51 protein-coding genes and 1 tRNA gene (2 of these 52 cut by a window edge) are annotated in these 56,875 nt (G+C 71.9%); 31 read left to right on the top strand and 21 right to left on the bottom strand.

What is annotated here, in order from left to right; genetic code table 11:
* The 13 genes from ACFFGY_RS10620 to ACFFGY_RS10680 form a co-directional block, all read left to right on the top strand.
* Positions 1–350, top strand: partial view of an ArsR/SmtB family transcription factor gene (locus ACFFGY_RS10620; RefSeq protein ID WP_377044465.1) — the end only. The gene continues 697 nt to the left of window position 1, outside the view; only the last 350 of its 1,047 coding nucleotides appear in the window; its start codon lies off the left edge, out of view; it ends in the stop codon at positions 348–350.
* Between the two features lie 13 nt (positions 351–363).
* Entirely contained in the window at positions 364–3,888 is a 3,525-nt protein-coding gene (gene metH / locus ACFFGY_RS10625) for a methionine synthase (protein WP_377044466.1), read from the top strand.
* Between the two features lie 238 nt (positions 3,889–4,126).
* A complete protein-coding gene (locus tag ACFFGY_RS10630; protein ID WP_377044467.1) occupies positions 4,127–5,233 on the top strand; it encodes a LacI family DNA-binding transcriptional regulator in 1,107 nt (368 codons plus the stop codon).
* A gap of 55 nt (positions 5,234–5,288) precedes the next feature.
* Complete coding sequence (locus tag ACFFGY_RS10635) at positions 5,289–6,692, top strand: ABC transporter substrate-binding protein (protein WP_377044468.1); 1,404 nt, start codon at positions 5,289–5,291, stop codon at positions 6,690–6,692.
* Between the two features lie 19 nt (positions 6,693–6,711).
* The gene (locus ACFFGY_RS10640; protein WP_377044469.1) at positions 6,712–7,647 is read left to right on the top strand and encodes a carbohydrate ABC transporter permease; all 936 of its coding nucleotides are present in this window, start codon (positions 6,712–6,714) and stop codon (positions 7,645–7,647) included.
* Entirely contained in the window at positions 7,644–8,549 is a 906-nt protein-coding gene (locus ACFFGY_RS10645) for a carbohydrate ABC transporter permease (RefSeq protein ID WP_377044470.1), read from the top strand. Before ACFFGY_RS10640 ends, ACFFGY_RS10645 begins: the two co-directional genes overlap by 4 nt.
* A gap of 26 nt (positions 8,550–8,575) precedes the next feature.
* Entirely contained in the window at positions 8,576–9,889 is a 1,314-nt protein-coding gene (melA, locus tag ACFFGY_RS10650; RefSeq protein WP_377044471.1) for an alpha-glucosidase/alpha-galactosidase, read from the top strand.
* 407 nt (positions 9,890–10,296) lie between these two features.
* A complete protein-coding gene (locus ACFFGY_RS10655; protein ID WP_377044472.1) occupies positions 10,297–11,184 on the top strand; it encodes a cation diffusion facilitator family transporter in 888 nt (295 codons plus the stop codon).
* A gap of 112 nt (positions 11,185–11,296) precedes the next feature.
* A complete protein-coding gene (locus ACFFGY_RS10660; RefSeq protein WP_377044473.1) occupies positions 11,297–12,352 on the top strand; it encodes an energy transducer TonB in 1,056 nt (351 codons plus the stop codon).
* Positions 12,353–12,446: 94 nt separating this feature from the next.
* On the top strand, positions 12,447–13,016 hold the full coding sequence (locus ACFFGY_RS10665; RefSeq protein WP_377044474.1) for a cob(I)yrinic acid a,c-diamide adenosyltransferase: 570 nt from the start codon (positions 12,447–12,449) through the stop codon (positions 13,014–13,016).
* A 96-nt stretch (positions 13,017–13,112) separates the two neighbouring features.
* Positions 13,113–14,657, top strand: a complete 1,545-nt coding sequence (locus tag ACFFGY_RS10670) for a glucan biosynthesis protein (RefSeq protein WP_377044612.1) — start codon at positions 13,113–13,115, stop codon at positions 14,655–14,657.
* Complete coding sequence (gene mdoH / locus ACFFGY_RS10675) at positions 14,654–16,864, top strand: glucans biosynthesis glucosyltransferase MdoH (RefSeq protein ID WP_377044475.1); 2,211 nt, start codon at positions 14,654–14,656, stop codon at positions 16,862–16,864. Before ACFFGY_RS10670 ends, mdoH begins: the two co-directional genes overlap by 4 nt.
* 440 nt (positions 16,865–17,304) lie before the next feature.
* Positions 17,305–17,526 (top strand): hypothetical protein, encoded by a 222-nt coding sequence (locus ACFFGY_RS10680; protein ID WP_377044476.1) that lies wholly within the window; start codon positions 17,305–17,307, stop codon positions 17,524–17,526.
* 184 nt (positions 17,527–17,710) lie between these two features.
* Here ACFFGY_RS10680 and ACFFGY_RS10685 read toward each other — a convergent pair whose 3' ends face one another.
* Positions 17,711–18,358, bottom strand: a complete 648-nt coding sequence (locus ACFFGY_RS10685) for an exopolysaccharide biosynthesis protein (protein ID WP_377044477.1) — start codon at positions 18,356–18,358, stop codon at positions 17,711–17,713.
* Between the two features lie 378 nt (positions 18,359–18,736).
* Between ACFFGY_RS10685 and ACFFGY_RS10690 the strand changes: the two genes are divergently transcribed.
* Both ACFFGY_RS10690 and ACFFGY_RS10695 read left to right on the top strand, forming a co-directional pair.
* Positions 18,737–19,357, top strand: a complete 621-nt coding sequence (locus tag ACFFGY_RS10690) for a DUF1194 domain-containing protein (RefSeq protein WP_377044478.1) — start codon at positions 18,737–18,739, stop codon at positions 19,355–19,357.
* Positions 19,358–19,541: 184 nt separating this feature from the next.
* Entirely contained in the window at positions 19,542–20,648 is a 1,107-nt protein-coding gene (locus ACFFGY_RS10695; protein ID WP_377044479.1) for a 2-aminoethylphosphonate--pyruvate transaminase, read from the top strand.
* A 69-nt stretch (positions 20,649–20,717) separates the two neighbouring features.
* On the opposite strand, the gene ACFFGY_RS10700 is transcribed toward ACFFGY_RS10695, so the two are convergent.
* Together ACFFGY_RS10700 and ACFFGY_RS10705 are read right to left on the bottom strand one after the other, a co-directional pair.
* Complete coding sequence (locus tag ACFFGY_RS10700; protein ID WP_377044480.1) at positions 20,718–21,713, bottom strand: 2-hydroxyacid dehydrogenase; 996 nt, start codon at positions 21,711–21,713, stop codon at positions 20,718–20,720.
* Between the two features lie 87 nt (positions 21,714–21,800).
* Complete coding sequence (locus ACFFGY_RS10705; RefSeq protein ID WP_377044481.1) at positions 21,801–21,986, bottom strand: DUF1289 domain-containing protein; 186 nt, start codon at positions 21,984–21,986, stop codon at positions 21,801–21,803.
* Between the two features lie 225 nt (positions 21,987–22,211).
* Between ACFFGY_RS10705 and ACFFGY_RS10710 the strand changes: the two genes are divergently transcribed.
* The 3 genes from ACFFGY_RS10710 (at position 22,212) to ACFFGY_RS10720 (ending at position 28,200) form a co-directional block, all read left to right on the top strand.
* The gene (locus ACFFGY_RS10710) at positions 22,212–25,130 is read left to right on the top strand and encodes a response regulator (protein WP_377044482.1); all 2,919 of its coding nucleotides are present in this window, start codon (positions 22,212–22,214) and stop codon (positions 25,128–25,130) included.
* A 101-nt stretch (positions 25,131–25,231) separates the two neighbouring features.
* Positions 25,232–26,896: a formate--tetrahydrofolate ligase gene (locus ACFFGY_RS10715; protein ID WP_377044483.1), complete on the top strand. Its 1,665-nt coding sequence runs from the start codon at positions 25,232–25,234 to the stop codon at positions 26,894–26,896.
* A gap of 35 nt (positions 26,897–26,931) precedes the next feature.
* Complete coding sequence (locus ACFFGY_RS10720; RefSeq protein ID WP_377044613.1) at positions 26,932–28,200, top strand: tetratricopeptide repeat protein; 1,269 nt, start codon at positions 26,932–26,934, stop codon at positions 28,198–28,200.
* Between the two features lie 348 nt (positions 28,201–28,548).
* Here the strand turns inward: ACFFGY_RS10720 and ACFFGY_RS10725 are convergent, their stop codons facing one another.
* The 10 genes from ACFFGY_RS10725 to ACFFGY_RS10770 form a co-directional block, all read right to left on the bottom strand.
* Positions 28,549–29,325: a nucleotide-binding protein gene (locus ACFFGY_RS10725; protein WP_377044484.1), complete on the bottom strand. Its 777-nt coding sequence runs from the start codon at positions 29,323–29,325 to the stop codon at positions 28,549–28,551.
* Positions 29,322–30,260 carry a flagellar biosynthesis protein FlhF gene (locus tag ACFFGY_RS10730; RefSeq protein WP_377044485.1) on the bottom strand — a complete coding sequence of 313 codons (939 nt, stop codon included), beginning with the start codon at positions 30,258–30,260 and terminating at the stop codon, positions 29,322–29,324. The genes ACFFGY_RS10725 and ACFFGY_RS10730 overlap by 4 nt, the downstream gene beginning before the upstream one ends.
* A gap of 85 nt (positions 30,261–30,345) precedes the next feature.
* Entirely contained in the window at positions 30,346–32,412 is a 2,067-nt protein-coding gene (flhA, locus tag ACFFGY_RS10735; protein ID WP_377044486.1) for a flagellar biosynthesis protein FlhA, read from the bottom strand.
* 16 nt (positions 32,413–32,428) lie between these two features.
* On the bottom strand, positions 32,429–34,153 hold the full coding sequence (locus ACFFGY_RS10740) for a sigma-54 dependent transcriptional regulator (RefSeq protein ID WP_377044487.1): 1,725 nt from the start codon (positions 34,151–34,153) through the stop codon (positions 32,429–32,431).
* Between the two features lies 1 nt (position 34,154).
* The gene (fliN, locus tag ACFFGY_RS10745) at positions 34,155–34,484 is read right to left on the bottom strand and encodes a flagellar motor switch protein FliN (RefSeq protein WP_377044488.1); all 330 of its coding nucleotides are present in this window, start codon (positions 34,482–34,484) and stop codon (positions 34,155–34,157) included.
* On the bottom strand, positions 34,481–35,167 hold the full coding sequence (locus tag ACFFGY_RS10750) for a FliH/SctL family protein (RefSeq protein ID WP_377044489.1): 687 nt from the start codon (positions 35,165–35,167) through the stop codon (positions 34,481–34,483). The genes fliN and ACFFGY_RS10750 overlap by 4 nt, the downstream gene beginning before the upstream one ends.
* Position 35,168: 1 nt before the next feature.
* Positions 35,169–36,152: a flagellar motor switch protein FliG gene (fliG, locus tag ACFFGY_RS10755; protein WP_377044614.1), complete on the bottom strand. Its 984-nt coding sequence runs from the start codon at positions 36,150–36,152 to the stop codon at positions 35,169–35,171.
* 5 nt (positions 36,153–36,157) lie between these two features.
* On the bottom strand, positions 36,158–37,816 hold the full coding sequence (gene fliF / locus ACFFGY_RS10760) for a flagellar basal-body MS-ring/collar protein FliF (RefSeq protein ID WP_377044490.1): 1,659 nt from the start codon (positions 37,814–37,816) through the stop codon (positions 36,158–36,160).
* A 120-nt stretch (positions 37,817–37,936) separates the two neighbouring features.
* The gene (locus ACFFGY_RS10765) at positions 37,937–38,608 is read right to left on the bottom strand and encodes a flagellar hook assembly protein FlgD (RefSeq protein ID WP_377044491.1); all 672 of its coding nucleotides are present in this window, start codon (positions 38,606–38,608) and stop codon (positions 37,937–37,939) included.
* 12 nt (positions 38,609–38,620) lie between these two features.
* Positions 38,621–40,126: a flagellar hook-length control protein FliK gene (locus ACFFGY_RS10770; protein WP_377044492.1), complete on the bottom strand. Its 1,506-nt coding sequence runs from the start codon at positions 40,124–40,126 to the stop codon at positions 38,621–38,623.
* Positions 40,127–40,350: 224 nt separating this feature from the next.
* Here ACFFGY_RS10770 and flgE point away from each other — a divergent pair, with 224 nt between their 5' ends.
* The 7 genes from flgE (at position 40,351) to ACFFGY_RS10805 (ending at position 47,305) form a co-directional block, all read left to right on the top strand.
* Complete coding sequence (gene flgE / locus ACFFGY_RS10775; RefSeq protein ID WP_377044493.1) at positions 40,351–41,658, top strand: flagellar hook protein FlgE; 1,308 nt, start codon at positions 40,351–40,353, stop codon at positions 41,656–41,658.
* 157 nt (positions 41,659–41,815) lie between these two features.
* Positions 41,816–43,366, top strand: a complete 1,551-nt coding sequence (locus ACFFGY_RS10780) for a flagellar hook-associated protein FlgK (RefSeq protein ID WP_377044494.1) — start codon at positions 41,816–41,818, stop codon at positions 43,364–43,366.
* Complete coding sequence (locus ACFFGY_RS10785) at positions 43,366–44,439, top strand: flagellin (RefSeq protein ID WP_377044495.1); 1,074 nt, start codon at positions 43,366–43,368, stop codon at positions 44,437–44,439. The genes ACFFGY_RS10780 and ACFFGY_RS10785 overlap by 1 nt, the downstream gene beginning before the upstream one ends.
* A gap of 140 nt (positions 44,440–44,579) precedes the next feature.
* A complete protein-coding gene (locus ACFFGY_RS10790) occupies positions 44,580–45,665 on the top strand; it encodes a flagellin N-terminal helical domain-containing protein (protein ID WP_377044496.1) in 1,086 nt (361 codons plus the stop codon).
* Positions 45,666–45,748: 83 nt separating this feature from the next.
* The gene (locus ACFFGY_RS10795) at positions 45,749–46,180 is read left to right on the top strand and encodes a flagellar biosynthesis repressor FlbT (protein ID WP_377044497.1); all 432 of its coding nucleotides are present in this window, start codon (positions 45,749–45,751) and stop codon (positions 46,178–46,180) included.
* The gene (locus ACFFGY_RS10800) at positions 46,177–46,506 is read left to right on the top strand and encodes a flagellar biosynthesis regulator FlaF (protein ID WP_377044498.1); all 330 of its coding nucleotides are present in this window, start codon (positions 46,177–46,179) and stop codon (positions 46,504–46,506) included. Before ACFFGY_RS10795 ends, ACFFGY_RS10800 begins: the two co-directional genes overlap by 4 nt.
* 1 nt (position 46,507) lies before the next feature.
* Positions 46,508–47,305 carry a DUF1217 domain-containing protein gene (locus tag ACFFGY_RS10805; protein WP_377044499.1) on the top strand — a complete coding sequence of 266 codons (798 nt, stop codon included), beginning with the start codon at positions 46,508–46,510 and terminating at the stop codon, positions 47,303–47,305.
* Here ACFFGY_RS10805 and ACFFGY_RS10810 read toward each other — a convergent pair.
* The 3 genes from ACFFGY_RS10810 to ACFFGY_RS10820 all read right to left on the bottom strand — a co-directional run bounded on the left by ACFFGY_RS10810 (position 47,298) and on the right by ACFFGY_RS10820 (position 49,325).
* Entirely contained in the window at positions 47,298–47,636 is a 339-nt protein-coding gene (locus ACFFGY_RS10810) for a hypothetical protein (protein WP_377044500.1), read from the bottom strand. The two genes, ACFFGY_RS10805 and ACFFGY_RS10810, sit on opposite strands and share 8 nt — an antisense overlap.
* A 77-nt stretch (positions 47,637–47,713) precedes the next feature.
* On the bottom strand, positions 47,714–48,736 hold the full coding sequence (locus ACFFGY_RS10815) for a hypothetical protein (protein WP_377044501.1): 1,023 nt from the start codon (positions 48,734–48,736) through the stop codon (positions 47,714–47,716).
* A 73-nt stretch (positions 48,737–48,809) separates the two neighbouring features.
* A complete protein-coding gene (locus ACFFGY_RS10820; protein WP_377044615.1) occupies positions 48,810–49,325 on the bottom strand; it encodes an adenine phosphoribosyltransferase in 516 nt (171 codons plus the stop codon).
* 465 nt (positions 49,326–49,790) lie between these two features.
* Here ACFFGY_RS10820 and ACFFGY_RS10825 point away from each other — a divergent pair, with 465 nt between their 5' ends.
* A complete protein-coding gene (locus ACFFGY_RS10825; protein ID WP_377044502.1) occupies positions 49,791–49,979 on the top strand; it encodes a DUF2842 domain-containing protein in 189 nt (62 codons plus the stop codon).
* An 84-nt stretch (positions 49,980–50,063) separates the two neighbouring features.
* On the opposite strand, the gene ACFFGY_RS10830 is transcribed toward ACFFGY_RS10825, so the two are convergent.
* Together ACFFGY_RS10830 and ACFFGY_RS10835 are read right to left on the bottom strand one after the other, a co-directional pair.
* Positions 50,064–50,819 (bottom strand): TorF family putative porin, encoded by a 756-nt coding sequence (locus tag ACFFGY_RS10830; protein ID WP_377044503.1) that lies wholly within the window; start codon positions 50,817–50,819, stop codon positions 50,064–50,066.
* A 201-nt stretch (positions 50,820–51,020) separates the two neighbouring features.
* Positions 51,021–51,097 (bottom strand) — tRNA-Pro (locus tag ACFFGY_RS10835).
* Between the two features lie 145 nt (positions 51,098–51,242).
* Between ACFFGY_RS10835 and ACFFGY_RS10840 the strand changes: the two genes are divergently transcribed.
* On the top strand, positions 51,243–51,704 hold the full coding sequence (locus ACFFGY_RS10840) for a c-type cytochrome (RefSeq protein ID WP_377044504.1): 462 nt from the start codon (positions 51,243–51,245) through the stop codon (positions 51,702–51,704).
* Positions 51,705–51,828: 124 nt separating this feature from the next.
* Here ACFFGY_RS10840 and ACFFGY_RS10845 read toward each other — a convergent pair whose 3' ends face one another.
* Positions 51,829–52,482 (bottom strand): cytochrome b/b6 domain-containing protein, encoded by a 654-nt coding sequence (locus tag ACFFGY_RS10845; RefSeq protein WP_377044505.1) that lies wholly within the window; start codon positions 52,480–52,482, stop codon positions 51,829–51,831.
* Positions 52,483–52,901: 419 nt separating this feature from the next.
* Between ACFFGY_RS10845 and ACFFGY_RS10850 the strand changes: the two genes are divergently transcribed.
* The gene (locus tag ACFFGY_RS10850; RefSeq protein WP_377044506.1) at positions 52,902–54,092 is read left to right on the top strand and encodes a LysM peptidoglycan-binding domain-containing protein; all 1,191 of its coding nucleotides are present in this window, start codon (positions 52,902–52,904) and stop codon (positions 54,090–54,092) included.
* Here the strand turns inward: ACFFGY_RS10850 and ACFFGY_RS10855 are convergent.
* Positions 54,041–54,460, bottom strand: coding sequence for a hypothetical protein (locus ACFFGY_RS10855; RefSeq protein ID WP_377044507.1), 420 nt, complete (start codon positions 54,458–54,460; stop codon positions 54,041–54,043). The genes ACFFGY_RS10850 and ACFFGY_RS10855 overlap by 52 nt on opposite strands.
* 124 nt (positions 54,461–54,584) lie before the next feature.
* On the opposite strand from ACFFGY_RS10855, the gene ACFFGY_RS10860 reads away from it, so the two are divergent.
* The 3 genes from ACFFGY_RS10860 (at position 54,585) to ACFFGY_RS10870 (ending at position 56,827) form a co-directional block, all read left to right on the top strand.
* On the top strand, positions 54,585–55,316 hold the full coding sequence (locus ACFFGY_RS10860; protein WP_377044508.1) for a phosphatidylserine decarboxylase: 732 nt from the start codon (positions 54,585–54,587) through the stop codon (positions 55,314–55,316).
* Between the two features lie 7 nt (positions 55,317–55,323).
* Positions 55,324–56,202, top strand: a complete 879-nt coding sequence (locus ACFFGY_RS10865) for a CDP-alcohol phosphatidyltransferase family protein (protein ID WP_377044509.1) — start codon at positions 55,324–55,326, stop codon at positions 56,200–56,202.
* 70 nt (positions 56,203–56,272) lie between these two features.
* Positions 56,273–56,827 (top strand): GNAT family N-acetyltransferase, encoded by a 555-nt coding sequence (locus tag ACFFGY_RS10870; protein ID WP_377044510.1) that lies wholly within the window; start codon positions 56,273–56,275, stop codon positions 56,825–56,827.
* Here ACFFGY_RS10870 and ACFFGY_RS10875 read toward each other — a convergent pair.
* Positions 56,784–56,875 carry the end of a hypothetical protein gene (locus ACFFGY_RS10875; protein ID WP_377044511.1) on the bottom strand. Its footprint extends 1,156 nt past the window's final position, so only the last 92 of its 1,248 coding nucleotides appear in the window; its start codon lies off the right edge, out of view — the gene reads right to left on this strand; it ends in the stop codon at positions 56,784–56,786. The two genes, ACFFGY_RS10870 and ACFFGY_RS10875, sit on opposite strands and share 44 nt — an antisense overlap.

Here is a 56,875-nt window from a genome sequence, read left to right on the forward strand (position 1 = left end):
AGGCCGCGCGCGTGCTGCGCCCCGGCGGGTTGCTCCTGTTGGCCGACCTTGCCGCGCATGACCGCGCCGCGCTGCTGGACCGCCATGCCCATCGTTGGCCGGGCTTCGACGACGCGGCGATCGCCGGCTGGCTCGGCGCCGCCGGCTGCGTGCCGGTGGCGGTGCCGGTGTCGGACGGGCGCGGCGGGCAGGGTGAGGGCTTCGGCATTTCCGTGGCCGGCCCCCTGGTGGTGCGCCTCTGGACGGCCCGTCGCCTGGCTGCGCCAGCCGCCACCCAGCCGACCTCCGCGCATCCCGGCTCCCCGGTCACGGAGCCGCAGAACCAACCGCTCGACGTTTCGGCCGACTAGAAAGGCTCCTCCCATGTCCCGTCCCCACCTGCTCGATGCCCTGCGTGACCGCGTGCTGCTGTGTGACGGCGGCATGGGCTCGCGCGTGCAGGCGCTCACCCTGGAGATCGAGAAGGATTTCTGGGGCAAGGAGAACTGCACCGAGGTCCTGAACCTGAGCCGGCCCGAGCTCGTGCGGGAAATCCACCGCGGCTACTACGAGGCCGGCTCCGACATGGTGCTGACCAACAGCTTCGGCGGCTCTCCCATCACGCTCGACGAGTTCGAGCTCGGTGACCGCGCGCACGAGATCAACAAGCTCTCGGTGGAACTGGCGCGCGAGGCGGCGGAAAGCTTCTCCGACGGCCGCCACCGCTGGGTGGTGGGCGATATCGGCCCGGGCACCAAACTGCCGAGCCTGGCGCATATCGACTACGACACGCTGGAAGCCGCGCTGACGGTGCAGTGCCGTGGCCTCATCGCCGGCGGCGCCGACGCGCTGCTGACGGAAACCAACCAGGACACGCTGTTCATCAAGGCTGCGGTGAACGCCGCCAAGATCGCCAAGGCGGAAGCCAACAGCGACATCCCGATCTTCGTGCAGGTCACGGTGGAAACCACCGGCACGCTGCTGGTGGGTCCCGACATCGCCGCCGCCGCGACCGTGGTGGACGCGCTTGACGTGCCGTTGCTGGGATTGAACTGCGCCACCGGCCCGCAGGAGATGGCGGAACACGTCCGCTACCTGAGCAACAACTGGCGCGGGCTGATCTCGGTGCAGCCCAATGCCGGGTTGCCGGAACTGGTGGACGGCAAGACGCACTACCCGCTCTCGCCGGAAGAGATGGCCGTCTGGGTGGAGCGCTTCGTGCGCGAGGACGGCGTGAACCTGATCGGCGGCTGCTGCGGCACCTCCACGCCGCATATCCAGGCGCTCGACGCCATGCTGCGCCGTCACGGCGGCGCCTCGCACCGCCCGGCGCCGGTGGCGCGCAAGCCGATCTGGGTGCCCTCGGTGGCCAGCCTCTACGGCGCCACCTCGCTGCGGCAGGAAAACGCCTACTTCTCGATCGGTGAGCGTTGCAACGCCAACGGCTCCAAAGCCTGGCGCGAGCGTCAGGCGGCGGGCGACTGGGATGGCTGCGTCGCCATGGGGCGCGAGCAGGTGAGCGAGGGCTCCAACTCCCTCGACGTCTGCACCGCCTTCGTGGGCCGCGACGAAATGGCGGAGATGAGCGAGGTCATCCGCCGCTTCACCGGCTCGGTGAACGCGCCGCTGGTGATCGACTCGACGGAAACGCCGGTGATCGAGGCCTCGCTGAAGCTCCATGGCGGCAAGCCCATCATCAACTCGATCAACTTCGAGGAAGGCGAAAAGGCCGCCACGGATCGCATGATCCTGGCCAAGAAGTTCGGCGCCGCGGTGATCGCGCTGACCATCGACGAGGTCGGCATGGCCAAGACCGTCGAGGACAAGGTTCGCATTGCCGCTCGCCTCGTGGACTTCGCCTGCAACAAGCATGGCTTGCCGCAGAGCGACCTGATGATCGACCCGCTGACCTTCACGATCGCCACCGGCAACGAGGACGACCGCAAGCTCGGTCAGTGGACGCTGGAAGGCATCCGCGCGATCCATGAGCAGTTCCCCGATATCCAGATCATCCTGGGCCTGAGCAACATCTCCTTCGGCCTGAACCCAGCCGCGCGCCACGTGCTGAACTCGGTCTTCCTGGACCACGCGGTGAAGGCCGGCATGACCGGCGCCATCGTGCACGTCTCCAAGATCAAGCCGCTGCACCTGATCCCGGCCGAGGAGGTGAAGGTCGCCGAGGACCTGATCTTCGACCGCCGCTCGGAAGGCTACGACCCGCTCCAGAAGTTCCTGGAACTGTTCAGCGGCCGCAAGGCCGCCGACGTGGGCAAGCGCAAGAAGGCCGAAACCCCGGAGGAGCGGCTGAAGGAGCGCATCGTCGACGGCGACCGCAAGGGGCTGGACGAGGATCTCGCCGCCGCCATGGCCGCCGGCCACGCGCCGCTCACGATCATCAACGAGTTGCTGCTCGACGGCATGAAGACGGTGGGCGAGCTCTTCGGTTCCGGCAAGATGCAGCTGCCTTTCGTGCTGCAGAGCGCCGAGACGATGAAGGCCGCCGTCGCCTGGCTGGAGCCGCACATGGAGCGCGTGGAAGGCCAGGAGAAGGGCACCATCGTGCTCGCCACCGTGCGCGGCGACGTGCACGACATCGGCAAGAACCTCGTCGACATCATCCTCACCAACAACGGCTACAAGGTCGTCAATCTCGGCATCAAGGTGCCGCTGAACGACATGATCGCGGCGGTGCGCGAACACCGCGCCAACGCCATCGGCATGTCGGGCCTGCTGGTGAAGTCCACCGTGGTGATGCGCGAGAACCTCGAGGAGATGGCGCGCCAGGGCCTCGACGTGCCGGTGCTGCTCGGCGGCGCCGCGCTGACGCGCAACTACGTCGAGGACGACTGCGTCCGCGCCTATCGTGCCGAGGGTGCGATGGACGGCACCAACGGCCGCGTCGCCTATGCCCGTGACGCCTTCGACGGTCTGCACCTGATGGACCGGGTGATGGGCAACGGCTTCGACGACTACCTCGCGGCCCTGCAGTCGAAGCGCAAGGGCAAGTCGCGCAACGAGAAGCGCACGCTGGGCACCGCCGACCCGCGCGGCTTCGCGCCGGTGGACGTGAACGAGGCCCAGGCCCGCCGCCGCCGCCTGACCGCCGAGGAGCCCATCCCCACGCCGCCCTTCTGGGGTTCGCGCGTGGTGGAGGCGCCGCCCAAGGCGATCATCCCATTCCTCAACGAGCGCTCGCTGTACCAGTTCCAGTGGGGCTTCCGGAAGCAGGGCCGCTCGCTGGAAGACTTCATCGGCTGGGCCAAGCAGGAGCTGCGCCCGGTACTCAAGCGCATGCTCGCCATCACCGACGCGGACGACATCCTCAAGCCGCAGGCGATCTACGGCTACTGGAAGTGCGCGGGGCAGGGCAACGACGTGATCTTCTTCGAGCCCGACGGCGTCACGGAAGTCTGGCGCATCACCCTGCCGCGCCAGCCCAAGGCGGATGGCGAGTGCATCGCCGACTTCCTCCATGACGTCGATGAGGGGCCGGAGCATCGCGACGTGATGGGCCTGCAGGTCGTCACCGTCGGCCAGAAGGCCTCCGACACCGCGCGCGGCTGGTTCGAGGAGAACCGCTACCAGGACTACCTCTACCTCCACGGGCTGTCGGTGGAGATGGCCGAGGCGATGGCGGAATACGTCCACAAGCGCATCCGCGCGGAGCTGGGCTACGCCGGCGAGGACGACCGCGACATGGAGCGGATGCTGAGCCAGGGCTATCGCGGCGGCCGCTACTCCTTCGGCTACCCGGCCTGCCCGCGGCTGGAGGACCAGGAAGGCCTGCTGCGCCTCCTCCAGGCGGAGCGCATCGGCGTGAACCTGTCGGACGAGCATCAGCTCCACCCGGAACAGTCCACCTCCGCGATCGTGCTGCACCACCCGCGGGCGAAGTACTTCTCGGTCTGAGCTATCAGGGCAGGGGCTTACCGAAGCTCCTGCCTCCGCCGGCTGATCCCCTGGTGGCGCACTGGCCCCGTTGCTGCTTCGGAGCGGCGCGCGGGCTTTTCCTGGCCGCACCCGCTGGGCTGCCTTGCGGCCGCTGCCGTCACTGCGCCGTCCGACATTCGTGTTGACAAACCCGCCAGCGAAGGACGAAGATTTACCTAATACGTATTAGTAAAACGTATGAGGAAGCGGAACCAAGATGGCGGCGCGGCCCCCGGCCGGACAGCCCGCCACGACTGAGGGCGCGACGGGGCGGACCACCAGCCTCCACGTGGCCCGTCGTGCCGGCGTGTCCCAGACCACCGTGTCCCTTGTCCTCAACGGCGGGGGTGGCAAGGCCGGCCTGTCGCCCGCGACGCAGGAAAAGGTGCGGCAGGCGGCGGCGGAGCTCGGCTACACGCCCAACAACGCCGCGCGGAACCTGCGCCGGCAGCGCACCGGCAACCTGACCTTCCTGTGCCCCGACCTCGGCAACCCCTACTTCGCCGAAGTGATCGGCGCCGCCCAGGCCGCGGCGGCGGAGGGCGGCTACCTCCTTGACATCATCGCGGCGCAGGATGAGGCGGCGAAGCTCCAGGCCATCGCCCGGTTGCGCGGCGGCATCTCCGACGGCGTGATCACCACCGCCCCCACCACGGCGATCTGGGACGCGCTGCGCGACCTGTCGGCCCGCGGCATCGCCTGCGTCACCCTCCAGGACCGTGGCGACGACCCGGCCATCCCGGCGGTGGGCGTGGATCTCGAGGCCGGCGGCCACGCCGCGACGCGACACCTCCTGGCGCTCGGCCACCGCCGCATCGCCCATGTTTCGGGCCGGCAGAGCTTCCCACTGCGGGCGCGCGAGCGCGTCCACGGCTACCGGCGCGCGCTGGAGGAGGCCGGCCTCGCGCCCGACGCCGCCTCGATCGTCGAGGTGCCCAACAGCATGGCCGGCGGGGCCGAAGCGGTGGCCCAGCTGCTCGCCCGCGGCACGCCGCTGCCCGAGGCGCTCTTCGTGTTCAACGACAACATGGCCATCGGCGCGCTGCACGCGCTGCACCGCGCGGGGCTGCGCGTGCCCGGCGACATCGCGGTGGTGGGCTTCGACGGCGTGTCGCTGGGGGCGTTCAGCACGCCGATGCTGACCACCGTGGAACATCCCCGCGCCGAGCTCGGCCGCCTTGCCGCCGAGAGCGTGATGGCGCGGCTGAACGACCCGGCGCGCCCGGCGCCCGGGGCGCTGCTGCCTGGGCGGCTGGTGGTGCGGGAATCCTGCGGCGCCCGAGGTGCTGCGGAAACAGGGAAGGGCGGTGCCAGGGCCGCCTGACGAACACGACGAGGCAGAGCCGCAGCAAGCGGCCGCGAGCAAGGGAGAGCGTGCGATGGTGCGAGCGACCGGAACACCGGCGAAGCGCGACGAAACGGTGCAGGGGACCCAGATGGTCCCCGCATCGCAGGACGGTGCCCGGACAGCCGTGCCGGGGGGGACGCTGCCCGCCCCGGGCCGCCGCGCGCTGCTCGGCGCCGGGCTGGGTGCCGGCCTCGCCGCCGCCACCGCCGGCTGGCGCCCCGCCCGCGCCCAGGGGACGAGCCAGGCCGCCGTGACCCTGAACTTCGCCGTCTGGGGCAACCGGGCCGAGGAAGAGGCCTTCCAGGCGCTGATCAAGCGCTACACCGACGCGCATCCCAACGTGACGATCCGCCTCGAGGTCAACGGCTCCTCGACGCAGCTCTACCAGCAGGTGGACACCCGCCTGGCCGGCCGTCAGGCACCCGACCTGATCCGCATCCAGTACCAGCAGACCGGCCGCTACGCGAAGGCCGGCGCCATCGTGGACCTTTCCGGTCACCTCGACGGCGCCGCCGCCGGGCAGTTCGCGCCGGCCATGTGGAACGCGGTGAACTACCGCGGCAAGGTCTTCGGCCTGCCGCACCACACCGACACGCTGGCGGTGTTCTGCAACCTCGACATGTTCCGCAAGATCGGCGTGGAACTGCCCAAGCGCGTCGAGGACAGCTGGCGCTGGGAAGAATTCATCCGCATCGCCCGCGCGCTGAAGGAGCAGGGCGGCGCGCCCTTCGGCTTCGCCTCGGCCTGGCAGAACAACACCGGCTACCGCTTCCTGCCCTACCTGTACCAGCACGGCGGCAAGATGCTGAGCGACGACCTGAGCCGTCCGCAGCTGAGCTCGAAGGAAGGCGTCGAGACGATCGCCTGGGCGCAGTCCTGGTTCAACGAGAAGCTGGTGCCGCCCACCACCTCGGTGAAGAGCAGCGAGCAGACCCAGAACCTGCTGGCCAACGGCACCATCGGCATGCTGGTGCACGGCGACTGGCAGATCCCCTTCCTGCAGGACGCGATGAAGCGCGCCGAGTGGGGCGTGACCTTCATGCCGCGCGACGTGGCGATGGCCTCGGACCTCGGCGGCAACTGCCTGGCGGTCACGCGCGACAGCAAGAACCGTGACGTGGCGATCGACTTCCTGCGGTTCGCCACCGACGAGGCCAATATGCGCGAGTTCTGCATCGCCGGCGGCTTCCTTCCCGTCCGCAAGTCGCTGATGGGCTCGGCGCTGCCCTACACGCTGCGGCCCGACGCGATGCAGGTCTTCGTGGAACAGTCGCGCACCATCCCCGACCACCTGGCGCGCACGGTCACTCTCCCGGAGTTCAGCCGCATCAACGCCAAGCTGAGCGAGCAGCTCGACCTCGCCTTCACCTCCGGCCAGGACGCCAAGACCACCGCGGCCAATATCGACGCCGCCACGCAGAGCCTGCTGGGCTGAGCGGGGAGGGACCGTGCTCATGGCCCGCACCGCCGTGCTGAACGCCCCGTCGCGCCAGGTCACGGTCCCCGGACCCCGGCGCCACTTCCGCAGCCATCCCTGGGCGACGGCCTATACCTTTATCGCGCCCAACCTCGTGCTGTTCAGCGCCTTCTCCTTCTTTCCGCTGCTCTACGCCTTCTGGATCAGCTTCCATGACTGGAGCCTGATCGGCGACGCGGAGTGGATCGGGCTCGGCAACTACCGACGGCTCCTCACCGACACGCAGTTCTGGCACGCGCTGCTCAACACCGCCGTCTACGCCGTGGCCTCGGTGCCCACCACCATGGCGATCGGCCTGTTGCTGGCGGTGGCGCTGAACCGGCGGCTGCCCGGCCGCGTCTTCCTGCGCAGCGTGTACTTCCTGCCCGTGGTGGTCTCCGCCGTGGCGACGGGCACCATCGCCGCCTGGCTGTTCAACGAGCATTACGGCGTGATCAACGCGCTGCTGGTGCAGGCCGGCGTGGGCCGCATTCCCTGGCTCTCCTCCACCGCCTGGGCGCTGCCCTCGCTGGTGATTGCCACGATGTGGGTGCGGGTCGGCTTCTGCATGGTGGTCTACCTCGCCGCGCTGCAGTCCATCCCCTCGCTCTACTACGAGGCCGCGGTCATGGACGGCGCCGGCCCCCTGCGGCAGTTCCGCGCGATCACCCTGCCGCTGCTGCGTCCGGCGACCTTCCTGCTGCTGGTGCTCAGCGTCATCCACTCCTTCCAGGTCTTCGACCTGATCTACGTGATGACCGGTGGCGGGCCGGGTTTCTCCACCACCATGCTGGTGCAGTACATCTTCCAGTCCGCCTTCGTGACTTCCGAGATGGGCTACGCCAGCACCATCGGCGTCGTGCTCTACGCCATCGTGCTGATCTTCACGCTGGTGCAGTGGCGCGTCAGCCGTCAGGGGGAGAACGTGCTGTGAGCGCCGCCGCACCTGACATGACGGCCGTGGCCGACACCCCGGCACCCTCCATGACCGACACCGGCGAGATGGCCGGTGCCGCCGGCAGCCGCCGCCTCGCCAACGCGCTGATCTGGTGCGCGCTGGTGATCGGCGCGGTGGTGATGATCTTCCCGCTCTACTGGATGCTCGCCACCGCGATCCGCCCACGCGCAGAAGTCTTTGAGCCCATCGTCAGCCTGCTGCCGCAGCAGCTGACCTGGGAGAACTTCCGCAACATCTGGCTGCGCTATCCATTCCTCAGCTGGACGGTGAACTCCAGCTTCATCGCCGTGGTGGCGGTGGCGATCACGGTGTCGATCAACCTCCTTTGCGGCTACGTCTTCGCGAAGTTCCGCTTTCCCGGCCGCGACGTGATCTTCTTCGCGATCCTGGGCGCGCTGATGATCCCGATCCAGGTGATCCTGGTGCCGGAGTTCCTGGTCACCTCCTGGCTCGGCCTGCTCAACTCCCCCTGGGGCGTGATCCTGCCGCGCGCGGCCGAGGCCTTCGGCGTTTTCATGGTGCGCCAGTTCATGGTCAGCATCCCCGACGAGCTGCTGGAGGCCGCGCGCCTCGACGGCGCCGGCGAGATGCGGATCTTCCTGCGCATCGTGCTGCCGCTGTCGCGCCCGATCATCGCGGTGCTGATCATCTTCACCTTCATGTGGCGCTGGAACGACTTCGCCTGGCCGCTGGTGGTGCTGACCGACCAGGCGCAGTTCACCCTGCCGCTGGGCCTGAACCTGCTGCGTGGTGAAGCGAACCCTGACTGGGGCGGCGTGATGGCGCTGGCGCTGGTGTCGCTGCTGCCCATGCTCCTGATCTTCCTGATCTTCCAGCGCTACCTCGTGCAGGGCATCGCCAGCACGGGCCTGAAGTAGCGCGTCAACAAGAGGAAACGAGAACCATGACCACCAAGATCGCCATGATCGGCGCCGGCAGCGTCGTCTTCGTGAAGAACCTGCTGACCGACATCCTCAGCCTGCCGGCGCTGAAAGGCTGCGAGATCGCGCTGCACGACATCGATCCGGAGCGGCTGGAAACCGCCGGGATGATGGCCCGCTGGACCTCCGGGCAGTTCGACGCCGGCGCCACGGTGACCGAGCACCCCGACCGTCGCCGCTGCGTCGAGGGCGCGGACTTCGTGATCAACATGGTGCAGATCGGCATGCACGAGGCCACGCTGCTCGACTTCGAGATCCCCACCCGCTACGGCCTCAAGCAGACCATCGCCGACACGGTCGGCATCGGCGGCATCTTCCGTGGGCTGCGCACGATCCCCTTCATGGTCGACCTCGTGCGCGACATGCGCGCCGTCTGCCCGGACGCGGTGCTGCTCAACTACACCAACCCCATGAGCATCCTGACCTGGGCGGTGTACCGCGCCTTCCCGGAGCAGAAGGTGGTAGGCCTGTGCCACAACGTGCAGCACACGGCGCGTGACCTCGCGACCTACCTCGGCGTCGAGCGCTCCCGCCTCAGCTACGACTGCGCCGGCATCAACCACATGACCTGGTTCCTGAAGCTCGAGATCGACGGGAAGGACGCCTACCCGCAGCTGCGCCGCGCGGCGAACAACCCGGAGATCTTCGCCAAGGACAAGGTGCGCTTCGAGCTGATGCGCCACCTCGGCTGGTTCGTGAGCGAGTCGAGCGAGCACACCGCCGAGTACACGCCCTACTTCCTGCGGCGCGACGACCAGATCGCGGAGTTCGACGTGCCGGTGGACGACTACATCCGCCGCAGCGAGCGCAACCTGCGCCGCTACGCCGACACCCGCGCCCGCCTGCTGGCCGGCGAAAGCTTCCCGCTGGAACGTTCCGACGAGTACGGCGCCTCGATCATCCAGGGCATCGTCACCGGGGAGCCGCAGCTGATCTACGGCAATGTCCGCAACACCAAGCTGATCGAGAACCTGCCCGAGGACTGCTGCGTCGAGGTGCCGCTGATCGTGGACCGCAACGGTTTGCGCGCCTGCCACGTCGGCACCCTGCCGCCCGAACTCGCGGCCCACTGCGCGCCGCACGTCTTCGTGCAGGATCTGACCGTCCGCGCCGCGCTGGAAGGCGACCGGGACGCGGTGTACCGCGCCGCCGTGCTGGACCGCCACGCCGGCAGCGTGCTGTCGCTGCGTGAAATCCGCTCCATGGTGGACGACCTGATTGACGCCCACGGCGACGCCATGCCGGTGGGCATCCGCCGCCCGGCGCTGGCGGCCTGACGCGGCGCTCCGTCCCGGGGAGGCAGGAGAAGGAATTCTTCCGCCTCCCCGGACCCCTCCACCCTCATCTTCTTTCAGGACGCTGCCGCGGGAGCGGGGCAAGGTGGTGCGCTCCGGGTCGATGACCCGGAGCGGGCAACGGATGACACCAGGGCTGCCAGGAAGTCCGATCCGGTTCCAGCTGGACAGGCGCTGACCTGTCCTGCGATCGGCCTCCCCCGCCGCGCGGCAGCACTCCCAGGAAAAGATGAGAGGGGCCCGGGGAGAGAATTCCTTCTCTCCCCGGCGCGACGCCAACCACAGCGCGCAACGCCCCGTGACCCCGGCGCCACCATGCCCGTCCGGCAACCCGGCGCACCCCTGCAAACACTGGCGAGGGGGGCGTCCGTCGCGCTATCCCCCGCCCTATGTCGCTTACCGAACGCACCGCCTGGACGAGTCTGGGGATCGGCCTTTGCGTGCTGATGCTCAAGGGCATTGCCTGGTGGATCACCGGCAGCACCGCCTTCTTCGCCGAGATGCTGGAAACCGTGGTCAACGTCGCCGCCGCCTCGGCCGCGCTGATGGCCGTGCGCTATTCCGCCATGCCAGCCGATGAGAACCACCCTTACGGCCACGCCAAGGTCGAATACTTCTCGGCCGTTCTGGAAGGCGCGCTGATCGTGGTGGCGGCCACCCTGATCCTGCAGCAGGTCTGGGGCGCCCTGCAGGCCCCGCATTTCCCGGATCAGCCGGTCACGGGTCTGGTGCTGTCCTCCGCTGCGGCGGCGGTGAACGTGGTCTGGGCCACCGTGCTGCGCCGTCGCGGCAAGCGGCTGGGCTCGCCGGCGCTGGTGGCCGACAGCCACTACCTGATGGCCGACGTGGTGACCTCGGTGGGCGTTGTGATCGGCGTCTTCCTGGTGACGGTGACCGGCCTCCTGTGGCTCGACCCGGTGATGGCGGGCGTCACCGCGCTGATGATCCTGTTTTCCGGCTACCGGTTGCTGCGCGAAAGCATCGGCGGGCTGATGGACGAGGCGGCGCCGGCCGAGCTCCAGGCCAAAATTCGCGAGCAGGTCTCCACCACCGCCGTCGGCGCGCTGGAAGCGCATGACCTGCGGACCCGCCGCGCCGGGCGCTTCACCTTTATCGACTTCCACCTGGTGGTGCCGGGCGAGATGAGCGTGGAGGCGGCGCACGAGATCTGCGACCGCATCGAGGCCGCGCTGCGGGAGTCCCTCGGCTCCGCCGTGATCTCGATCCACGTGGAACCGGACCGCAAGGCCAAGCACAGCGGCGTCGTGGTGCTGTGATCCCCGCGCCGCGGTCATGCCGCCGCTGAGGCCACCCCACACCCGGCGCGGCGGCTCCGCGGCCTCCGGACCGGAACCGGACGCCGCGTCCCCGCCGGCTCCTGCGGCCCGCGTGCTGCGCTGGCCAGTGCTGCGCCTCGCCTCTGCCCCCGGCATCCGGCCGCTGCGGCCGCCGTCTCGCGCCGCCGTGTTCACGCTGTCCAGCCTGCCGGTGCAGGTCAGCGGACCGCGCATCCCGCCCGTCCCGCCGCGGCGGGGGCGCCCTTGGCCGGCGCCCCTGTCGCTCGCGCTGCACGGCGCGGTGGCGGCCGCGCTGGTGTTCCTGCTGCACCAGGCCGAGCCTCCCAGGGCGCCGCTGCAGCTTCGGGGCGTGCCGCTGCTCTGGGCCGGCCCGGGGGAGGGCAGCAACGCGCCCACGATCGGCGAGGCGCCGCCGCCGCCCGCCACCGCGCCCGACGCCCCGCCGCCATCGCCGCCGCCGGCCGAGAGCCAGGCGCCGGAGGCACCCCCGCCCGTGGCACCGGACTCCGGCCTGCCCGCCACCCCCGCCGAAGCGCCGCCCGCCGAGGCGGTGCCCGCGCCGCCCCCGATCCCCCCGGCGCCAGCCGCCGCCGAGGCCACGATCCCGCCGCCCGCCCTCGTGCCGCCGGTGCCGGCCCCGCCCGACAAGCCCGGCGCGCCCAACCCGGCGCCCGTGGCCCTGCCGCGCCCGCCGCCGCCGGCACCCCCGCCGCCGGTGCCGAGCCTCGCCTCGACCCCGGCCACGCCGCAGCACCCGCCCTCGCGCCGGCAGGACGGAACGGAGGCCGCGGCCTCCTCGCCGCTGCAGATCAACGGCGCGGTGGGCGGGATGCGCCTCGGCGCCGGGGTGGGCGGCGCGCTGGGCGAAACGCGCGGCCCCGGCGCCCCGCGCGACGGCTGCGCCCAGAACATCGACTACCCGCCCGAGCAGCGGCGGCTGGGCATCACCGGCGCGGTGGCGCTGCGCCTGCGCCTGACCGACACCGGCCGCGTGGTCGAGGCACGGGTGGTGAACAGCAGCGGCGTCGCGGCGCTGGACGACTGGGCGCGCGAGCGCATCCGCCGCTGCCGCTTCACGCCCGGGATACGCGACGGCCACCCGGTCTGGTCGAGCTACGACACCACGATCTACTTCGACAGGAATTGACCGCCGCGGCCGGGCCGGGCGGCTTGCGAATCCCGCAGCACCCGGGCGATGCACGCGGCGGGCCCCGCTCCGGGGCCGCAGGGGCAGCAGCACCATGGTCCGGCTGAATCGCATCACCACCCGCGGCGGCGACGGCGGCGAAACCTCGCTGGGCGACGGCACGCGGCTGCGCAAGGACGCGCCGCGCATCGACGCGATCGGCGCGGTGGACGAGTGCAACGCCGCGCTGGGCCTGGTCCGCCTCCATGCCACGGGCGAGGCCGACGCCATGCTGGCGCGGCTGCAGAACGACCTGTTCGATCTCGGCGCCGACCTCGCGGTGCCGGCCGCGCCGGAGGGCACGGAGGGCAGGGCCCGCCTGCGGGTGAGCGACGCCCAGTGCGAGCGGCTGGAGGACGAGGTCGCCCGCATGAACGAGGCGATTCCGCCGCTGCGCTCCTTCGTGCTGCCGGGCGGCAGCGCCGGCGCCGCGTTCGCGCACCTGGCCCGCACCGTGGCCCGCCGGGCGGAGCGTGAGGTGGTGCGCCTCGCGGCTGCCGAGCCGGTGAACCCGGCCGCGATCCGCTACCTGAACCGGTTGTCGGATCACCTCTTCGTGCTGTCGCGGCACCTGAACGAGGACGGAAAGAGCGATGTCCTCTGGATTCCCGGCGCCAATCGCTGATTCGCACCTGCCGACACGAAAAAGCCGGGCCCTTGCCAAATTCGCAGGATTTAAGCCCTAGAACCCTTTCTCTTCCTCAGAATGCCGGAGGTGCCGTTGCTGCGCCGCGACCTGCTCGCCACGATTCCCGCCGCCCTGCTTCTCGCCGGGGCGGGCAATGCCGTGCTGCCGGGGGATGCGAGCGCCCAGAACGCCGCCCCCGCCGCAAACGGGCCCACCCCCTTTGACGGCAACACCGTGCGGAGCATGGCGCGCGACCTCGCGGGCAAGCCCTTCGCCGCGCCCGACAGCAACCTGCCGCGCGCCCTGACGGACCTCACCTACGACCAGTACCGCGACATCCGCTTCGACCCGCAGCGCGCCTTCTGGCGGGATGGGAACCTGCCCTTCCAGATGCAGCTCTTCCACCGCGGCTTCCTGTATCGCCAGCGGGTCGAGATGTTCGAGGTCGCCGAGGGCAAGGCGAACCGCATCCTCTACAGCCCCGACCTGTTCAGCTACCAGAACCTGCCGCGCCCGGATGCGGCCGACCTCGGCTTCGCGGGCTTCCGCCTCCACGCGCCGATCAACCGGCCGGACTACTTCGACGAGGTCTGCGCCTTTCTCGGCGCCTCCTACTTCCGAGCCGTGGGCAAGGACCAGATCTACGGCCTCTCGGCGCGGGGCCTGGCGATCAAGACCGCCGAGCCTTCGGGCGAGGAGTTCCCCTTCTTCCGCTCCTTCTTCGTGGAGAAGCCACGGCCGGGGGTGAACAGCATCACCGTCTGGGCGCTGCTCGACAGCGTCAGCGCCGCGGCCTCGTTCCGCTTCACCATCCGCCCCGGCGCGGACACGGTGTTCGACGTGGAATCCACGGTCTTCCCCCGCGTGGACGTGGCCGCCGCCGGCATCGCGCCGCTGACCAGCATGTTCTGGTTCGCCGCCAATGACCGGATCGGCGTGGACGATTACCGCCCCGCGGTGCACGACAATGACGGCCTGCTGATGCTCTCGGGCCGGGGCGAGCAGATCTGGCGCCCGCTGCACAACCCGCAGGACCTCCAGGTCAGCGTCTTCGGCGACGTCAACCCGCGCGGCTTCGGGCTGATGCAGCGCAAGCGCGCCTTCACCAACTACGACGACCTCGAAGCGCGCTACGAGCGCCGGCCGTCGCTGTGGATCGAGCCCATCGGCGACTGGGGCGAGGGCGCGGTGCAGCTGGTGGAAATCCCCACCAACACCGAGATTCACGACAACATCGTGGCCTTCTGGCGGCCGAAGGAGCCGCTGCGCGCCAAGGGCGAGTACGGCTTCGTGTACCGCATGCACTGGCTGCCCCAGGCGCCCGGCATCCCGGAGGTCGCGCATATCACCGACACCCGCGCCGGCGCCGGGCCCGACAACACGCGCCTCTTCGTGGTGGACGCCGCCGGCCCCGTGCTGGACCGGCTGCCCGCCGACGCGCAGCCGCAGCTCGAGATCAGCGCCAGCAAGGGCGAGATCCGCAACCCCGTGGCCCAGCGCAACACCGAGACCGGCGGCTGGCGCATCTCCTTCCAGCTCGCCCCGGGGGGTGAGCGGCTGGTGGAGCTGCGCGCGCTGCTGAAGCTGAACGACCGCCCGCTGACCGAAAGCTGGATCTATCGCTGGACCGCCGGATGACCGACGCCACCGCGCCCACCCTGCCCACCGGCACGCACCCGCCGGCCGACGCCGTGCCCCCTGCCGGCGCCACCTCGGGCCGCGCCGCCGAGTGGCGCGCGCTGCCGCCCGAGGCGCCGATGGCGATGCCGGTGCAGAACCTGCGCGCCCGGCCCGTGCCCACGAACGGGGCGCGGCCCTCAACGCCCGCGATGATGTGGCTCCGCCGTCTGCTGGTGGTGGGCGGCGCGGTGGCGCTGACGGGCTGGGGGGCGGAGGAGATGTACCTCGTCCTCGACCTCAGCCGCCCCACCACGCTGCAGATCATCCTGTTCGGGCTGTTCCTGATCCTGTTCGCCTGGATCGCGCTGAGCTTCACCTCGGCGCTGTGCGGCTTCATCCGGATGCTCCTGGGCGATGAGCGGCGCCTGGGCATCTCCGCCGCCGACCCGTTGCCGGAGCTTTCCGCCCGTACCGCGCTGCTGATGCCGGTCTACAACGAGGCGCCCGAGCGCGTGATGGCGGCGCTGGAGGCCATCCATGAATCCCTGCGCGAACACGGCGCGGGCGGGCACTTCGACATCTTCATCCTGAGCGACACCACCGACGCCGACCGCTGGATCGCCGAGGAAGCCGCCTTTCTCGCCCTGCGGGAACGCACCGGCGACCACGCGCAGATCTTCTATCGCCGCCGCCCGAAGAACACCGAGCGCAAGTCCGGCAACATCGCGGAATGGGTGATGCGCTGGGGCGCCGCCTACCCGCAGATGCTGATCCTCGACGCCGACAGCGTCATGCAGGGCGACACGCTGATCCGCCTCGCCGCCGCCATGGAGCGGCACGATGACGTGGGCCTGATCCAGACCCTGCCGGTGATCGTCAACGGCCATTCCCTGTTCGCGCGGATGCAGCAGTTCGCCGGCCGCGTGTACGGCCCGCTGATCGCCGCCGGCATCGCCTGGTGGCACGGGGCGGAGGGCAACTACTGGGGCCACAACGCCATCATCCGCACCCGCGCCTTCGCGGAACAGGCCGGCCTGCCGCACCTTCCCGGGCGCAAGCCCTTCGGCGGCCACATCCTGAGCCACGACTTCGTGGAAGCCGCGCTGATGCGGCGTGGCGGCTGGGCGATCCACATGGTGCCGGGCCTTCGCGGCTCCTACGAGGAATCGCCGCCCTCGCTGACCGACCTTTCCATCCGCGACCGCCGCTGGGCGCAGGGCAACCTCCAGCACGCGGCGGTGCTGCCGACGCGCGGCCTTCACTGGATCAGCCGGCTGCACCTCTTCACCGGCATCGGCTCCTACATCACGGCGCCGTTGTGGCTGCTCTTCTTGGTGGTGGGCCTGCTGACCTCGCTGCAGGCGCGCTTCGTGCGGCCCGAATACTTCGGCAACGGGCCGTCGCTGTTTCCGAACTGGCCGGTGGTCGACCCGGTGCGAGCCATGTGGGTCTTCATCGGCACCATGTCGCTGCTGCTGGCGCCCAAGCTGCTCGCCTGGATCGCGTTGCTGTTCCGCCCCGCCGACCGGCGCGGCTGCGGCGGCGCTTTCCGCACGCTGTTGAGCATGGTGATCGAGACGGTGATCGCCGGCCTCCTCGCGCCCGTGACCATGATCACCCAGTCGGTGGACGTGATCTCGATCCTGGTGGGCCGCGACTCCGGCTGGAACGCCCAGCAGCGCGAGGACGGCAGCCTGCCCTTCCGCGAGGTCCTGCGCCTGTACTGGCGCCACACCGCCTTCGGCCTCGCCTTCGGCCTCGTGGCCTGGCTGGTGTCGCCGGGCCTGGCGCTGTGGATGCTGCCGGTGATCCTGGGGCTGGCGTTGGCGGTGCCGCTCGCCGGCTGGACGGCGCGGCGCGGACTGGGGCAGGGGCTGCGCCGCCTGGGCCTGCTGCTGATCCCGGAGGAACGCCACCCGCCTGCCGTTCTCACCCGCGCGAACGAGCTCACCCGCATCCTGCGCGACGCGCCCGCGACGCCGGAGGAAGCGGTGCAGCACCTCGCCGCCGACCCGGCGCTGGCCGAGGCGCATCGCCGCATGCTGCCGCCGCCGCGCCGCCCGCGCCTCGACCCGATCGACCCCAACCTCTGCGTCGGGCTGACGCGGCTGACGGAGGCCGAAACCCTGTCGGAAGCCTTGGCCGGGTTGTCGCGGGCGGAAAAGGCCGCCGTGCTGGCGAGCCGCGACGGTTTGGACCGGCTGCTGGCGCTCGCCCGCGCTTGAAGCACGCCGCCCGGCGACGGGCAGGAACCTGACCTGAGGCGACGGGTACGACACCCCGGCGCCTCGTGCGCCTCGGAGCACCGGCTGTTCCACGCGCCCGCCAGCGCATCCCGCCTTCCGCTCATGCGTTTCATGGCAGCGTCCCGGGCGCTGCTTTCGCGACCCCGCATCCTGCTGGTGGGAGCTTCATCCGGCCCGCGGCGTGAGGTGCGTGAATCAGTTGAGAATGATCTGCAAAGTCAAACCCAGGTAATGCTGTAAATCATTCTCAAATGGATTGTTGAAAGACGTTCGCATTCTCACCTAAGCGCGTGTTTTTTCTCACGATTTCACGGATCGATGAGCTTGAGTTCTGTGATGTGACGATGTTATCCATCCGTCGTTACTACAGCACAGGAACCGGCGCAGGGTTCGCGCCAAGTCATCAGAGGAGAGCTCGCATGTCTCACGCCACCGTTGCGAACGCCGCCTGCCAGAAGTGCACGTTCTTCGACGATCACGTGGCCGCCGCGGCGAAGCAGGCTCAGGCTGAGGATCTCGGCCTGTGCCGCTACAACCCGCCCGTGTCGCAGCCGAGCGAGGATGCCCATGGCCTCTGGCCCAAGGTTTCCACCAAGGACTGGTGCGGCCACTTCAAGCCCGACGCCGTCGGCAACGCCTGACGCCTTCGGCCCCAGGGCCGCGACGAACCGACGGCGGCGGTGGTCTCAGGGCCACGCCGCCGTCGGCGTTTTTCCGGTCAGGGCGATCGTGCGCCACGCGCCGGCGGCGTCTGCCCGGCAGGAGACCCGCGCCACGGCCGGGCGTCCGGCGCAACGGTTCAGGGCGGCGCGCCGCCTCACGCGGTCACAGCAGCCAGCTCAGCCCCTGCCAGCCCATCCAGCACAGCGCCAGCAGCATTCCCGTCGCCACCAGGCATCCCCCGGCGGTGAGGGCGGCGCCCCAGCCGACGACGCGATTGTCGTGCTCCACCACGCCCAGCGCCATCACGATGTTGCCGAAGGCCGGCGGACCGTTGGTGCCCGGACCCGGCAGGATCAGCATCACCGCCGTCCACACCGTGAGCCAGCCCACCAGCCGGTCGCCCGCGGCGCCGGTGAAGGGCCCGGGCCGCGGGCGGACGTAGCGCTCCACCCGGCCCAGCCAGCGCGAGGACCCCTCCGCCAGCCGCAGCAGGTCGGCCCGGCGGATCGACTGCCGCGCCATGAACCGGGGCAGGGCGGGCTGCTGCCGTCCCAGCCCCATCTGCACGCCCAGCAGCAGCAGCGGCAGGCCGAACACCATGGCGGCGCCCGGCAGCAGCGCCGGCAGGCAGAGCAGCAGCACCAGCAGCCCGAAGGCGCGGTCGCCGAAGGCTTCGCTCATCTGGCCCAGCGTGATCCGCTCGCCCGGGCAGGCGCGGGCGACCTCCGACACGATGCGCGAGATCGGGGCCCCTTCGCCGGAGCCGTGCGGTGCGTCCGGGGATGGCGTGTCCGGCGATGGCGTGTCCAAGGCCGGGGCGTCGCGGGTCGTGGTGTCCCGGGGCAACGCGTCCCAGGAAGGCAGGTCGGCGGGTGGCGCCTGCGCCGTGTCGCGGGCGGGGAGGACCCGCGCCCCAGCGGCCTGCGCTCCAACGGCCCGCGGCTGTGCCCGGACACCTGCCGCCGGCGGTCGGGACGTGTTTCCCGGAAACTCGCGGGCAACGCCGTCCATGCTCGATCCTCCTCGGAACCCCTCCCGCTTCCGCAGGAAAACCGTCGCCCCCGCGTCGGTCACGGTGGAAAGACTAGGAGCACGACGGCCCTGAGGGGAGGGAAATATGAACACTAATTCATTTCTTTACATGCTGCCCGTCTTCCGGCGCCGCGCCGCGGGTGCTCCAACCCCTCCATGCAGGACGTCGATCTCGCCCTTTGCCTCGCGGTGGATGTGTCGGCCTCGGTCGATTACGACGAGTACGGGCTGATGATGGGCGGCCTCGCCGCCGCCTGCCGCGACCCGGCGATCATCGCCGCCGCCACCGGCGGGCCGCGCGGCGCCACGGCGCTGGCCCTGCTGCAATGGTCGGGCCCGGCGGCGCAGGCCGTGGCGGTGCCCTGGCTGCGCCTCGACAGCGCTGAGGCGGCGGAACGCATCGCGGCGGCGATCGACGACTCGCCGCGCCTGCCGCCGCCCGGCGCCACTGCCCTGGGCGAGGGGATGGTGGCGGGCCTCGCTTTGCTCGGGCAGTTCCCGGCCGACGCGACGCGGCTGGTGCTCGACGTGTCGGGCGACGGCGCCGGCAATACCGGGCGACCGTCCGGGCCGGTGCGCGACCTGGGCGTCCAGGCGGGCGTCACCGTCAACGGGTTGGCGGTGCTGAACGAGGAACCCGACCTGCTCGCGCACTACGAGGCCGAGGTGATCGGCGGCCCGGGCTGCTTCGCCATGACCTGCCGCGACTACGCCGACTTCCGCGAGGCCATCGCCCGCAAGATGCTGCGCGAGATCCGCGGCAGCCTGTCGGTCTGACGACGGCGGCGCGGGGGCACCGCTGCCGCCGAGCCGGGCAGGATGGGCGCCCCCGGCGCAGCGATGCGCCCCGCACCGCCGTGCGGCCAACGAAATGCGGCTTCCGGCGCCGTCCCGAACCTTTCCAGCTGCGCCCGGCGCGGGCACCCTGCGGTCGCCCTCTTCGCTTGCCGAGACCGTCGCCATGCTCCTGCTGATCCCCGGCCCCGTTCAGACCGACCCGCGCGTGCGCGCCGCCATGGCGGTGGACATCGCCCCCTGGGACCTCGACTTCCGCGCCGAGTACGCCGCGCTGCGCGAAAAGATCACCGCCATCGCCGGCGGCATTCCGGGCGAGCACGTGACCCTGCCGCTTCAGGGTTCGGGCCACTTCATCGTCGAGGCCGCGATCCGCACCTTCATCCCCGAGGGTGGCCGCTTCGTGCTGCCGATGAATGGCACCTATGCCGACCGCATGTTCCGCCTGGCCACCGAGGCCGGCCGCGTGCCGGTGCCCATCGCGCTGCCCGACACCCGCCCCGTGACGGCAGAGGAGCTGGACGCGGCGCTGGCCGCGGCACCCGACGCCACGCACCTCTGCGCCGTGATCAGCGAGACCGGCACCGGCATCCTCAACGACCCGGAGGTGCTGGGCGCCGCTGCCCGCCGCGCCGGGCGCCGGCTGATCCTGGATGCGGTCAGCGCCTTCGGGGCCTGGCCCTTCCGCCTGGCCGACCATCCGGAGGTGGACGCGATCACCTTCACCTCCAACAAGTGCCTCGAAGGCATGCCGGGCTTCGCCTTCGCCGTCTGCCCGACGGAGCGCACCCGCGCCCGGCTGGGCAAGGCCAACAGCTGGAGCTTCGACCTCGCCGACGTGCTGGTGAGCGGCGAGCGCGCGCCCGGTTCCTCCCGCTTCACGCCGGCGGTGCAGGTGCTGCATTCCTTCGGCAACGCGATCGAGCTCTACGAGGCCGAAGGCGGCCAGCCCGCGCGGCTCGCCCGCTACCAGGAGAACATGCGGATCCTGCGCGCAGGCATGGAGGCGCTGGGCATCCGCCCTTACCTCGCGCCTGAGAACCAGGGCCCGGTGATCGGCATCTTCCACCAGCCCGGCGGCAATTTCGCGTTGCAGCCCTTCGTGGACGCGCTGAAGCGCCGCGGCGTGCTGATCTCGAACTTCTTCAACACGAAGGAGCCGACCTTCCGCGTCGGCACCATCGGCGCCGTCACGCCCGACGACATGCGCCGCGCCGTGGCCGCGATCGGCGAAGCGCTGCGGGAACTGGACGCGCTGCCCAAGGCCGCCTGAGGTCGCGGCGGCGCTCCGGCAACCGCTCGCCCCGGCGGCGCCGGGAACCGCGCCCCGCCTCAGCCCGCCTCAGCCCGCCACGGCGTGCAGCGGCACGCCCGTGCGCGCGAAGTGGTCGAGGTTAGCAACCGTGGTCTCGGCGATGGCGCGCAGCGCCTCGGCGGTGAAGAAGCCCTGGTGACCGGTGATCAGCACGTTGGGAAAGGTCAGCAGCCGCGCGAAGACGTCGTCCGCGATGGCCCGGTCCGACAGGTCGCGGAAGAACAGCTGCGCTTCTTCCTCGTAGACGTCGATGCCCAGCGCGCCGAGCTGCCCGGTCTTGAGCGCCTCGATCACCGCCGGCGTGTCGATCAGCGCGCCGCGGCTGGTGTTGATCAGCACCGCGCCCCAGCGCATCCCGACCATCGCCGCGGCGTCGATCATGTGGCGCGTCGCGGGCGTCAGCGGGCAGTGCAGCGTTACCACCGAGGACGCCGCCAGCAGCTCATCCACCGGCACGTAGCGGGCGCCCATCGCCACGCAGTCCGGGTCGGGGAAGGGGTCGTGCGCCAGGACCTCGCAGCCCAGGCCCTGGGCCAGGATGCGCACCATCACCTTGCCGATCTGCCCGGTGCCCACCACGCCCACGGTCTTGCCGTGCAGGTCGAAGCCCAGCAGCCCTTCCAGCGCGAAATTGCCTTCCCGCACCCGGTTGTGCGCCCGGTGGATGCGACGGTTGAGCGCCAGCAGCAGCGCCAGCGCGTGTTCCGCCACCGCGTGCGGCGAATAGGCCGGCACCCGCCCGACCGCGATGCCCAACCGTGCCGCTTCCACGAGGTCCACGTTGTTGAAGCCGGCGCAGCGCAGCGCCACCAGCCGCACGCCGCCCTCGCGCAACTGTTCGAGCACCGCGGCGTCGAGCGTGTCGTTGACGAAGGCGCAGACCGCCTCCGAGCCCGCCGCCAGCGCCGCCGTTTCGGCCGAGAGCCGGGGTTCCAGGAAGCGCAGCGCATGCCCGCCCGCGGCAGCGGCTTCCGTCAGGAAGCGCCGGTCATAGGGCTCGGTGCTGAAAACGGTGACCTGCATCGGCGGGCATCCCGGAAAGCGTGGCGGCGCACGGTGCAGAACGGTGCGCGCCGTTGCAACCTGGCATCCGGCCGGACGCGCCGGACCTCAGCGCCGCCGCAGCCGCCCCGCCGCCCGCAGCGCCGCCATCCGGTCGCTTAAGCGGCGCCAGATGCCCGCCCGGGTTTCCGGGCGCCGCTTCCAGTCGCGGCAATCGCTGCGGGAACGGGCGCAGCCCAGGCACCAGCCGGTCTCGGGGTCGAAGCGGCACAAGCCGGTGCAGGGATTCTTCAAGGTGCGGCCACTCCTGGGGATGCGGGAGCGGCAGAGATGGGAACCGCGCCGCCCGCGGGAACCCGTGCCCGGCCGGACCCAGCCATCCGCCCGGCGCCTTCGCCCGTACCCGGGCCAACGGCCCCGCACCACCCGCTAGCGCGCTGTTGTCCCCCGCGCGGCGCGCGAACGGGCTAGAAGCCCTGGCCGCGCCGGGGCCCTGCCGGCGCGCATAAGGATCCTTCCGTGCCCAATCCCGAGAGCCGCCTGTTCCTGGCCGGCGACACTTCCGTGGCCGCCCAGGTCCGGGCTTTCGACTGGGAGGCGACCGCGCTGGGCCTGCCGGGGCGCTGGCCGCAGGCGCTCAAGACCCTGGTGGCCGTGCTGACCGCGGCGCAGCAGCCGATGTTCGTGGTCTGGGGCCCCGACCACACGCTGATCTACAACGAGCCCTATACCCAGGTGCTCGGCCGCAAGCATCCTGACGCCCTGGGCCGGTCCTTCCTCGAGGTCTGGAGCGAAATCCGCGCCGACCTGGAGCCCCTGTTCGAGGAAGTCTTCGTTCACGAGCGCCCGGTCCATGCCGACGACATCACGCTGATGATGGAGCGCAACGGCCACCGCGAGGAAACGCACTTCGCCTTCTCCTACACCCCCGTCCGGGACGACACCGGCAAGGTGGCCGGCTTCTTCTGCGCCTGCCTGGAAACCACGAAGCAGGTCTTTGCTGAGCGGCGCCAGCGCTTCCGCCTGGCGATGGAGGAAGGTTTGCACGGGCTGGAAACCCCCGACGAGATCGTGGGCGCCACCACGCGGCTGCTGGGCCGCTACCTCGGCGTCAGCCGCGTGGGCTTCGGCATCGTGGAGCCCGGGGACGAGAGCGTCGCGCTGCGCACCACCCATGCCGAGGGCGTCGCCCGGCTGGAAGGTGTTTTCCCCTTGGGCGACTTCGGGCCTGGGGTGATCGCCGCCCTGCGGGCCGGCAACACCGTGGTGCGCCCCGATGTCCAGGCCGGGCACGAGGGCAGGCCAGGGCTGTGGGAGCAGCTGGAAACCCGCGCCTACGTCGCCGTGCCGCTGATCCGCGACGGGCGCTTCCGCAACGTGCTCTACGTCAACCACCGGGAGCCGCGCGACTGGTCGGCCGACGACCGCACCATGATCGAGCACACGGCCGAGCGCATCTGGGAAGCGCTGGAGCGCGTCCGGGCCGAGGCGGCGTTGCGCGCCAGCGAGGCGCACCTGGCCGGCCTCTTCGCCCAGACCGGCGCGGGCTTCGCCGAAACCACCATCGACGGCCGCTTCCTGGCGGCCAATGACCATTACTGCGAGCTGCTGGCCGTCCCGCGCGAGCGGCTGCTGGGCACGCGGCTGCGCGACGTCCTCCACCCCGAGGATGCCGCATCCACGCTGGAGATGCTGGAGCGGGTGGCAGGCAGCCGCCTGCCGGGCAGCGCCGAGGCGCGCGTGCTGCGCGGCGATGGCGGCGAGGTCTGGATCAACAATACCGTCAGCCTGATCTCGCTGCCGAACAAGGACGACACGCTGCTGCTGGTCGCCCTCGACATCACCGAGCGCCGGCGCTTCGAGGCGGAGCTCGCCGCCGCGCGCGACGCGGCCGAGGAGGCCAACCGCGCCAAGAGCACCTTTGTCGCCAACATGAGCCACGAGTTGCGCACGCCGCTCTCGGCCATCATCGGCTACAGCGAGATGCTGCAGGAGGAACTGGCCGACGAGGGCGCCGGGCGCTTCGTGGCCGATGCCGGCAAGATCGAGAGCAGCGCCCGCCACCTGCTCGGCCTGATCAACGACATGCTCGACCTGAGCAAGATCGAGAGCGGCAAGATGGAGGTCTTCGCCGAACCCATCGAGATCGAGGCCATGGCGCGCGACGTGGCCTCCACCGCGGAAACCCTGGTGCGCCGGAAGCGGAACCGGCTGGTGGTCGATCTCGCGCCCGAACTCGGCACGATGCGCTCCGACGTCACCAAGATCCGCCAGATCCTGCTCAACCTGCTCAGCAACGCCGCCAAGTTCACCGAGGACGGTGCCGTGACCCTGTCGGTCGCGCGCTCCGGCGAAGGCGCCGGCGCGGAGATCGTGTTCAGCGTGGCCGACCAGGGCATCGGCATGACCGCGGAGCAGCTGGGCCGGCTCTTCCAGCGCTTCACCCAGGCGGATGCCTCCACCACCCGCCGCTTCGGCGGCACCGGCCTGGGCCTGTCGATCACCAAGGCCTTCACCACCATGCTGGGCGGCACGATCGCGGTGGAAAGCACGCCGGGCGAGGGCAGCCGCTTCACCGTGCGCCTGCCCGCGCAGTACCAGGACGCCTCCCACGCCGAGGCCACGCGGGCGGCACTGCGGGGGCTGGCCGGCGGCGAGGAGGAGGGGGCGGGGGCCGGGCACAAGGGCACCGTGCTGGTGATCGACGACGACCCGGCCTACCAGGAGCTCGTGGCCCGCTTCCTGCGCCGCGAGGGCTACGAGGTCTGGACCGCGCGCGACGGGGTGTCCGGCCTGGCGGAGGCCCGGCGGCTGCGGCCCAAGGTGATCCTGCTCGACGTCACCATGCCGGGCATGGACGGCTGGGCCGTGCTGCGCAGCCTCAAGGAAGACGGGGAGCTGCGCGAGATCCCGGTGGTGATGGTCACCTTCATCAACGACAACGGCCTGGCCTCGGCGCTGGGTGCTGTGGAACACGTCACCAAGCCCGTGAAATGGGAAACGCTGCGCGGGGTGATGGACCGCTTCCGCGGCGTCGAGGGCGACGTGCTGGTGGTGGACGACAACGCCGACGCCCGCGCCCGCCTGCGCTCGGCGCTGGAGCGCGACGGCTGGACGGTGGCCGAGGCCGAGAACGGCCGCGACGCGCTGGAGCGGATCGCGGCCTCGCGCCCCAAGGTGATCCTGCTCGATCTCGAGATGCCGGTGATGAACGGCTTCGCCTTTCTCCACTCCCTGCGCGACCAGCGGAGCTACGACGACGTGCCGGTGGTGGTGATCACCGCCCGCGACCTGTCGCGCGAGGACCGCGAAAGCCTCGCCGGTGCCGAGAAGGTGTTGAGCAAGGCGGAGATGAGCCTGCGCCGGCTGTCGCGCGAGCTGCTGGACGTCACGGGCGACCGTCCGGACCGGCCAAACGCCCCGGACCCGGCAGCGTGACGCGGCCCCCACCGGCGCGGCGGCCCGCAACGCCCCGCCTTGCCCGCCGCGCCCCCGCGTCGTAACCGCGAGGAGAATTTTTCGGGGAGCCCGCGCGCCGCATGTCCACCGACCTCGCCATCGCCCGTGCCGCCACCCTGCAACCGATCGCCGACATCGCCGCGCGCGCGGGCATCCCGGCCGAGGCGGTCGAGCCCTATGGCCGCTTCAAGGCCAAGCTCGACCCCGCGCGCATCCCCGACACCGGCCGGCGGGGCGCGCTGGTGCTGGTCACCGGCATCAACCCGACCGCCGCGGGCGAGGGCAAGACCACCACCACCGTCGGCCTGGGCGACGCGCTGAACAGCCTGGGCACCCGGACGATGATCTGCCTGCGCGAGCCCTCGCTCGGCCCCTGCTTCGGCGTGAAGGGCGGCGCCACCGGCGGCGGGCGGGCGCAGGTCGCGCCGATGGAGGAGATCAACCTCCACTTCACCGGCGACTTCCACGCCATCACCTCGGCCAACAACCTCCTGTCCGCGATGCTGGACAACCACCTGCACTGGGGCAACGAGCTCGGCCTCGACCCGCGCCGCATCACCTGGCGGCGGGCGATGGACATGAACGACCGCACCCTGCGTGACGTGGTGGCGGGGCTGGGCGGCACCGGCAACGGCATCCCGCGCGAGGACGGCTTCGACATCACCGTGGCGAGCGAGGTGATGGCGATCCTCTGCCTTGCCCGCGACCTCGCGGACCTGCAGGCGCGGCTGGGCCGCATCATCGTGGGCCACCGCCGCGACGGATCGGCGGTGACGGCGGCCGACCTCAAGGCCGACGGCGCCATGGCGGCGCTGCTGCGCGACGCGATGTCGCCCAACCTCGTGCAGACGCTGGAAGGCTCGCCCGCGCTGGTCCACGGCGGGCCCTTCGCCAACATCGCGCACGGCTGCAATTCCGTGGCCGCCACCACGCTGGGCCTGCGTCTCGCCGACGTGGTGGTGACGGAGGCGGGCTTCGGCGCCGACCTGGGTGCCGAGAAGTTCTGCGACATCAAGTGCCGGGTCGCCGGCCTCAGCCCCGCCGCCTGCGTGGTGGTGGCCACCGTGCGCGCGCTCAAGCTCAACGGCGGCGTGGGCCGCAAGGACCTCGACCGCGAGGACGTGGCCGCCCTGCGCCGCGGCATCCCCAACGTGGTGCGCCACGTCGAGAACATGCGCCGCTTCGGCCTGCCGGTGGTGGTGGCGCTGAACCACTTCACCTCCGACACCGAGGCGGAGGTCGCGGCGGTGCGCGAGGCACTGGCGCCGCTGGGCGTCGAGACCGTGCTCTGCACCCACTGGGCCGACGGCGCGGCGGGGGCGGCCGACCTCGCCCGCGCCGTCTCGGCGCTGATCGAGGGAGGCACCGCCCGCTTCGCGCCGATCTACGGCGACGAGCTGTCGCTGGAAGACAAGATCCGCACCGTGGCGCGCGAGATCTACCGTGCCTCGGCCGTGTCCTTCCCGCCCTCGGTCTCCGCCCGGCTGCGGCGCTTCGAGGAAGCGGGCTTCGGCCGCGTGCCGGTCTGTATCGCCAAGACGCAGTATTCCTTCTCGGCCGACCCGGCGCTGCTGGGCGCGCCCACCGGCCACGTGCTGCCGGTGCGCGAGGTGCGGCTGAGTGCCGGTGCCGGCTTCGTGGTGGCGATCTGCGGCGACGTGATGACCATGCCGGGCCTGCCGCGCTCGCCCGCCGCCGAGCGCATCCACCTCGACGCCGAGGGCAATATCGAGGGGCTGTTCTGAATGGGGCGGCTGTCCCGGACCGGCTCGCAGCAGGCCTGGATGTCCCGACGGGGGCTGTCCCAAAAGGAGCTGCTCCGGCGCGGGCTGCCCCGGCGGGGGTGGCGCTGACCAAGGCGGAGCAGGCGCGGGCGTTGCTGGCGCAGGGCCTGGCGCGACACAATGCCGGTGACCTCGCGGCTGCGGAGGCGCTGTACCGCCGGGCGCTTCGCCTTTCCCCCGGCGACCCCAACGCGCTGAACCTGCTGGGCGTGGCGGCCCGCCAGCGCGGCGACCTGGCGGAGGCCGTGCGCCTGACCGGCGAGGCGCTGCAAACCCGCCCTGATTCCCCCGTCTTCCTCGCGGCCCATGGCGGCGCCCTGGCCGAGGCGGGCCAGGCGGAGCGCGCCGTGCCGGTGCTGCGCCGCGCCGTGGCCTTGCGCCCGGCGGACGCGCTGTCGCAGCGCAACCTCGGGCAGGCGCTGCTGGTGCTGGGCGATGCGGCCTCCGCGGTTTCGCCGCTGCGCACCGCCGCCTCGCTGATGCCCGAGCCCGAGAACCACCTCGCCCTGGCTTACGGTCTGCGCGAGGCGGGCGACGCCGCAGGCGCCGCCGCGGCCGCCCGCGCCGCGCTGGCGGGCGCCCCCGACGCCGTTGCGGCGCAGGCGCGTTTCCTCCTTGCCGCGCTGGGGACCGAGGCCGCGCCCGACCGCGCCCCCGCCAGCTACGTGCGCGAGCTGTTCGACCGCTACGCCCCGCGCTTCGACGCGCACCTGCAGGGCACGCTGAACTATCGCACGCCCGAGGCCCTGGCGGCGGCGCTGCGCGCGGCCGGCATCGCGGCGGAGGGCGCCGCGACGGTGCTGGACCTCGGCTGCGGCACCGGCCTGTCGGGCGCGGCGCTCCGTCCCTTCGCGGCGCGGCTGGAAGGGCTGGACCTGTCGCCCGGAATGCTGCGCGAGGCCGCGCGCGCCGGGCACTACGACGCGTTGCACGAGGCCGACCTGCTCGGCTTCCTACCGGCGCATCCGGGGGCCTTCACGATCGTGGCGGCGGTGGACGTGCTGAACTACCTGGGCGATCTGACGACGGCCTTTCGCGGCATGGCCACCGCCCTGCAACCTGGCGGCGTCGCGGCCTTCAGCCTGGAAGTGGGCGAGGAGGCGCCCTACGCGCTGGGCGAGGGGATGCGCTTCCGCCATCACCCCACGCAGGCGCTGGCGCTGCTGGCCAGCGCGGGATTCCAGCTCCTCCTCCGCGAGGACACGGTGCTGCGGCAGGAAAAGGGACGCGACGTCGCCGGGCTGATCCTGGTGGCGCGCCGCTGATTACTGGGGCGCGGTGGTGCGGCGTTGCACCGTCCCAGGGGAGAGAAGGAATTCTCTCCCCCGGACCCCCACTCATCTTTTTCCGGGACGCTGCCGCAGGAACGTTGAAAGCCCTCGCGGTACGATTGCCGCTGTCGCTGCTCAAAAGAATTAGAATTTGCTGTCAGTCCTGGCTGAACGGTTCCTCGCTCCGGCTCCATGAGCCGGAGCGCACGACGTTCGCCACGCTCTTGCGGCAGCGTCCCGAAAAAAGATGAGAGGGAGGGGTCCGGGGAGGGGGAGAATTCCTTCTCCCCTTCCCCGGGGCGCCACACGGGAACCTCCCAAACCGGAAACGAAACCCGACCTTCACCCCAACCCGCGCGCCACGGCCTCCACGTCCTGCGCCGCCGTGCTCGTCGGGTGGCGCGTCAGCAGCGGCACTTGGTGGCGGATGGCGTCGCGCACCTTCGGGTCCCGCCGCACCACCCCCGCCAGCGGCACCGTGCGGCCGAGGAAGTTGGTGCAGGCCCGCGCCAGCGTGGCATGGGTCCGCAAGCCCTCCACCCCGTCGGCCGCCATGTTGACCACGATGCGCGCATCCCGCCCCGGTGCGTCGCGGCCATGGAGCTTCAGCACCGCATAGGCATCGGTCAGGCTGGTCGGCTCGTCGGTGGCCACCACCAGCAGCAGGTCGCAGGCCGCGGCCATGCGCCGCGCCGCGGGATCGAGCCCCGCGCCGATGTCGAGCAGCAGGTCGTCCCATTCCCCCCGCGCCCCGCCCAGCAGGTCGATCAGCAGGTCCCCCCAGGCGGCGGCCGCCCCCGCCATGGCGCCGGAGCCCGAGCGGCCGGGCAGCACGTGGAACCCCGCCGCGTGCGCCTGCGCCAGCTCGCCCAAGGGGCGGCGCGCCATCAGCCCGGCATCCAGCGTGACCGTGGGGTTGAGGCCGATCTGCACGTCCACGTTGGCCAGCCCGAGGTCACCATCGGCCAGCAGCACCCGCCGCCCGCGCCGCGCCAGCGCCTGCGCCAGCGTCACCGCGAACCAGGTCTTGCCCACGCCTCCCTTGCCGGAGGCGATGCCGAGCAGACGGCCGCGGCGGGAGGCGGGCGGCACGGCGTCGGGGTGGAGCGCGGCGCTCATGCGGCAACATCCTTGGCAGGTTCAGGGGGGCAGAGCCGCGCGGCCAGCCAGTCGGGGGTGAGCGGGATCAGCCCGTCGGCCGCCCCCGGGCCGATCCCCGCCTCGCACAGCGCCAGCGGCCCGGCCTCGGCCGCGGCCAGCACCGAGCCCAGGCGCCGGGCCTGATCCAGCCGCGTCGGGATCATCGCCCGCGCGCCCAGCGCGGCGTAGGCACGGGCGAGCTCCGTGGCCTCGCTCACGTCGAGGCCGGCCGGCAGTACCAGCACCGGTACGGCCTCGGCTGCGCGCAGGGTCAGCAGCAGCGCCTCCACCTGTGCGCGGTCGAAGGGGTCACAGCCGGCGGTGTCGAGGATGGCGGGCTGCCCGGCCTCGCGACGGCTCAGCGCGCGCGCCACCTGCGCCGGGTTGGCCGCCACGGCGAGCGTCACGCCCAGCACGCGGGTAAAGGCCGCCAGCTGTTCCGCCGCACCCGCGCGCGCGGCATCGGCGGTGACCACGCTGGGCGCGCGGCCGCTCAGCACCAGCCGCGTCGCCAGCTTGGCGCAGGTCAGCGTCTTGCCGGCGCCGGGCGGGCCGATCAGCGCCAGCACGCGTCCGCCCGCATCGGGCAGCGGCGCGAAGGGGATCGTCGCGGCCAAGGCTTCCGGCAGCGATCCGTGGAGGCGGTTCAGCAGCGCGGCCGGCAGGTTGTGGCGCATCAGCGCCGGGTGCGGCCCGTGCCGCAGCGCGGGCGCGCCCGCCAGCGCCGCGATCCCGGCGGCGTGGGGGTCGGGCGGGATCAGCATCGGCTCGTCGCCGGCGTCCAGCCCGGCCGTGACCTCGACCCCGCTGCCCACGGCGCGGCTGGACAGGATCACGGCGTCGTCGCCCAGCTCGGCGCGGACCAGCCGCATCGCCTCGGCCATGTTGGCCGCGTGAAAGACGCGAAGCCTCATGCGCCGGGGTTACGGGGATTCGGGTTGCCGATGCGTGAACGGCCGGGGCCGGGCGGAAGGGGGTGCGGTTGCGCCGGGACCGCCATCAGATCGCGCCCACCGTGCGGATGCGCGCGCGCGGGTGGATCTCGGCCTGCGACAGCACCGTGGTGGCGGGGCGGAAGCGTTCCACGATGGCGCGCACGTGCTGGCGCACCGTGCCGGAACACACCAGCACCGGCGTTTCCCCAGCGGCCGCCGCCTTGTCGAAGGTATCGCGCACCCGCAGCATGAAGTCCTGCAACCGCGTCGGCGCCATGGCGAGCTGCCGGTCCTCGCCGGGTCCGACCAGCGCCTCGGCGAAGGCCTGCTCCCATTCGGCGGACAGGGCGATCATTGGCACGTAGCCGGCGGGCCCGCGCGCGGCGTCGCTGATCTGCCGCGCCAGCCGCGCGCGCACCACCGCCGTCATCGCCGGGATGGAGCGTTGCCCCGCCGCGATCGCCTCCTGCATGCCTTCGAGGATGGTGGGCAGGTCGCGGATCGACACGCGCTCGGTCAGCAGCGCCTGCAGCACGCGCTGCACCGTGCCGATCGAGACCTGGGCCGGGATCAGGTCGGCCACCAGCTTGGCGTGCTCGCGCGGCAGGTCGTCCAGCAGCTTCTGCGTTTCGGCATGGCTCAGCATCTCGGCCATGTGCTCGCGTACCAGCTCCGTCAGGTGCGTCGCCAGCACGCCGGCGGCGTCCACCACGGTGCAGCCCATGGCCAGCGCGCGCTCGCGGTTCGCTTCCTCGATCCAGCGGGCGGGCAGGTTGAAGGTGGGCTCCTGGCAGGCCTCGCCCGGCAGGTCGGGCAGGCCCCCGGACGGGTCGATCGCCAGGTGGTGCGGCGGGCGCAGCTGCCCGCGCCCGGCCTCGATCTCCTTGACGCGGATGACGTAGTGGTCGGCCGGCAGCTCGAGGTTGTCCTGCAACCTGACCGAGGGCAGCACGAAGCCCATCTCGGCCGCGACGGTCTTGCGGAGGTTGCGGATCTGCTCGGTCAGGCGCGGCCCTTCGCCGGCCGCCAGCGGCAGCAAGCCGTAGCCCAGCTCCAGCCGCAGCGTGTCGATGCGCAGCGTTTCGCTGACCGGCGCCTCGGCCGCCACCGCCGACACGGCGGGTGCGGCCGCCGCGGCCAGGGCGGCCTTCGCCTCGGCCTGCCGGCGCTTCCAGGCGAGCCAGCCGGCACCGCCGCCCAGCGCGAAGAAGGGCAGCACGGGGATGCCGGGCAGCAGCCCGATGGCCACCGTGGCGCCGGCCACCAGCGCCAGCGGCTTCACCCCCATGGCGAGCTGCCCCACCAGCGCCTTGTCGGCCGTGCCTTCGGTGTTGCCCTTGGTGACCACGATGCCGGCGGCCACCGACACCAGCAGCGCCGGGATCTGGCTGACGAGGCCATCGCCCACCGTCAGCACGGAATAGGTCGTGGTGGCCTCCGCGAAGGCCAGCCCCTGCCGCCCCACGCCGATGGCGATGCCGCCCAAGAGGTTGATGCCCGTGACGATCAGCCCCGCGATGGCGTCGCCGCGCACGAACTTCGCGGCACCGTCCATGGCGCCGTAGAAGCCGCTCTCGGCCTCCAGGTCCTTGCGGCGCTGCTTGGCCACCGTTTCGTCGATGATGCCGGCCGACAGGTCGGCGTCGATCGCCATCTGCTTGCCCGGCATGGCGTCGAGCGAGAAGCGCGCCGCGACCTCGGCGATGCGGCCCGAGCCCTTGGTGACCACCATGAAGTTCACGATCAACAGGATCGCGAAGACGATCATGCCGATCAGCACGTCGCCGCCCATCAGGAAGGTGCCGAAGGCCGACACCACCGCGCCCGCGGCCGTATGCCCCTCGTGCCCGTGCGTCAGGATGGATCGCGTGGTGGCGACGTTGAGCGCCAGGCGCAGCATGGTGGTCAGCAGCAGCAGCGTCGGAAAGGAGGTGAAGTCGAGCGGCCGCTGCAGGAACAGCGCCGTCATCAGCACCAGCACCGACAGCGTGATCGAGATCGCCAGCCCCAGGTCCAGCAGGATCGAGGGCAGCGGCACCATCATCACCGCGATCAGCGCCACCACCGCCAGCGCCAGGCCGACGTCGCTGCCGATGCGCAGCGACTTCAGCTTCCCCGCGATCCCCTCCATGGCTCAGTAGCGCCCTTCAGCCCAGGGCCGCGAACGGAACCTGCCCGGCCACCGCCGGCACCTCCGCCCCGGCCGCGCGGTACTCGTGCAGCTTGTTGCGCAGCGTGCGGATCGAGATGCCCAGGATCTCCGCCGCGCGGGTCCGGTTGCCCAGGCAATGGCCCAGCGTTTCCAGGATCAGCGCGCGCTCCACATCCTCCATCCGGCGCCCCACCAGCGCGGCGACGCCGGAGGCCGGTGCGGCCGGGGGCGCTGGCGGCGCGTAGGCGGTGAAGGGAGAGGCGGCGGCATAGGCGGCGAAGGGCGCGGCCACGGCGGCGGGAGCATGAGCGGAACTGCCGAAGAGATTGCCGGCAGGGAGGGCGCCGGGACTGCCGGCAGGACTGCCGATGGAGCCGCCGTGGGGATTGCCCCTGGGAGCACCCCCGTGAGCGCCCGTGGAGACACCGGTGGCGAGGCCGGGCCAGGCCGCGGCGAGCTCATCCTCCGCGCCCGGCGCGAAGCCTGGCGCCGGTGCGGCGGCACCGTGGGGGGCGGCGGTGGGCGCCACGGCTGGTGAGGGGAAATCCGCGCCGACCAGCGGCCGCATAGCGGACCCGGCGGCGGGCCCCGCCACGACGCCGTCCTGGCCGCGCGGCGCCTCCGGCGGGTCCAGCTCGATCGCCTCGGCCTCGATCCGGTCACCGCCGGCCAGCAGCACCGCGCGGTGCACGGCGTTCTCCAACTCGCGCACGTTGCCCGGCCAGGGGTGGCGCAGCAGCATCGCCTTGGCTTCCGCCGAGAAGGCGCGGCGCTCGAAGCCATTGGCCTCGGCGTAGCGCGCGGCGTAGTGCTCGGCGATCGGCAGGATATCGGCCGGGCGCTCGCGCAGCGGCGGGATGCGCAGCGCCACCACGCGCAGGCGGAACAAGAGGTCCTCGCGGAAGCGCCCCGCCCGCACCTCGGCGGCCAGGTCACGGTTGGTGGCGGCCAGGATGCGCACGTCCACCTTTACCGGCGCGGTGCCGCCCAGGCGGTCCACCTCGCGCTCCTGCAGGACGCGCAGGATCTTGGCCTGGAGGCGGATGTCCATCTCGCCGATCTCGTCGAGCAGCAGCGTGCCGCCCTCGGCCTGCTCGAACTTGCCGCGCCGTGCCGCCACCGCGCCGGAAAAGGCGCCCTTCTCGTGGCCAAACAGCTCGGACTCCAGCAGCGTCTCGGGCAGCGCCGCGCAGTTCAGCGCCACGAAGGGGCCGTTGGCCCGCCTGGAATGCGCGTGGATATGGCGCGCCAGGACTTCCTTGCCGGTGCCGCTCTCGCCCGTGATCAGCACGCTGGCCTCGGCGCGCGCCACCGTCTCCGCCCGTGCCAGGATCGCCGCCATGGCTGGGTCGCGGAACACCGGCGCGTTGCCGTCCTCCGCCACCGCCTGCAGCAGCGCCACGATCAGGTCCGGGTCGGAGGGGAGCGGCAGGAACTCCTTCGCCCCCGCCTGGATCGCGCGCACGGCCGCCGCCGCGTCGGTGGGCCGCCCGCAGGCGACCACGGGGCAGTGGATGCGCTCGTTTTCCAGCGACTGCACCAGCCAGGCCACATCGTGCAGAACATCACAAAGCACGAGGTCGCAGCCCTGTGCCCGCGCATGCGCGATTCCGGCCGAAATTCCACCGGCCTGTGCCAGCTTCGCGCCCCGTGCCTGGGCGATGCGCGCCGCCTGGCCGAGCTCCGCTTCCAGGCTGCCGATGATCAGGACGCGCGGCATCTCAGGCGCGGTCCGTCTTGACGATTTCCGTCATGGTCACGCCGAGGCGGTTGTCGTCCACCATCACCACCTCGCCGCGCGCGACCAGGCGGTTGTTGACGTAGATGTCCACCGCCTCGCCCAGCTTTCGGTCGAGCTCCACCACAGCGCCGCGGCCGAGCTTGAGCAGCTGGCTCACCTGCATGGTGGCGCGGCCGAGCACCGCGGTGACGTGAACGGGAATGTCGTACACGGCGTCCAGCCCCGCCACGGCACTGGGGGACACGGTCGCTCCACCGCTTCCACGCTCGGGCGTGTCGGAGGCCGTCAGGGGTTCGAACTGCGCGCTCATGCGGGCGCCTCCTCAGGGATCAGGTTGAGCGAGAGCAAGACCTCGCGGATGCTGGCGCGGCGGTCCTCGAGCAGCATGGCGATGCTGCCGCCGCGCCAGGCGATGCGGGCATCGCCGGGGGCGAGCGCCGGGTCGGCCTCCACCGGCAGCGGCCGCCCCTCCAGCCGAGCGCGGGCGTGTTCCAGGAGGTCGGGCGGCACGCGCAGCACCGCGTCGGGCGGTGCGTCCTCCAGCGGTCCCAGCGCCTGCAGCAGCCGCTCCAGCAGCGCCGGGGCCTGCGCGCCGATGCTGCTGGGGATCGCCGCGTCCACGAGGCGCAGCAGCAGCCCGCCCAGCGACCGGGCATGGGCGGTGGCCTCCTGCCGCAGCGCCTCGCGCGCTTCCTCGACCCGGTGCAGCGCGCCGAGCAGCGCCTCGTCGAGAACCGCTTCGCGCTCCCGTGCCGCGGCCTCGCGGCCCAGCCGCTCACCCTCGGCGCGTCCTTCGGCCAGCGCCGCGTCGCGCGCGATCTCCAGCAGCGCGTCGATCTCGCGCTGGGTGGGGCCGCTGGGAGGTGGCGGCGGGACGGGGGCCGTGGGCGCCTGCGGCAGGCCGAAATCCGGCAGATCCAGGGTGCGGCGCGGGGCGGCGCCCGCTGCGGCGGGACGCGCGAGGCGGTCGAGCGAAAGGGGCTGGAACGGCATCTCAGCCCACCATCGCGTCCTGGTTGTCGCCGAGCTGGATCTGTCCCTGCGCCGCCAAGTCCTTGGCCTGCGCGATGATGGCGGCCTGCGCCTCGTCCACGTCGCGCAGCCGCACGGGGCCGAGATTGGCGATGTCGTCGCGCAGCATCTTGGCCGCGCGTTCCGACAGGTTGCCGAAGAACAGCTTCTGCACCGCGTCCGTGGCACCCTTCAGCGACAGCGCCAGCTTGTCCTTTTCCACCGCGCGCAGCAGCACCTGCACCGAGGCGCTGTCGAGGCGCTGGAGATCCTCGAAGGTGAACATCAGCGAGCGGATGCGCTCGGCGCTTTCGCGGTTGCGCTCTTCCAGCGCCGACATGATTCGCCCCTCGGCCGAGCGGTCGAGGTTGTTGAAGATTTCCGCCATCAGCTCGTGCGCGTCGCGGCGCGAGGATCGGGCGAGGTTGCTCATGAACTCGGCCTTGAGCGTGCGCTCGACGCCTTCCAGCGCCTCCTTCTGCACGGTCTCCATGCGCAGCATCCGCATGACGACTTCCATGGCGAAGCCTTCGGGCAGCAGCGCCAGCACGCGGGCGGCGTGGTCGGCGCGGATCTTGCTCATCACCACGGCAACCGTCTGCGGGTACTCGTTCTTCAGGAAGTTCGCGAGCACCGCCTCGTTCACGTTGCCCAGCTTGTCCCACATGGTGCGGCCGGCGGGGCCGCGGATCTCCTCCATGATCTGCGCCACGCGGTCGCGGGGCAGGGTGCGCATCAGCATCCGCTCCGTGGTCTCGTAGGAACCGATGAGGTTGCCGGTGGAGCCGATGCTTTCGGCGAATTCGCGGCACACGTCCTCCACCGCCTCGGCGCGCACGGTGCCCAGCTGTGCCATGGCGATCGACACGTCGCGGATCTCGTCCTCCGCCATGCGGGCAAGCAGCGCGCCCGCGCGTTCCTCGCCCAGCGCCAGCATCAGCGCGGCCGCCTTCTGCGACCCGGTCATGCCACTCATTCGTCGTCATCCTCCGGCGTCAGCCAGCGACGCACGATGGTCAGGGCCTGGTCGGGGTGCTTCTGCACCAGCTCGGTGATGCGGGCGACCGAGGAGGATTTTATCTGCCCGTCGATCTTGGCCAGGTTCAGCATTTCCTCACCGTCCACGGGGGCAGGCAGGGCCGACATCTCGGGCACCCCGGGCAGGGCCGCGGTGGCCGCGCCGCCGGGCAGGGCGGCAGCACCAGCACCGGCACCCGCCAGCGCCGGGGCCGGCTGCAGCGAGGCGGTCAGGCTGCGCGCCACCGGCCGCGCCACCAGGATCACCGCCGCCAGTGCCACCAGCGCGTAGAGCAGGCTTTCCGCCAGGCGGCCCATCATCGTCGCGCTGATCGGCAGGCCGAAGGGGCCGGTGGCGGCCGGCGCAGCACCCGCATCCTCGGGCGCCGCGAAGCGCAGCGACACGACCTCCACCTTGTCGCCGCGCTTCTCGTCGAAGCCGACGGCGCTGCGCACCAGGGCGGTGAGGCGTGCCAGCTCCTCAGGGGTGCGCTCGCGGAACTTCGGCGGCCCTTCCGCCTGCGGCTCGTAGATGCCGTCCACCAGCACCGCCACCGACAGGCGCTTGAGCACCGGCCCTTCGCGCAGCGCCGAGCGCACCATCTTGCCGATCTCGTAGTTGGTGGTTTCTTCCGAGCGGTTTTCCTGCGACCGCTCGCCGCCCTCGGCCGCCGCATTGGCACCCGGCAGCTGGTTGGCCACCGACACGTTGTTCGCGGCCTCGTTGGTCTTGCTCTGGTTCTGCGTGTTCTGCTGCGAACGGGCGACCTGGTTGTCGGGGTCGTAGCGTTCCTCGGTGGTCTGCACGCGCTCGCTGTCCAGCTCCACCGTGGCCTCGGCGCGCACCCGGCCGGTGCCCAGCGTGCGCTCCAGCAGCTCCTCGACGCTGCGCGACAGGCGGAGCTCCTGTGCGTGGCGCAGCTCGTCCTGGGTGGCGGCCGCGGCGGGACCGGTGAGCGCCTGGCCGCCGCGCGCCAGCAGCTCGCCCCGGCTATCGATGATCGAGATGGCGGAAGGCTTGAGGCCCGGCACCGCCGTGGCCACCAGGTTCAGCACCGCCTGCACGCCCTCGCGGTCGAGGCGCTGCACGCCCGCCATGGTCAGCACCACGCTGGCCTGGGATTCCTCGGTCTGGCGCGAAAAGGGCTGGCGCTGCGGCAGCACTAGGTGGACGCGGGCGTTGCGCACGCCCGACAGGCCGCGGATGGTGCGGGCGAGCTCACCTTCCAGAGCGCGGACGCGGTTGATGTCCTGCTGGAAGGGCGTGGTGGTCAGGCTTTCGCCCCGGTCGAAGATCTCCCATCCCACGCTGCCGCCCGAGGGCAGGCCTTCGCGCGCCAGGCCCAGGCGCAGCTTGGGCACCATGTCCTCGGGCACCAGGATGGAGCTGCCGCCGGCGCTGAGCTGGTAGCTCACCCGCTGGCGGTCCAGCGACTGCACCACGGCGCCGGCGTCGCGCGGGTCGAGATCGGCATAAAGCAGCGCCATGGGCGGCGTGCCGGCGCGCAGCGCCAGGAAGGCCATGCCCCCCAGCAGCAGCAGCGCCACCCCGGCCAGCGCGCCCAGGCGCAGCGGACCGAGCGCGCGAAGCTGCGCCACCAGCGGCGCTAGCACGCGCCGGTCCCCCGCTCTCGCAACGCTTTCGCCGCCATGGGCGCCGCCTCCGCCCGGCCAGGGGGCCGGTGCGGCAAGTTTTGCCGGGTGGCGGTTAACGCCGGCTTACCGCGGCGGCACTCAGTTGGTGCTGTTGACCGACACCACGTCGGCGAAGTCGTAGCTGGTGCTGCCGGACTTCAGGTTCAGCGTGGTGCCGTCGCGCTCGAGCCCGGTGGCCTTGGCCAGCACGCTGTAGTCCACCGTGGCAGCCTGCCCGCTGGCATCGGTGCCGCTCACCGACACGGTGTAGGTGCCGTCGGACTGCTGCACGCCGCTGCTGTTCTTGCCGTTCCAGCTCCAGGTCTGGCTGCTGCTGCCCAAGGCCACGTCCTCCTCGTACAGGGTGCGGCCGACGCTGTTGGACACGGTGACGTGGGCGTTCTGCGCCTGTCCGGCCGCCGGCAGCTTGATCTGCGCCGCGCCGTTCTGCAGCGACAGCTGGTCGCTGCTGATCTCCACCGTCTGCCCCAGCATCGGCGCGGCCGAGGTCAGCTGCGAGGTCTGCTGCAGCGAGATCAGCGTTTCCAGGTTCTTGTTCATCGAGACCTGCTGCTCGACCGAAGAGAACTGCACCAGCTGCTGCGTCATCTGGTTGGTGTCCATCGGGTCGTCGGGCGACTGGTTCTTCAGCTGCGTCGTCAGCAGCGTCAGGAAGGTGTCGTAGGAGCTGGTCAGGCTGCTCTGCGACGCTGCCGCGTTCGAGACCTGCGTGGCGGTGGAGGCGCTGGTGGAGGAGGAAACGGTGCTCATGCCGGTGGCCTTTCAGATGGCGATGTCGAGGAGGGAGCGCAGGCTGCGCAGCGGTGCGTCGGTGTTGGCGGCGGCGGGGGTCGCGCCGCGGTCGGAAGCGCCGCGCCAGGGCGGGCTCTGACGCCCCGTCCCGCCGCCCTCGCCCGCGGCCCCGCCACCGCCGCCCGACAGGCTGAAATCCATGCTCAACCCCCCCTCGGGCACGACGCCCGCCGCCGACAGGGCGCGGTTGAGCTCGCCGCTGTCGCGCTGCAGCAGCGCCAGGGTTTCCGGGCGTTCCGCAGCCAGGTGCAGGCTGGCCTGCTCGCCCTCCCGGTGGATCGTGATGTGCACCCGGCCGAGTTCCGCCGGCTCCAGCACCACCTCCACCCCGGATCCGCCGCTGGCGCCGAAGGACAGGCCGATCGCCACGCCGGAGACCTGGGCGGCGGCGCTAGGCGGCGGCGCCGTCCGGACCGGGGCGGCCTGAGCCTCCAACGGGGCGGCGGCCGCGAAACCGGGCGTGGCGGCGGGCACGGCGAATGGCAGCGTCGCGGGCGCCATACCAGTGGAGGTCGCGGAGGCGGGCAGGGCGGCAGCGGCAGGTGCTTCCGCCGCCGCGTGACTCGCGGGAACGGTGGCCCGAAGCTCCGGCGTGGCGGCCGCGACGGCCTGATCGCCTGACCGCGCGGGGGAGGCGAACGGTTCCCCCGGGGCCTGCGCCGCGCTTGCCTCGGGCGCTGCCTCGCCGTCCTCCGCCGCGCCGTCGCCTGCCGCGGCCTGCGCGGCCGTCACGGGCGCCATGACGGCCTCGGCTCCCTCCACCACCGAGCCGGCCGCCTTGCCTGGCGCGGCGCCGGTGCCGGCCGTGGCGGCGCCCTCCGCCTTGCCGTCGCGCCCACCGGCGGCCACGGCAGCCGCCCCGCGCCCCGACAGCGCCTGCCGCGCCGCGGCGGGCGCGGCGGTGGAGGGTGCTTCCCCTGCGACGCCCGCCGCCGTGCCCGTCCGCGCGGCCGCTGGTGCACCCGCCGGCACGGCCACGAGCGGGACCGGCGCGGGCATGTCCGTGGCCGGCCCCACCGGCCCCTCCGCCGTCGGCGAGGATGCCTGATCCACGGCGGCCGCCTGTTCCGACCCGTCCTCCTCCCCGTCGCCGACCGTCGCGGGGCCGCCCTTGGCCGCGGGAAGCGCGGGCGCGGTGCCCGCGGCCGCGTCCGGCGTCAGCGCCGCCGCGTCCGGCGGCACGGTCGCCGCGGGGGGCTGAAACTCCTCCTGCCCGGCGATCTCGGGTGCCAGCGCCACGCTGCCGGCATCCGGCCCGGGCGCGGGCTCCGCCGCCGTTCCGGACCGGGCCAGCGCGGTGGGGGCGGGTGCTTCGGCACCGCCGGCGACGTCACCCTGCCGCTGCGCCGTGGCGAGCAGGTTCGCGAAGGACGTCGCCCGCCCGCCGGTTGATCCAGGCGTCGATCCCGCCGCCGCGGCCGGGGTGGCGGCGGGCGGTGTCCTGGCGGTGGCTGCGGCGGCAATGGGGTCTGGCACGCGGGCGGTCCTCGTTGTCGCCCCACCCTCCGCAAGCGGCCTGCCACGGTTTTCCGGCCCCGGACCGGCAGCTTCTTCCGCCGCGGCGGCAGGCAGGGGCCGCCCGGCCGGCAAGAACTGCCCCCTCAACCCCCGTTGCGCGGCACCGGCGCGGGGATCGTCGCTGGCACGGCGGTTGCGGAGCAGGCCCGCAGCATCACCGCCCGTGCAAGGGAGCATTCACCGTGTCGCTTTATGGTTCCATGTTCACCGCGATCAGCGGCCTGGCCGCGCAATCCTCGGCGCTGAGCAACGTCGCCAACAACGTCGCCAACAGCCAGACCACCGGCTACAAGCGGGTGGACACCAACTTCAACGACTACGTCACCAACTCGTCCTACGGCGCGGCGCAGCAGGTGACGGGGCAGTCCGGCACGGTGCTGGCGCGCAGCGACTACACCAACACGGTGCAGGGGCCGGTGACCGCGTCCGACAACCCGCTGTCGATGGCGATCTCGGGCCAGGGCTTCTTCGCCGTGTCGCAGCAGAACGGCACCACCGCCGACGGCGCCGCCACCTTCGACGATCGCTCCTTCTACACGCGCGCCGGCGACTTCAGCAAAAACAAGGAAGGCTACCTGGTGAACAGCGAGGGCTACACCCTCAACGGCTGGAGCATCGACAGCACCACCGGCGCGGTCAACCAGACCACGCTGTCGCCGATCAAGATCGACCAGAGCATCTTCGACCCGGTGCCCTCGAGCAACATCAACCTCGGCGCCAACCTGCCGGCCGACGTGGATGTCGGCACCTCCGTCAGCTCGCAGGCGCAGGTCTACGACAGCCTGGGCTCGGTCCACACGGTGCAGATGACCTATACCAAGCTGGCACAGAACAGCTGGCAGCTCGATATGAGCGCCCCGGGCGCCACCCCCGCCACGCTGGGCAGCATACAGCTCAACTACGCGACCAGCCCGGCCGGCACGCTGGCCTCCTTCTCCAACGCCACCGGCGCGCTGACCGGCACGGCCGGCGCCGCCGGCACCGACGCCTCCGTGTCGATGAACGTCGACTACGGCCAGGGCGCGCAGCCGCTCAAGCTTGACCTCGGCACCTTCGGCCAGTCCGACGGTCTGACGCAGTTCTCGGGCACGGAATATTCGGTGCGCGACATCAGCTCCGACGGCATGTCGGCCGGCTCCTTTTCCTCGGTCTCGATCAGCGACCAGGGCGACGTGACGCTGAACTACGACAACGGCCAGTCCCGCGCGATCGCGCGCGTGCCGGTGGTGACCTTTTCCGACCCCGACCAACTGCAGGCGGTGGACGGCCAGGCCTACCTGCGCACGCCGGCCAGCGGCGAGGCGCGCGCCTCGAGCGCCAGCAGCAACGGCGCGGGCAGCCTCGTCACCAGCGCGGTGGAAGGCTCCAACGTCGACACCGCCTCGGAATTCTCCAAGCTGATCCTGGCGCAGCGTGCCTATACCTCGAACACCAAGATCATCACTTCGGCCGACGAGATGCTGCAGGACACGATCAGCATGGTCCGCTGAACGGCGTTCTTAGCGAAGGCTTAACGGGCATGCCGCAGGGTAGGGCCGCTTCGTACGGAGGTGTTCCGCCCGACATGCGCCCGGTCGAAGGCTTCGCCACCCGAACCCGCCTTCCTCGAAACTCCCCTTCTCGAAGCCCCGGGGGCGCAGGGATAGCATGAGCCTGAACACCGCGCTGTCGATCGCGCAGAGCGGCCTGGCGCTGGTGCAGCGCCAGATCGCCCAGTCGGCCGACAACATCGCCAATTCCGGCACCGCGGGCTACACGGCCAAGACGGTGGCGGGCAGCACGCTGACCGCGGGCGGCCAGTCCACCGGCGTGCGCAGCCTCCAGGCGCAGCGCAGCATCGACACCGCCGTGGCGGCGGATCTGAACTCGGCGCGTTCCTCGCAGGCCGCGGCCGAGGCGCGCGCCACGATCCTGCAGGGTATCGACCAGGTGGAGGGCGACCCGGAGGACGGGCAGTCGGTGGGCGACCTCACCGCCGACCTGCGCACGGCCTTCGTGACGCTGCGGGAATCCCCCTCCGAGCAGATCCTGCAGCAGAAGGTGGTGGACGCCGCCTCGACGCTGGCCGACCGCTACAACGAGGTGTCGGACGCCATCACCGAGGCGCGGCAGTCGGCGCATGACGGCATGGTGGACGACGTGGCCACGCTCAACAGCGGGCTGCGGCAGGTCGCCACGCTGAACGCCCAGATCGTCTCGCTCAAGGCGCAGGGGCTCAGCACCGCCACGCTGGAGGATCAGCGCGACACCGCGGTCGCCGGCATCGCCGAGGTTCTCGAGGTCAAGGCGATCCCGCAGGACTCCGGCGCCATCTCGCTGATCGCCAAGGGCGGGCTGAACCTGCCGCTGAGCCCCGACAGCGACGCCTTCCAACTCAGCAACGCCGCGATCGGCGTCGAATCCTATCACGGCACCAATGCCGCGGGCGTCACCGGCTCCATCCCCGGCGTGATGCTGGCTGGCGTGGACGTGACGTCACAGCTGGGCGGCGGGCGCCTCGCGGCCTATGCCGACCTGCGCGACAACGTGTTGCCGCTGCAGCAGGCGGAGCTGGACGTTTCCGCCGCCAACCTCGCCACGCGCCTCGACGCACAGGGGCTGACGCTGTTCACCGGCAGCGACGGCACCGTACCCGACGCGGCCGGCGCCTACAGCGACAGCACGAGCGGCGTGATGGGCTTTGCCAGCGCCATGCGCGTGAACAGCGCCGTGCTGGCCGACAGCACCGCGGTGCGCGACGGCACGCACGACGTGGCCGGCAGCGTCGGCGGCGCCAGCAGCTTCACCAGCAACCCCGATGGCGGGCCGGACGGCTTCACCACGCTGATCGACCGGGCGCTGGACTACAGCTTCGGCACCAAGGTGGCCGAGGGCGTGACGCAGCCGGGCTTCGCCACCACCGGCCTCGGGCCCGACGGTACGCTGACATCGAGCCTCGGCACCGCCCAGACGGTGGAGGACTACGCCGCCCGCCTGGTCGCGCGCCACACCGGCGAGAGCAGCGCGGCCACCACCGCCGCCACCAATGCCGGGGCGCTGGTCTCAGGACTGGAGGAACGCTTCAGCGCCCGCTCCAGCGTGGACGTGGACGCGGAGCTCGCCTCGATGGTCAGCCTTCAGAACACCTACGCCGCCAATGCCAGGGTGATGAGCACGGTGCAATCGATGTACGATGCCCTCTTCGCGGTGAACACCTGATGAGCACCGTGGCACTCAACAGCGGCAGCGCCATGCTGCGCGTCCTGGCCCAGTCGGCCGAGCTCAAGTCCCGGCTGGGCGACCTGACGGCGCAGTCGGGCTCGGGCCGCCTCGCCACCACCTACGGCGGCGAATCCGCCGAGGCCCGGCAGGCGATCAGCCTGCGCGGCGAGATCGCGCGACGCACCGCCACCGGCGACAGCATCGGCCAGGCGGTGGGCCGCGCCGACGCGGCGCAGACCGTGCTGTCCCGGCTGAGCGACATCGCCAGCAGCTTCGCCGCGAAGACCGGAACGCTGCTCAACGCCGATGACGACGCGCTGGCCACCGCCGCTTCGGATGCGCGCGACGCGCTGACCGAGATCGGCAGCCTGCTCAACAGCAACTACCAGGGCAGCTACCTGTTCAGCGGCTCCGACACCGGCAACGAGGCGGTTCCGAACGGCGACCTCACCGCCAGCGGCATGTCCTCCGCGATCCAGTCCGCGATGGCGGCGCTGGCGAGCAACGGTGCCGCCGCGACGCTCAGCGCCACGGCCGCGGCCAGCACCGACACCGCGAACTCGCCTTTCTCCTCCTTCCTGAACGGCGACGGCGCCACGGAGGCCCGCCCCACCACGCTGCTGGACGACGGCACGCGGGTCGGCACCGGCGTCTGGGCCAACCGCAACGCCACCGCGGCATCGACCGGCAGCGACAGCGTGGGTTCCTGGTCGCTCGACCTGATCCGCGGGCTGATGACGCTGGCCGCCCTGCCGGCAGCCAGCGACGCCGGCGCGTCCACCGCCGACAAGCAGGCCGTGCTGGCGAGCGTGCGGGGCGGCTTCACCTCGGCGGTCAATGCGTTGGCGGTGGATGCGGGCACGCTGGGCCAGACGCAGGCGCGGCTCGAAACCGCGCAGGACCGGCACGAGAGCGTCAACACCGCACTCAGCGGCCAGCTGTCCGACATCGAGACCGTGGACATGGCCACGACACTCACCGCGCTGAAGGACACGCAGACGCGGCTCGAAGCCTCCTACCAGTCGATCTCGATCCTGTCCGGGCTGACGCTGGTGGACTTCCTGCGCTGAGGCCCGGCGAAAAGAGGTGGCGGCGAATCGCTGCGCCCTTCAGCAGGCATTAACCGTTGCCGGGATACAACGGCATCGAACCGCAAAAGGCGGAACCAGAACCGGGCCAATCGGGCCCGAACTCGTGAAAGGGGCACCTCATGGCCCTCTCGGTGAACACCAACAACGGCGCGATGATCGCGCTGGCCTCGCTGAACAAGACCAATGCCGACCTGGAGGCGACGCAAAAGCGTATCTCCACCGGCTACAAGGTGGCCGATGCCAAGGACGACGGCGCCGCCTTCGCCGTTGCCCAGAAGGTCCGCTCGCAGCAGGCGGGCCTCGAGACTGCCAACAGCCAGCTGACCAACACCACCGGCCTGCTGACCACGACGACCTCGGCGCTCTCCTCGCTGTCGAGCAACATGAAGGACATCCGTACGGTTCTCACGAACCTGTCCAACAGCAACCTCGATGACGAGACGCGCAAGCAGTACACGGCGCAGTTCAACAGCCTCGTCAACCAGATGAACAGCAAGATCGAGGACTCGTCCTACAACGGCAAGTCCTTGATCAGCTCCGGCTCCACCGCATCCACCGCGGCGGACGATGTTCAGCTGCTGCGCAACGAAAACGCGGACACCTTCAAGATCAAGGGCACCGCGGGCTCGGACCTGAGCTTCGACACCAAGGTTGGCTACACCGACGCCGTCGCCACCGCCACCTCGGGCAGCGCAACCACGGTGGGTGTTCCCGCCAGCGGCGGCACGGCCGCGACGCCGCCGGTCTACGGCACCCCGCCGGAAGCCGCGACGCCGGCCGGTGACAAGGAGTTCTCGGTCGACAGCATCTCCGCCGATCAGGCGACGGCGCTGCTGACCGGCAAGGACTCCGGCACGGCGATGTACGACGCCAGCGGCAATCTGGGCCTGGGCAGCGCCGCGAATACGGCGGGCACCCCGGCCGCGGGCACGCTCGCGCTGGTGAAGAGCTTCAGCACGATCGAGTCCAACATCAACTCCGCGTCCAACCAGTACGGTAACGACAGCACCAAGGTGTCGAACCAGATCACCTACAACCAGTCCAAGCTCGACGCGATGGACACCGGTCTGGGTGCGCTGGTCGATGCCGACCTGGCCAAGGAGAGCGCCGAACTCAGCGCCCTTCAGGTCCGCCAGCAGCTGGGAACGCAGGCCCTGGGCCTCGCCAACTCCTCGCCGCAGACGATCCTGAGCCTCTTCCGCTGAGGCTTCGGGGTGACGGTGTACCGGGCAGGCACCGTCACCCCGACCCATCCCCGACGCGCTAGCCCCAGAGGAACGCGAAGATCGTGTCCACGCTGGTTCTCGAGATGCGCCAAGGTGACCTGATGGTGGTCAACGGCGCACCCATCCGCTTTCGCAACCGCACCCGTGTCGAGCTGACCGCCAAGGCCCGCTTCCTGTTCGGCAAGCAGATCCTGGCGCCCGACATGGCCAATACGCCGGCGCGCCGCATCTACTTCGCCCTGCAGACCGCCTATATTGGCGAGGAAGACGAGCGCGAGCGCGGCCTGATCCTGGCACGCGAGCTGATCGCCGAGTTCCAGGAGGCCACAACCTCCGCCATGGCGCGCGAGATGCTGACCCGTGCGCTGAGCGCCGCCGAGATGGACGAGTGCTACACTGCGCTTAAGCTCGCCCGCCGCGTGATGCGGCACGAGGAAGTGGTGCTGGGTATCCCACCGGTGCCACGCCCCACCGCCGAGGAGGCCCCGGCGTGAACGCCGCCCTGCACGCCTACGGCCGGGCACGCGCCGCGGCCAGCCCGCGCTCGCTGGAAGCCGACATCTTCCTGCGCGTGAACGGCGCGCTGCGCGGCGCGGCGGACGAGGTGCTGCGCGCGCGCGCCCTGGCCGACAACCGGCGCCTGTGGTGCGCGGTGGACCAGGCGCTGCGCGACCCCGCCAACGCCCTGCCGCTGCCGCTACGCGCGCAGATCCTTTCGCTCGGCCGCGCGGTGCTGCGCGAGCTTGACGCGCCGGAGCCGGACGGGGAGTTCCTGATCCGGATGAACGAGAACCTCGCCGCCGGCCTGGCAGGGGGCTGAGATGATCGGTGCCGCCGCGGCCCTGGTGATCCTGACCGGCAGCAGTGCCAAGACCAACACCGCGACCACCGACCCCTCCACCGCCATCGCGGCGCTGCGCGCAGCCACGGCGGACGGCGCGGAAACCAAGGGCGTCGCGCAGCAGGATAAGGACGCTGCCCTCCAGCAGAAGCTGCAGCGATTCCAGCAGGGCATCTCCCAGGCCAAGACCCTGGAAGCGGCGCTGAAGGACCCGCGCGTGCTGGACGTGCTGATGCCGGCGCTGGGCCTGGATGGGCAGCAGAGCTATCCCGGCAAGGTGTACCGCCTGCTCACCGCCGACCCGTCGGACGAGAAATCCGCCGTCAGCAAGCTGGCCGACAGCACCTGGACGGCCGCCAACAAGACTCTGAACCTGTCGTCCGGCGGGCTGGCGGCGCTGAAGTCCGCGGCGACGCTGACCGACATCACCGACAACTACAAATCCTTCTCCTGGCGCAGCAGCCTGGACAACAAGGCGCTCGGCGTGTCGGACGCGCTGTACCTGAAGGAACAGGCCTCCACCGTCACCGATGTTTACAGCATCCTCGGCAACTCGGTGCTGCGGCGCGTGGTGACCGGGGCGCTGGACATCCCCGACGAGATCGCGATCCAGCCGGTGGCGACGCAGGCCAAGGCCATCTCCTCCAAGCTCGACATCTCGAAGCTGTCCGACAGCAACTACGTCAACAAGCTGCTGGAACGCTACGTCGCCAACCGCGCCTCGGAGAACACCACCTCCACCGCCGGCACCAGCAGCCTGCTGTCGCTCTTCAGCTGAGGGCGGCGGCTGGCGCGGCGCCGGGCGCGGCGTCGGGCCGGGCGGCGGGCTGCGGCGCGGTGCCGGGCTCGGCGGCCCCGGTGCGCGCGGCCCAGCGATAGGCCTGAAGCTCCTTGGCGCTGGGCAGCGAGGACTGGACCTTGCCGTCGCTGTCGCGGAACTCCATCACCAGCCGGTCAATCTCGGGGTCGAAGGTGATCTTCGGATTGGGCGAGAGCGGGGTGGCGGAGGGCGTGGCCGCCGCGGCCGTGGCCGGCTGCGCGGCGGGGGCCGTCAGGCTGCCGGCCGGTGCGACGGCGCTGCCCGCCGAAAGCCTGAGGGCGTCGAGCATGGTCATGGACCTCCATGCCCATTGGCTCAGTTCGGGGTTGAGAAACCCTTAACGACCGGGCGTTGAGGCCGCCGCCTTCAGGCCGGGCGCCATCCCAGCCGGCGCGACAGCCAGTCGCGCCAGCACAGCACCGAGGGGGGCGCCGGCGCCAGCGAGGCCAGGGTGGCGGCGGCCTCGGCACCAACGAGGGGCTCGCCTTCGCCGGCCACCGGCTCGGCCTGCGCCGCTTCCCGCCAGCGGGTCGCTGCCTGGCGCCAGGCGGCCACGGTGTCGGCGGGGGTCAGGGCGGGCAGCATCAGCGCCGCCTGCAACTGCGCCGAACCCAGTGCGGCGGCGGCGGCCTCGCGCACCGGCTCCGTCAGCGACGGGAGAGCCGCCGGCCCCGCCGGGCCACCGTACCAGGGCGTCGCCCCCAGGCTGGCGGCCCTGGCCAGCACGTCGCGGCCGGTGAGCAGCACCGCATCCAGCGCGCGCGCGGCGAAGCCTGCTTCCGCGGTGACGTTCACGCCCCCCGCCGGCAGCGCGACCGGGGTGACCGACTGGCCCAGCGATTCGAGCAGCAGGATGGCGCCGCCCTCGGCGGAGTCCGGGCTGGGCAGGGCAAAGCGGAGGGGCGGGCGGTTCTGCCCCACCGGGACCGGCCCGCGCCCGGCGATCAGCACCGGCTGCCAGGACAGGCAGAGCGGCGTCCAGCCGCCGAGGGTGTAGTTCGCGCGCTCGGAGCCCGACAGGGCGGCCATCGGCACGCTGCCCGGCATCACCAGCAGCAGCCGCCCGTCGCCCGCCGCGGTGGTGGCGAAGCGGTTGGCCGCGGTAACCCCGTCCGCCCCGCCCACGACGTTCAGCCGCGGCGCCGGGCCGCGGGTGCCGCGCTGCGCGAAGCGCTCGGCCCAGCGCGACGCGCCGCCGCCATCGGGGCCCGGCACCAGGAAGGTGGCACCGCCGAGGGTGGTCGCGGGAACAGCGCCGGGGACCGTCCCGGCGCCGGCTTCGGGGAGGGCTGCGGGGCTGGCACCCAGCGCCGTGCCGGGCGCGGCGCCCAGCAGCAGCCCGGCCGGGAGCCTCAGCGCGGCCCGCCGTCCGAGCAAGGACCGGGGCACGGGCCCGCCTGCGCTCCTTCCGGCCACGTGTCCTCCAGCCTTCGCCGCCATGGTTCTTGTCCGGTCGGCTCCCTCAGCTGTCGTAGCTCACGAGAACTTCACAGGGCACGTCAAGTCTTTCGCGCCCCTTGAGGAAGGTGAGCTCGATCAGCGCCGCGGCGGCCGGCACCTCGGCGCCCGCCTTGCGCAGCAGCTCGATGCCCGCCGCCATGGTGCCGCCGGTGGCCAGCAGGTCATCGAGGATCACCACCCGCTCGCCCGGGCGCACCGCGTCGGCCTGGATCTCGATGCGGTCGGTGCCGTATTCCAGCGCGTAGTCGAGGCCGATCGTGGCGCCGGGCAGCTTGCCGCGCTTGCGCAGCATCACGAAGCCCAGGCCCAGCTGCAGCGCCAGCGGCGCCGCCAGCAGGAAGCCGCGGCTCTCGATCCCGGCCAGCATCGTGGGCGCGTGGGGGCGGATGGCCTCGGCCATGCGGGCCACCGCCTCGTGCCAAGCGGGGCCGTGCCGCAGCAGGGTGGAGATGTCGTAGAAGAGGATCCCGGGCTTCGGAAAGTCGGGAACGCCGCGGATGTGCTGGCGCAGGTCCAGCGCCGTCGCCTCGTCGCGCGCTGGGGCAGGGTGATCCATGGGCGGGCCGTCCTGTCGGGAAAAGGGCGGCGGAGCGCCCGGAATGGCGGAGCGCGGTTGCTAGACCGGATCGGGCGCGGCGTCACGTCCGGCACGGCCCGGACCCGCCCGGGCGCAGGCCAGCCCGAAGCCAGCAGAGGCGGGAGCAGCACAGCCCGAAGCCAGGACAGTCCGAACCTCGGCCTACGCCAGGCTCAGGCCAAGCCGGGCCCAGGCAAAGCCAGGCACAGGCCAGCCCAGGCTCAGGCCGCCCAGGCTCAAGCAGCTCAGGCTCAAGCAGCCCTGGATCCAGGCTTGCCCAGCACCTCCGGCCCAGTTCGTGGGATCGGGTGACGACCGGTTCCCACGAATCCCCGACACCCCCGCCGTTCCCCGTGGCCATCCTGCGGGGTTGAGACCGCCCGGCGCTTCGGGCATTGCACCGGCATGAGACCGCGCGTCGCCTTTGCCACCGTCATCGGGCTGCTGGGACTGGCCGTGTACGTCGCGGCGGTGGTGACGCTGGGCGACCACCTGGTGAACCGGCACTGGGCGCTCCAGGCGATCTACTACCTCGTGACCGGGATCGCCTGGGCCTTTCCGGTGGCCTCGCTGATGCGTTGGGCCGCCCGCTAGGCGGCGCCGGGAGCAGCGGCAGGGCGCCGGCAGCCCCCGGCGCGTCCTGCCCGCGCCCGCCGGCCCGGCCGGCGAGGCGGCTCGTCAGAAGGTGTAGCTGGCGAAGACCATGGCCCGGGCCTCGCAGATCTTCTGCCCGCCGCCGCAGCTCGATTTGCCGATGTTGGTGTCGAAGTAGCCCACGGTCAGCAGCACGCCGTAGAAGGGGCGCGACAACGTCACCGACCAGTTGTTGAAGTCCGGCAGGCCGAAGTTGCTGTTGCGGTCGATCCACTGCCGCCCGAAGCGCCCGGCCAGCGTCGCGTCGTAGGGCAGCTTCGCTTCCAGCCCGCCCTCGAGGTAGTAGCCGTTCTTCGAGTTCAGCTGGAAATCCGGCGAGTAGTAGAACGAGGCCAGCGCCTTGATCGGCTCCAGCTCGTAGGCGAGCTTGGCCGCCAGCTCGACGTAGTTCAGCCCGAGGCCGCCGCCGGTGCTCTTGTTGTAGCCCGGGTAGGTGTACCAGACGGCGCCCGTGTCCACCGACAACCCGCCGAAGGTCGTGCGCCAGCCGCCCAGCAGGTCGAGCTCCTGCCGCGCGTCCAGCCCCCGGAACGCCACGTTGGAGGCGAAGGCGCCGACGTAGAAGCCGCTGTCGTGCTGCACGTCCACGGTGCCCTGGATCGCCGGGCGGTCGCGCGTCTGGCTGACGCCGCGGAACAGGTAGTCGCTCGACAGCGTCGGGGTGAGGTTGATGGTCAGGCCGGGGTCTTCCAGCTTGATCTGGGCTTCTGCCTTTCCGGCAACGATGCTGCTCAACACAAGGGCGAACCCTGCCAGCAGCATGGTCAGTTCTTTGCGCATTCAGTTCGTTTCCCTGGGCGCACGACAGTGCGCCGCAGCAAACCTTCAGCAAGCAGCGTGCAGCCCTGGACTGGCCGGGGAGGCGCCGCGCGAAGTCCCTAACCTATGTTGCGGAATAGCCACAGCTGGCGCGTTCCCGCCGCGTGGCGGCGCGCGCAAGAAAAAAGCCCCAGGTTTCCCGTGGGGCTTGCTTCGCTTGAATGGTCGGAGCGAGAGGATTCGAACCTCCGGCCCCTGCGTCCCGAACACAGTGCTCTACCAGGCTGAGCTACGCTCCGACACAGCCGCAGTTCCCTGCGGTGGCGGCCTCATAGCGCCCTCCTGCCGTGCCGGCAAGGGCACCTGCGCAAACTCCGTGGCAACTTGCGCGCTGTCCGTGTCGCCGCGCTAAGCTCCAGGCGGCATCCACGGGGAAGCGAGTGCATGAGAACACGATGGTTGGCGACCGCGGCGGCGCTGGCACTGCTGGTGGGCCTGGGTGATGCCCTGGCCCAGGCAAGCGGCGGCGCTCCCGCCCCCGGCGACGCGATCGCCGCGCGCAAGACCGCGATGAAGACGATGCAGGGTGACATCGAGGCCATCAAGAAGATCCTCGACGCCGGCGGCAGCCCGTCCGAGGCGGCACCGCGAGCGGCCGAGATCCACCAGCAGCTCACCAACGTGCCCGCGCTCTTCCCGGCCGGTTCGGAACAGGGCGACACCAAGGCGCTGCCCGCGGTCTGGAGCGACCGCGCCGGCTTCGAGCGGGCCTCCGCCAATGCCCTGGCGGCGTCGGAGAAGCTCCAGGCCACCCTGGCCTCCGGCGATGCCGGCGCCAGCGCCACCGCCTTCCGGGAAATGGGCGCGGCCTGCGGCGGCTGCCACCGCAACTATCGCGGCCGCTGAGCCGGCCGGGCGTGGGCGCTCCGTGACGCGGGGCGCCCACGCTGCCGGCCGGACATCGCCCGGCCGAACACTGCTCAGCTGAACACCGCCCAACTGAACATCACCCTGCCGGGCACCGGGCGCGTCACCCCAGCCGGCTGACCCACCACACCAGCAGCGCCGCGCAAGCCAGCAGCGCGGCACCCAGCGCCGGGTGGCCGAGCCGGGGTGCCCGGGCCGCGAATCCGGCCGGCAGCCGCTTCACCCCGGTGACCATCGGCCGCACCAGATCCTGCCCCTTCAGCACGGCGTAGAGCACCACCACCAGCACGTGCAGCGCCGCCGCCCCCGCGATCACCCAGAACACCGTCCGGTGTATCGAATCCGCGAGATCGCTCGCATCCCCGCTGACGTGCGGCGCCAGCGGCCCGTGCGTCGTCACCTGGTCGTCCGACATCAGCCCGGTCACGGTCTGCACGATCAGCAGCCCCAACAGCACCAGCACCATCCAGCCGCCGGCGGCGTTGTGCCCGAGCTCCGTATCGGCTTCCCGCCGCGTCATGTGCCGCAGGTGCCCCAGCGCCTCGAGCGGCGAGCGCAGGAAGCGCGTGAAGCGCGCGGTGTCGGAGCCGACGAAGCCCCACACCACCCGGAAGATCACCAGCGTCAGGATGGTGAAGCCCGACAGCAGGTGCCAGTCCATGCGGTAGCTCCAGGCCGTCCACCAGGAAAACGGCACCAGCACCGCGATGGCCCAGTGCACGAGCCGGATCCATCCGTCCCAGACCCGCACGGGCACCTTCGCCTCCCGGCCGCCGGTCGCGGGGGAGGGACCCCCACCGGGGCTGCCCCTGTCAGCGTTATCCGTGTCAGCGGTGCCCCTTGCAGTGGCACTCCTGTCAGCGGCACCGGTACCCGGGCCGCCCGTGTCGGCGGCGCCCGTTCCCGGGTGTCCTGAGGCCTGGCTGCCCGGCGCCAGGCTGTCCGGGATCTGGGCGCTGGTGGTGCTGGATCGCGACATCGGCCGGTGGTTCCCCATGCCTCGGCGTGGCGGACGACGCGCCCGACGCCGCGCGCAATCTGCCGGGCGCCGGGCCCCGGGGGCAAGCGGCACGACGGGCCGGCGAGGGACCCCGGCCGCCGGCCGGCGGGGCGGACCTTGCGTGGCCGAAATGTGGACTTGCCGCCGGGGGCGGACGGGCTCTAGTGACGCGTCGCATGAACACTGCGACCCGCGCGTCCGTCCTGCTCGTGCCGCTCGTGCTGGCGGCGGGCGCGGCGTGGCTGCTGCGCGGCCCCGGCACCCCGTCGCAGGCCCCGGTGCCCGGCCTGCCGGGCACGACCGCGCCGGGGATGCCCCCGGCCGGCACGGCGCTGCCGGGATCGGCCTCGCCCGGTGCCGATACCGCCCGGGGCAACGCAACCGCCGGCGCCGCGCAGCCCGCCGCCGCCCGTGCCCCGCGCCTGCCGAGCTTCGACGTGGTCCGGCTCGGCGCGCGCGGCACGCTGGTGGTGGCCGGCCGCGCGGAAGCGGGCTCCGAGGTGGGCTTGCGCGAAGGCACGCGCGAGCTCGGCCGCAGCCGCGTGGATGCGCGCGGCGAATGGGTCATCCTGCCCGAGGCCGCGCTGGCGCCCGGCGCGCACGAGCTGTCCCTCCGCTCCACGCTGCCCGACGGGCGGGAGGTGGAGGGCGCCGACACGGTGCTGGTGCGCGTGCCCGACCCCGCGCCGGCGGTGGCCGGAACCGCGCCGCCGCCCGCGGGCACCGGCCCCGCCGAGGCGTCGCAGCCGCTGGTGCTGGTTCTGCCGCGCAACCCGGGTGCCGCGCCGCGCCTCCTCGGCAACAACACCGCGCCGGATGGGGCGCCACCGGGTGCCGTCCCACCGGGCGGAGCGGCGGGCGGTGCCGCGGCCGGCAACACGCCCACCGCGGGCGCCCGGACCCCGCTGGCGGTGGATGTTCTCGACTACGACGACAGCGGCACCATGCGCTTTTCCGGCGCCGCTCCGCCGGGCGCGCGCCTGCGCCTTTACGCCGACGACGTGCCGCTGGGCGAGGCGCAGGCCGACAGCACCGGCCGCTGGACCCTGTCGCCCAACCCCGCGCCGGCCGAGGGGCGCCACACCCTGCGCGTGGACCAGCTTGGCCGCAGCGGTGCCGTGGCGGCGCGCGTCGCCGTGCCGTTCCAGCGCGACCACCTGCCGCCCGGCGCGCTGCATGACGGGCAGGTGGTGGTGCAGCCCGGCAACAACCTTTGGCGCCTGGCCCGCGCGGCCTACGGCCAGGGCATCCGCTACACCGTGATCTTCGCCGCCAACCGGGCGCAGATCCGCGACCCGGGCCGGATCTACCCCGGTCAGGTGCTGGGCGTGCCCTCCAGCCCGGCGGCCGAGAGCCGGTCCAGGTAGGGATCGAGCGCCAGCGCGAAGCGCACCATCTCCGCGATCAGCCGGGTCGCGGTGGGCGCCTCCACCGCGCGCGCGGCATCCAGCCACAGCGCGTGCGAGGGCGACAGCGACAGCGTCCAGTCCGGCGGCAGGTCGCGCGGCAGGGCGTCGATCGCCCGGATCACCGCGCCGCGCCGCTCGGCGGCGGACACGGTGGAGGGGATCTCCCCCGCCCTGGCCGAAAGCTCCAGCCCCTTGGGCCCCAGCACCGCGGTGCAGTCGTGGCCGCGCCAGCGGAAGCGCAGCGCCGGGCGCTCCTGCGGCCGGTGCGGGCGCAGCCGGCCGCGCCGGTCCACCACGAAGCCGCCGATCTGCAGCGCGGGGTCCATCGGATCGCCCGCTGCCGCGTTCACACCGTGAATCGCCCCGGGAATCACCCCGGGGGACGCTCTGTTGTCCATCATGGCGGCAGGGTTGTCCGGGAAGGATGAACAGTGTGATAAGCGGACCATCATGTCCCTGATCCAAAGCGTGAAGATGGTGCTGGCGCCGCCGCACCCGGCCGGCAAGCCGTTCATCTATGTCGGCCTCGGCGTTGCCGTGCTGGGCGGGCTCTTCGTCAGCCAGTGGGTGGGCTGGATCGGCCTGATCTTCACCGCCTTCTGCCTGTACTTCTTCCGCGATCCGGAGCGCGTGCCGCCGCCGAGGCCGGGGCTGATGATCGCGCCCGCCGACGGCACGGTGGTCTCGGTGATGCCCGCCGTGCCGCCGCCGGACCTCAACCTGGGCGACACCCCGCGCTGGCGCGTCGCGATCTTCCTGTCGGTGCTCAACGTCCACGTGAACCGCTCGCCCGCCGACGGCGTGGTGACGCGCGTGGCCTATCGCCCGGGCAAGTTCCTCAACGCCAGCCTCGACAAGGCCAGCGACGACAACGAGCGCAACGCGCTCGCCATGCGGCTCGAGGACGGGCGGGAGATCGCGGTGGTGCAGATCGCCGGCCTGATCGCGCGCCGCATCCTGTGCGACGTGCGCGAAGGCTCGCGCCTCCATGCCGGCGACCGCTTCGGCATCATCCGCTTCGGCAGCCGCACCGACCTCTACCTGCCGGTCGGCGTGCAGCCGCTGGTGGCGGTGGGCCAGACCATGACCGGTGGTGAGACCGTGATTGCCGACCTGCGCCTCCCCGTGGCGGCCCCGGTGGCGGCGGGCGTCGATCCGGACGTGACCTCGGGCGTCGGGTGAGCCGCCGATGAGCAGCCCCCGGCGCCGCTTCCGAATCACCCCCCGCCGGCGCCCCCGGCTGCAGGGCTGGAGCTTCAACCAGCTCCTGCCCAACATCCTGACCATGATGGGGCTGTGCGCCGGCCTCACCGCGATCCGCCTGGCCTTCGAGGGCCGCTGGCGCACCGCGCTGGGGCTGATCGTGCTGGCGGGCTTCATCGACGGTATCGACGGGCGCCTGGCGCGCATGCTTAAGGCCACCAGCCGCTTCGGGGCGGAGTTCGACAGCCTGTCGGACTTCCTGTGCTTCGGCGTGGCGCCGGCGCTGATGCTCTACATGTGGTCGCTGAACGAGGCGCGCGGCCTGGGCTTCATCCCCTGCGTGCTGTTCGCCGTGTGCATGGCGCTGCGCCTCGCCCGCTTCAACGCGGCGATCGACGGCCCGGCGCCCACCGGCAAGGGCATGATCCCGCCGCCGCCCAAGCCCGCCTACGCGCAAAGCTTCTTCACCGGCGTCCCGGCCCCCTCGGGCGCGGGGCTCGCGCTGTTTCCGATCTTCGCCTCGCTGGCCTTCCAGGGCTGGGGCCTGAACGGCATGGCGGCCGCCTTCCGGCACCCGATCTTCGTGGCGCTGGTGCTGGTGGTGGTGGCGGGGCTGCTGGTCAGCACCATCCCGACCTGGAGCTTCAAGAACTTCAAGGTCCCGCGCGAGGCGGTGCTGCCGCTGATGCTGGGGGCCGCCGCCTACGTGGCGCTGCTGGTGACCGAGCCCTGGGCGGCGCTGGCGGTGATCGGGCTGATCTACGTGTCGATGCTGCCCTTCTCCTCGCGCTCCTACCTGCGGCTCCGGCGCGAGGCCGAGGCGCGGCTGGAGCCGGTGGAAGCGCCGAGCGACAAAACGGCCTGACCATGCGGGCCCCGGCCGAAGCACGACGTTCCGGCCGGCGCCCCGTGGCCCGCCGCGCGGCCGCCATGCCATGATCCTGCGGGGCCGCCGCGTCGTGCTGCGGCCCTGGCGCGCCGAGGATCGCGCGCCCTTCTTCGCGCTCAACAGCGAGCCGGCCGTGGGCCGCTACCTCCTGCCCATGACGCGGGCGCAGTCCGACGGCATGCTCGACCGCGCGGACGAACACTTCCGCGCGCACGGCTGGGGCTTCTGGGCGGTGGAGCACGGCGACACCGGCGCGCTGATCGGGCTGTGCGGGCTGTCGCAACTGCCCTGGAACGCCTTCTTCACGCCTGCGGTGGAGATCGGCTGGCGGCTGGGCACCTTCTGGCAGGGGCGGGGCCTGGCGCGGGAGGCGGCCACGCTGTCGCTCGAGGCGGGGTTCGGCCCCGCCGGGCTCGACCGGATCGTGGCCTTCACCGTGCCCGCCAACACCGCGTCCTGGGGGCTGATGGAGCGGCTGGGCATGTGGCGGATCGGCGAGTTCGACCATCCCCGCCTGCCGGAAGGCCACCCGCTGTCGCACCACTACGCCTACGAGATCACGGCCCGCCGCTACCGCGATCCGGATCGTCGAAGGGACTGACGCCCAGCGCCGCCAGCACCGTCCAGGCACTGGCCGCGAGGTGCCCGC

The organism is Roseomonas elaeocarpi, assembly GCF_042433915.1.
Classification (GTDB): domain Bacteria; phylum Pseudomonadota; class Alphaproteobacteria; order Acetobacterales; family Acetobacteraceae; genus Roseomonas; species Roseomonas elaeocarpi.

Excerpts from the sequence above, each read along its gene's own strand:
- ACFFGY_RS10730 (WP_377044485.1), bottom strand. The coding sequence starts at position 30,260 with ATGAGGCTTCGCGTCTTTCACGCGGCCAACATGGCCGAGGCGATGCGG.
- ACFFGY_RS10695 (WP_377044479.1), top strand. The coding sequence starts at position 19,542 with ATGCTCCTGCTGATCCCCGGCCCCGTTCAGACCGACCCGCGCGTGCGC.
- ACFFGY_RS10655 (WP_377044472.1), top strand. The coding sequence starts at position 10,297 with ATGTCGCTTACCGAACGCACCGCCTGGACGAGTCTGGGGATCGGCCTT.
- ACFFGY_RS10690 (WP_377044478.1), top strand. The coding sequence starts at position 18,737 with ATGCAGGACGTCGATCTCGCCCTTTGCCTCGCGGTGGATGTGTCGGCC.
- metH (WP_377044466.1), top strand. The coding sequence starts at position 364 with ATGTCCCGTCCCCACCTGCTCGATGCCCTGCGTGACCGCGTGCTGCTG.
- ACFFGY_RS10850 (WP_377044506.1), top strand. The coding sequence starts at position 52,902 with ATGAACACTGCGACCCGCGCGTCCGTCCTGCTCGTGCCGCTCGTGCTG.
- flhA (WP_377044486.1), bottom strand. The coding sequence starts at position 32,412 with ATGGAGGGGATCGCGGGGAAGCTGAAGTCGCTGCGCATCGGCAGCGAC.
- fliG (WP_377044614.1), bottom strand. The coding sequence starts at position 36,152 with ATGACCGGGTCGCAGAAGGCGGCCGCGCTGATGCTGGCGCTGGGCGAG.
- ACFFGY_RS10810 (WP_377044500.1), bottom strand. The coding sequence starts at position 47,636 with ATGCTCGACGCCCTCAGGCTTTCGGCGGGCAGCGCCGTCGCACCGGCC.
- ACFFGY_RS10840 (WP_377044504.1), top strand. The coding sequence starts at position 51,243 with ATGAGAACACGATGGTTGGCGACCGCGGCGGCGCTGGCACTGCTGGTG.
- ACFFGY_RS10805 (WP_377044499.1), top strand. The coding sequence starts at position 46,508 with ATGATCGGTGCCGCCGCGGCCCTGGTGATCCTGACCGGCAGCAGTGCC.
- ACFFGY_RS10780 (WP_377044494.1), top strand. The coding sequence starts at position 41,816 with ATGAGCCTGAACACCGCGCTGTCGATCGCGCAGAGCGGCCTGGCGCTG.
- ACFFGY_RS10640 (WP_377044469.1), top strand. The coding sequence starts at position 6,712 with ATGGCCCGCACCGCCGTGCTGAACGCCCCGTCGCGCCAGGTCACGGTC.
- ACFFGY_RS10870 (WP_377044510.1), top strand. The coding sequence starts at position 56,273 with ATGATCCTGCGGGGCCGCCGCGTCGTGCTGCGGCCCTGGCGCGCCGAG.
- ACFFGY_RS10715 (WP_377044483.1), top strand. The coding sequence starts at position 25,232 with ATGTCCACCGACCTCGCCATCGCCCGTGCCGCCACCCTGCAACCGATC.
- ACFFGY_RS10830 (WP_377044503.1), bottom strand. The coding sequence starts at position 50,819 with ATGCGCAAAGAACTGACCATGCTGCTGGCAGGGTTCGCCCTTGTGTTG.
- ACFFGY_RS10740 (WP_377044487.1), bottom strand. The coding sequence starts at position 34,153 with ATGCCGCGCGTCCTGATCATCGGCAGCCTGGAAGCGGAGCTCGGCCAG.
- ACFFGY_RS10860 (WP_377044508.1), top strand. The coding sequence starts at position 54,585 with ATGTCCCTGATCCAAAGCGTGAAGATGGTGCTGGCGCCGCCGCACCCG.
- ACFFGY_RS10865 (WP_377044509.1), top strand. The coding sequence starts at position 55,324 with ATGAGCAGCCCCCGGCGCCGCTTCCGAATCACCCCCCGCCGGCGCCCC.
- ACFFGY_RS10825 (WP_377044502.1), top strand. The coding sequence starts at position 49,791 with ATGAGACCGCGCGTCGCCTTTGCCACCGTCATCGGGCTGCTGGGACTG.
- ACFFGY_RS10765 (WP_377044491.1), bottom strand. The coding sequence starts at position 38,608 with ATGAGCACCGTTTCCTCCTCCACCAGCGCCTCCACCGCCACGCAGGTC.
- melA (WP_377044471.1), top strand. The coding sequence starts at position 8,576 with ATGACCACCAAGATCGCCATGATCGGCGCCGGCAGCGTCGTCTTCGTG.
- ACFFGY_RS10790 (WP_377044496.1), top strand. The coding sequence starts at position 44,580 with ATGGCCCTCTCGGTGAACACCAACAACGGCGCGATGATCGCGCTGGCC.
- ACFFGY_RS10700 (WP_377044480.1), bottom strand. The coding sequence starts at position 21,713 with ATGCAGGTCACCGTTTTCAGCACCGAGCCCTATGACCGGCGCTTCCTG.
- ACFFGY_RS10680 (WP_377044476.1), top strand. The coding sequence starts at position 17,305 with ATGTCTCACGCCACCGTTGCGAACGCCGCCTGCCAGAAGTGCACGTTC.
- fliN (WP_377044488.1), bottom strand. The coding sequence starts at position 34,484 with ATGAGCGCGCAGTTCGAACCCCTGACGGCCTCCGACACGCCCGAGCGT.
- ACFFGY_RS10785 (WP_377044495.1), top strand. The coding sequence starts at position 43,366 with ATGAGCACCGTGGCACTCAACAGCGGCAGCGCCATGCTGCGCGTCCTG.
- ACFFGY_RS10665 (WP_377044474.1), top strand. The coding sequence starts at position 12,447 with ATGGTCCGGCTGAATCGCATCACCACCCGCGGCGGCGACGGCGGCGAA.
- ACFFGY_RS10725 (WP_377044484.1), bottom strand. The coding sequence starts at position 29,325 with ATGAGCGCCGCGCTCCACCCCGACGCCGTGCCGCCCGCCTCCCGCCGC.
- ACFFGY_RS10635 (WP_377044468.1), top strand. The coding sequence starts at position 5,289 with ATGGTGCGAGCGACCGGAACACCGGCGAAGCGCGACGAAACGGTGCAG.
- ACFFGY_RS10630 (WP_377044467.1), top strand. The coding sequence starts at position 4,127 with ATGGCGGCGCGGCCCCCGGCCGGACAGCCCGCCACGACTGAGGGCGCG.
- ACFFGY_RS10750 (WP_377044489.1), bottom strand. The coding sequence starts at position 35,167 with ATGCCGTTCCAGCCCCTTTCGCTCGACCGCCTCGCGCGTCCCGCCGCA.
- ACFFGY_RS10855 (WP_377044507.1), bottom strand. The coding sequence starts at position 54,460 with ATGGACCCCGCGCTGCAGATCGGCGGCTTCGTGGTGGACCGGCGCGGC.
- mdoH (WP_377044475.1), top strand. The coding sequence starts at position 14,654 with ATGACCGACGCCACCGCGCCCACCCTGCCCACCGGCACGCACCCGCCG.